The sequence below is a fragment of the Brachyspira pilosicoli genome (genome assembly GCF_008016535.1).
Classification (GTDB): Bacteria; Spirochaetota; Brachyspiria; order Brachyspirales; family Brachyspiraceae; genus Brachyspira; species Brachyspira pilosicoli_A.
On record NZ_SAXY01000072.1, the window covers coordinates 1 to 57,671 of the forward strand.

Sequence of the window (57,671 nt, forward strand, 5' to 3'; positions counted from 1 at the left end):
TATTGTTTAAAATATATAAAAGTGATAAAAAGCATAGTTTCCAAAGAAAGTTTTCTTGGTCTGCCATTATTAAAACCTTTATATACTTTTCTTAATTCTTCTAAAAGAAATAAATATGTTTTTTTAAACCAATCACACTTTGACAATCAATCATTTTTATAAAATCCTTTTTTACGAATATATTAACATAATTCTTACTTCTTTGAAACTATAAATTGATTTGTCAAGTACTTTTGAAACAAGTCTAATGTACTAAAAAGAAATAATCTTTGGAGATATAAAACAAAAAAGAAAAAGAAGCGATATGATAAACGAAAATTTGTCTCTAAAATACAAAAAGAGGGCAAAATAGTTCAAATAGACACTAAATATATCAAATTAGGCAGAAAAACAGTTTATCAATTCACTGCTGTAGATTTAGCTGCTCGTTATAGTTGGAGGCAAATCTATGAGGATAAAACACCTTATAGTGCTTTATCTTTCTTAAAATATGTCTTAAAAACTTCACCTTTTAAGATACAAGCTATACAGACGTACAATGGTATGGAATATACTTATCGCTGTATTAATACTCCTAAAATAAATATTTTTGATGAATACTGCTTAAAAAATAAATTAGAGAGGAGATATATTCCTGTAGCAACACCAAGATATAACGGTGTAGTAGAAAGAGTACACGGTATAGACGAAAGAGAATTTTATTCACGATTAAATAAAAATATCACAGTAGAATTATTGAGAGAAAAATTAAAAGAATATACACATTTTTATAACAATCAAAGATTGATTTCTTCGTTATTGTATATTACAATCAAAGAAAGAATCAAAAATATTATAGCAAGTAAAAGTACAATATCTATGGCTCCATGACACATAAAAAATCAATTATGAAATATTTTACTTAAAAACTCTTTAATTCTTTCATTGTTTTGATTATTGAAGAAGTTTTCAGAATTATCCATAGCAATGATTTTACCACTATCCATAAATGCTATATTTGTAGAAAGCTCTCTTACAAAACTAATCTCGTGGCTTACTATAATCATAGTCATTTTTTCTTTAGCAAGTCCCTTAAGTACAGCTAAAACCTCCCCTATAAGTTCAGGGTCTAATGCAGAAGTAGGCTCATCGCATAAAAGTATCTCAGGCTTCATTGCTAAAGCTCTAGCTATTGCAACACGCTGTTTTTGCCCACCAGAAAGTTCACTTGGATAACTGTCTTTTTTATCTTTAAGACCAACCATATCTAGCAACTTTAATCCCTCTTCTATTGCTTCATCTCTATCTTGCTTCTTTACAATGATTGGTGCTTCTATGATATTCTCTAAAGCAGTCTTGTGGTGAAATAAATTAAAGTGCTGAAATATCATTCCTATCTTTTCTTTTCTCTTGATAAAATCTTCTTTGGATATAGTAATATTATTTGAAAATAAAGGTTCATTATCTATATAAACTTCACCAGAATCAGGTCTATCTATTTGTATAATATTTCTGAGAAGCGAACTCTTTCCAGCACCAGAAGGTCCTATAATAGAAACTATATCCCCTCTATTTACTGTAAAACTTACACCATTAACAGCAGCAGATTCTTTATATTTCTTTTTTAAATCAATAACTTGTAATTGTAAATTAGCTTCTAATGACATACTTCTTCTCCAAATTTCTAAAAATAGCAACTACAATAAATGTAAATACTAAATATATTATTCCTGCTATTACAAAAGGTATAAGCTTAAAATCTCTAGTTAAAATCTGTCTTGCATAAAGCATTAAATCGCCTATTCCAAGAACTATTACTAATGATGTGTCTTTTATTAAGCTAATAGCTTCATTTGAAAGAGGAGGCAATACTTTTCTTATAGCCTGAGGAAGTATAATTCTAGTCATTATTTGTCTATAATTCAAATTAAGTGCATAAGCTGCCTCATACTGACCCTTATCAATACTTTCTATACCAGCTCTAAATATTTCTATAAGATAAGAAGCATAATTAATAATAAAAGTAATAGCAGCAGAAGTAAATGCCGGTAAAGCTATTTTATTGTTAGTGATAAGCGGAATACCATAATAGAAAAATATTAATTGAAGTATTAAAGGAGTTCCCCTAAAAAGCCAAGTATAAACATCAAAAAGATATTTTATAAACTTTGGAGCACTAAATTGCAATGCCGCTAAAACTATAGACAATGGCACAGAAAATAATGCTGTAATTAAATAAAGGCTTATTGTAACATATGTACCTTTTAATAAATAAATTGTTGTAGCTATTATGTATTCCATATCTCAAAACTTTACAAATATATTTATAGTAATACTATTCATAATAGTATAATACCATTCATAAAAATATCAATACATTTATTAAAATACTATTAATAAAAATGTTGTTTTTAAAAAAAATTAATATTTTTTAAATAAAAATTGGCTTATAACAATATACCCCCCCATATAATAAAATTTATAATAGTAATTTTTTGTAATTTTAAATTTAATAGTTTTTATTTTTTTTAAATATATATGTTTTATTATCTAAACAAACAACTTTATTAATAATCTATAATAGAACACTAAATATTTGTAAATATGATAAAAAATTTAATAAATAAAAAATTCTTAATAATATACTCTATACTAATATCATTGATATTTTTATCTTTATGCATATTATATATTCTTTGCAATATAGAAAGAACAGCTTATTTGTCAAGTTTTAAAAAAGTATCTGACAATAATTATAATTGCAAAATAAACTACTACGATAATAAGTTTTTTAAGAATAATAAAATATTTATGGTATATCCATATTTTAATTATGATACAGATCATGTTCTCAATCAAAAAAATCTATCATATAAATTGACATCATATAATAATTTAGACTTTGATGATAAAATAGATATTCAGTATAAATTAAAATTAAAAAAAGAAGTTTTTATATTTTTTATTTTTATAATATTAATATTTCCTATAGTTTATTTATATATAATACCAAACATAATAAACAATTATAAAATATATATACTTCTTTTAATAATACATATACTGCTTTATTTTCTATTAACTAAATTAATTCTTCCGTTATATTCAATGCTAAAATTGCAAACAAATATTTATGATATATTATATTCTTATTTATTTATAATAATATCCTATAATTTATTGTCTTATATACCAAATTGTGTGCATATAAAAAATCACAGGATAATTTTTACAATACTATTTTGTATAATAACGAACTTCTCTTTTTTTGTAATAGAAATTATTGCATTAAGCGTGTTAGATATGGTTGTATTATTTTCTGATATGCCTAATTTATACTCTTCGCTTATAACAGTGCTTACTATACAAATGAAAATTATAACAATAATATCAAGCATAATATATTTCTCTTCTTTGCTAATATTATTATTTTTGTTTATATATAATCTATACAAAATGTTTAAGATGAAAAAATTGAATGCAATAATGATGATGTTATTAATAATATCTATATCATATATTTTATTTTTAAGACCAAACAAAATAGAAATGTGGAGCATAGATTTTTTAAGAAATGCAAATAAAAGAGGAATAATATATACACTCAATTATAGAATAAATTATGATAGAATGAACAACATAAAACCAAATAAAGAATTGGTATTAAACTCCATAAACTTATTAAAAACATATGAAGAAAAAAGAGATTTATCAAATTTATTATTACAAGATAGTGAAAACAAAAGAGATATATTTTTAATATTTTTAGAATCTTTTTATGATTATTCTCATTTTGTAAAGCTATTTAATAAAGACCCATTCCCAAGAGAATATAGAAAGTGGGCAAACAGCTCAAAAAAAATAGCACCAAATGTTAACAACGGTAGTTTTTATGCAAGATTATCAGGACTTACTGCTTCAAGCCCATTATATCCAAAAACTCAATCAGAAAAAATAGATAAAACCTTAATAGGACTTTTAAATGAAAATGGATACTGCACATTAGCATTAGAAGAAGCATTAAACACATACAATCTTAAAACTTTCTACCCATCAATAGGCTTCAGCAATTCAATATTCGGACTAAACATCACAAATATAAACAAATACTTAGAAACTAATATAAATAATTTGAAACAACCACTATTTGTATCTGGCTTTACAATTTTGGGACACACAGATTCACATATAGAAAATGATTTTAATATAGCAGAAAAAAATAAAAAGTTTATGAATTATTTTAACGGTAATGATAGAGTAAATTTATTAGAAACAATAGATAACTCTGTAATGACATCAATAGAGATAATAAAAATTAGAGATACTATACTAAAACATTCGCCAAATGCATTAATAATATTCAAACATGACCATTTATATCCTTATTTAAGGGCAATAGTAGAGCGTTCAACTATAGATGAAAATATAAAGAGAAGTTTTTTAGAAGATAATAGCCCAAGCCCAATTCTTATATGGGACGGCACTAATGGAGCATACAAACCAGCTATAAATCTAATGCCAGAAAATATACCAATGTTTATAGCTATTAATGCAGGAGTTACAAATTATAAAAACTCTGTAATTTCATTGCTTTATAAAGAAGAGATTAATAATAATATAAGCACATATCATAAATATTATAAAGTCACTAACAACTCTATAATATTAGAAAATAATGTTGATGAAAGCTCTGAAATTTTTAAATATGAGAATGCTCAAAAAATATTATCACAGGATATATTTCAAGGCAAAAAGTATTATTATGAATTAATAAGCGATTTAGAAAATAACTAATTAAAACTTTAAATATTTCCAAAGCTCATAGAAATGATTAACAGGTCCATGACCCCTACCAACACTATCAACCTTAGCAGACTCTAAGGCATTAAATAAATAATCCTTAGCTAAAATACAAGATTCTAATGGTGTTTTTCCATGAGCAATATAAGAGCAAATAGCAGCAGATAATGTGCATCCTGTGCCATGAGTATTTTTAGTGTCTATTCTAACAGCATCAAGAAACTCACGCTCTTTAGAGTTTATAAATAAATCTCTTGAAAGCTTTCCGTCTAAATGCCCTCCCTTAAGCATTACATTTTTTGCCCCCATTTTGAGTATATCATTAGCAGCATTAATCATGTCCTCATCTGTAACAATTTTTTTATTAGTGATGTCCTCTGCCTCTGGTATATTCGGAGTAATTACTGTAGAAAGCGGTATAATATATTTTTTTAAGCTCTCAACTGCATCCTCCAAAAGAAGCCTGTCCCCGCTCTTAGCAACCATAACAGGATCAACTATTATAGGTATATTTTTAGCATTATTCTCTAAGAAGTTTGCAACAAGTTTTATTATATCATTATTAAACAGCATTCCTATTTTTATGGCATCTGGAATTATGTCATCAAATATACAATATAGCTGCTCTTCTATAGCCTTAATATCTATCTCATAACAACTTCTCACCCCTTGAGTATTCTGTACAGGCAATGCAGTTAATACACACATTCCATAACAGCCCAAAGCAGAAAACACTTTTAAATCGGCCTGTATGCCAGCTCCTCCTGAACCATCAAAACCGGCTATTGTTAAAGTCTTAATCATAATAAAAAATCCTGACACTTAAGATACTAAATTTTTTTCTATATATTTTTCGTATATAAACTTACAAATTACTTTATGGTCAAAAGAAGATATATTTTCAAATAATCCAATATATTCTTTGCCTACTACTTCTATAATATTTAGAGAAAATGTCATCTTATAAGAACCTATAGACATATAAGTAAGCGGTATATTATATCCCACATTAAGATGAATATTCTCATTTGGTATTAAAAATCTTATTCCCCTCGCAGATATACCTAATATCATAGCACGCACTATCTGTTTACTTTCTTCATGCCTAAAAACTATATCATGATTTACATTGTTAATTATAGTATATTTTATTCTCTTAGGAAGCAAATTAGATTTAGACAATATGCTTGAAAATCTATTAAAAAAATCTTTTTCATTAAATGGTTTAAATAATATTCCAGCTATACCTATTTTAAACATATTAGAAACAAACCCCGGTATAATTTCTGATACATAAATTAAAACTTTAACATTTTTATATATATTATTATCATGCATTTTTTCTAAAATATTATTGACTTCTTCATCATAAGGCGAGGTTTCTATAATGGCAATAGAGAAAGGCATTTTTGAACAAGTTGAAAGTATATGTCTTTTATCTTTTACAGCAACAACATCATAGCCTTGCATAAGCAGTATTGTTGTAATGTTATCTCTTATAATACGATTGGAATCGTAAACTAATACCCTCATAAAGCACCTCCATTTGCCTATATATTAATTATAAGATAGTTAAAATTAAAATCAAGAAAAAAAACTAAATTATGTTATAATTATCAAACAGGTATTTAATGCATAGTTTAATAACTAATAATAAACTAATACTGAATTAAGGGTAACATAATGAAAGAAATAAAAATCACAGATATAGAAAATATAAAAATAGGAAACGCTCAAAATATAGAAGCTGCTACAGGCTGCACTGTAATAATATGCGAACGCGGTGCTAATACTTCTCTTGATGTACGCGGAGGAGGCCCTGCTTCGAGGGAAAGCGAACTTACAAAACCATTTGCAACTACAGAAATTATACATGCTGTACTATTAAGCGGCGGCAGTGCTTTTGGGCTTGATGCTTCGGGAGGAGTTATGAAGTATCTTGAAGAGAGGAATATTGGTTTTGATGTAGGGGTTACTAAAGTGCCTTTGGTTTGCGAGTCTTGTATATTTGATTTACGTATTGGCGATTATAAGGTTCGTCCTGATATAGAAATGGGTTACAATGCTTGTATTGATGCTCAGAATAATAATCCAAAAATGGGAAATTATGGGGCAGGGACTGGGGCATCTGTTGGTAAGATATTGGGTGCTGATTATGCGATGAAATCTGGATTAGGTTTTTATGCTTTAGAAGTTGATGGGGTAAAAGTTGGGGCTGTTGTTTCAGTTAATGCTTTTGGGGATATATTTGATTATGACACAGGAGAAAAATTAGCGGGGCTTTTGAGTGAAAACAAAAAAAAGTTTAGAAGCTCTGAAGAGGAATTAATAAAACTAACAAGAGATAAAGAGATATCATTTACAAGCAATTTGGTAGAAAATACAACAATAGGAACTATTATAACAAATGCTAAGTTTACAAAAACACAAATGGGTAAAATAGCTTCTATGGCTCATAATGGTTTTGCTAGAACCATAAAGCCAGTACACACTACATTAGACGGGGATAGTATTTATGCTATGTCTGTTGGAGATATTAAGGCGAGTATTGATGCGGTTGGAAGTTTGGCTGCTATTGTAATGGGAAGGGCTATTAACAATGCTGTAAAAAATACTTGTGCTGCTTATGGGCTAAAAGCATATAATGATATTTTTTAATTATTTTTATTAAATTAGTATATTAAATTGATATATTTAAATTGATGAAAAAAATATTTATTTTTATATTAATACTTACAACATTAGCTTTCAGTAATAATATAAGCAATAATCAATATAAAAACATAGATGATTATGCAGGAATATATTATGGAACATTGATTGCATATTCTGATGCAGCAGGAGAAGTGCATTTACAAAATTTTAAAATAGAAATTTCAAAATCTGGAAATATTATATCCGTAATACCAACATCATTAATAATAGGAATAGATACAGACACAGATGTAGAAGTAAATAAAAAAAATATTATAAGAAAATCAAGCAGTCAATACAAAATAGTGGATAATATCACAAAATACATTATACCTAATATCTCAACAGTTTCAGCAAAGGGAGATATAATACTTAATTTTTATGATAATGGAAATATTTTAGAAGTAAATGGCAACTGCGAAGGAAGTGTAAGTTTTAATATAGAAGCATTCGATAAAACAATTATAGAGGCTAATAAATCTACAAAAGTAAATATTTACGGAACTTTTAATATCACTGAAAAAGTATATGATTAAATAAAAACTTTTAGCAAACTTAAAGCCCTATAATTTTTAATAAATTAAAAACCTAATTCTTCATTTATAAATAATATATGTATTCTGTTTTTTATATGGCATTTATTTATAATAACAGTATAAGCACATAATCTCTCTTCTATATCGCAATTCTCATTACATATCATATCACCTACACTGCAAGGATTATTTACTTTAAATCTTATAGAGTTTTGTGAAGCAGCAAAATCTTTAGCTCTCTTTAATGCATCTTGCTGAGTGTTGGCAACCTTATTTCTTCCTACAACTAAATAAACTTTTTTTGGTCCGTAAATCATAGCAGAAACCCTATTTCCGCCTCCGTCTATAGCAATAACATCACCATTTTTACTTAAAGCATTAGCAGAACATAAATAAACATCAGCAGTAAATGCCTTAATCTCTGCATCTCTTTTTAATTCTTTGTTGTTTCTGTCTATAAAATTTTTATATCCTTTTAAATCTTCTAATATACCTATCTGATTAACACTAGTGCTTCCGCCGAATGTTATAACATCATCTTTTTTTATTTGACTTAGTAAAAACTTTTTAGACTCTTCTTTGTTTGCAAAACTATCAAAAGCAAAACCTTTTTTATTAAAATTTGTTTTTAATATAGCAGATAAATTATTAAAATACTCTTCTTGAACTGTCATAAAAAAACTCCATAATATAATTTAACATAAATTATACTTAATATAAAAATATTTGTAAATATATATCATTTTTTCTTTTTATATCTGTTTTATATGTTGACTTTTATAATTTTTTATACTATACTCATTATTAGTAATTAATATTAATAAGTAATTTATTGTATTAATATAATTAGGTATTTCAAAGGAGGAAAATATGCCTAGTTTTGCAAACCCGTTTAATGCAAATGTTGAAAGAAAAATTAGTAAAGAAGAATTGATACAGGCTGTGAGATTGGATATAGCTGGCGAATTGGAGGCTATATATTTATATGATGCTCATTGTATGGCTACAGATGACCCTGTTGCTAAGGCAGTTTTAGCTGATATTAGAGATGAAGAGAAAGCCCATGTTGGTGAACTTATGGCTCTTTTAAGACATTTAGACCCTAAAGAGGCTGAACATTTTGCTTCTGGAGAAATGGAAGTAAAAGAGATGATGGAAGAATTGGGAATAAAAGAACCAGATTTATCAGGTCTTACAGTAGGAAGTTTGAAAAAAGAATAATTATTACTATAATAATATAGTATACAATAAAATTTAAAAAAGGAGAATATATGGACTTTTTAGCAAGAGATGGTTCGCCTTTTGACAGCGACTTTTGGAGTAAAATAGATAAAACAGTAATAGAAACTGCAAGCAGAACTTTAATAGGAAGAAGATTTTTAAGTATATATGGACCTTTAGGTTCTGGCAGTATAAGCGTGCAATATGATAGAAATGACAGAGAAGAAGTTTTTCAAGATGGTATAGTGAAAACTTCTGGAAGGCATTCTGTGGAACTTCCGCAATTATATCAAGACTTTACTCTTCTTTGGAGAGATATAGAAAATAATGAAAAAAATAAAATGCCTTTAGATTTATCTGTAACATCATTTGCAGCACAAACTCTTTCAAATAAAGAAGATGAATTAATTTTTTATGGCAATGAGTTTGTCGGAGTTACAGGAATACTGAACACTAAAGGCGTACAAAAACTAAAAATTGGTGATTGGTCTGCTGGTGAAAACCCTTATATTGATATTGTGAAAGCTATTAATATGATTAGAGAAAAAGGAATAGTTGGAAGAATAGTATTAGCTTTGAGTCAGGGATTATTTTTTGACTTACAGAGAATACAGCAAGGCACTGGAATGACTGAAGCTCAAAGAATAACTAATATGATTCATAATTTATTTAATATACCTACAATAAAAGGTAAGAAAGCTGCTATTATATGTGTAGAGCCTCAATATATAGATTTGGCTATTGGTGTTGATATGTCTACTGCTTATTTAGAGCAAAAAGACCTTAATCATACTTTTAGAATTATGGAAACAGTGTTGCCTAGAATTAAAGAACCTGATGCTATTGTTGTGTTAGAATGATACCCCGATAATTTTTAAACGAAAGAAGCAAAAGTAAGTAATATAACTTATTTTTGCTTTTTTGTGTAAATATCAAAATAATAATAATTCAGCTAAAAAATAGTTATTAATAACTATATCATTTTTTAAAAAAAGAAATATATTCTACACTAGAAAAGTATATTTAAATTGGAGCCTACAATGAAAAGAGCGTATATTAAAAACATAGCCTATTATGTACCAGAAAAAATATTAGACAACAAATATTTTGAAAGCATATTAGATACAAATAACGAATGGATAGTAACTCGTACAGGTATAGAAACAAGACGTATGGCAAGGCCAGATGAAACTATTTTTGAAATGGGACTTAATGCTGTTAGAAACTTAGAGAAAAAAGGCGTGGATTTAAAAGATGTTGATGCTATATTAGTTCCTACTGTAACAAAAGACTATATATTTCCATCTATGGCAGGACAATTGCAAAAAACATTAGGACTTAATCATTGTTTTGCTTTAGATTTATCTGCTGCTTGTTCTGGATATATATATGCATTAAACACAGCTGCTTCATTAATAGAAAGCGGACAATGTAAAAATATACTTATAGTTTGTAGTGAAAAACTTACTAAAGATATTAACTGGAAAGATAGAGGAACTGCTATTCTTTTTGGAGATGCTGCTACTGCTTCATTAATAACAACAAGAGAAGACGGAAAAGGAATAATAGGCATGCATATGCAAAGTGAGCCTGATATGAGTATTGTACTTAACGGCGGAAGTGCTTGCCCTATAAAAGCAGACAATGTAGATGCTCCCGAGTATAAAATATATATGGAAGGTTCTGAAACTTTTAAGAGAGCTGTTACTGAGTTTTCTAATAGTATAGATAAAGTTTTAGAATCTACTGGAAAGAAATTAACTGATGTTAAATATTTTGTACCGCATCAGGCTAATTTAAGAATTATGCAGGCTGTTGCTAAAAGAATAGGACTTCCTATGGAAAAGGTAAGTGTGATATTAAATAAATTTGGAAACTCTTCTTCAACAAGTATAGGATTAGCTCTAACTGATGCTTTGGATAACAATAAAATTAATGATGGTGATTTAGTTCTTCTTACAGGATTCGGCGGCGGATTTACTTGGGGGTCTACTTTAATGATTTGGTAATAAGACCTTTTACAAATAATATAAAAAGGATAGCTTAATAAAAGCTGTCCTTTTATTTTCTAATAAAACATTTCATAAAAATATTGATTTCACAAATTTCTTAAATGAACTTTTCCATTTTTATCTATGGTTTTATTTCCTTTTTTGTACATTATAAAAAGATAATTAAAACCTCTTAAATAATAATTATATTCTATAGCAGATAAATGATAATTACCCTTATTTAAACTTTTATTATGCCTCACAACAGAAACTATATCTATAGGCATAAAATATTTACTCATAATCTCAAACAGCTTAAAACCTATAGGCATAAATGGATAATCTTTCTCATAAGAATCTGAAACATATAAAGCCATATACCTATCTTTTTTCATTATTCTAAATATTTCAGATATCACTTTCTCCATAGCATTATAATACTCATCTGTTTTTGCTGTTAATTTACCTATACAATTTTTTTCATTAGAATAATTTATATGCGTGCTATAAGGAGGGTCTATAAATACAAAATCAACTTTTTCATCTTCTATAGGTATCTTTCTAGCATCGGCTCTAAAAATATTTTTTCTTTCTAATGCTTTTGGATTAATGTCATAACCCAAAGCTCTTCTGCCTAATTCTCTTGCCACATCAACAGTTGTACCGCTTCCAGCCATGGGGTCTACTACCAAATCTTTTTCTTTTGTGTATCTATTTAATAAATTCCATATTATATATGAAGGTGTTGCTCCTATATAATGTTTATGTTTTTCTTCCTCACTTTTTAAATATTGCTGGGAAGGATAATCCCAAAGAGTTGTAGTTTGTAATTCTATTTTCTTTTTCATTTTTCTCATTATACACTATAAAACTATATTAACAAGTATAAACTATTGTAAAACATATTTTTATTGACTTTACTATATAAAACAATATTTTTTATCAGGAGATTATATAAAATAAAATTTAGTTGTAGATATGTAATATATAATTTGTAATAATATAAATAAGGGGTAAAATTTAATCATTAAGTTTTATCCCTTATTTCATTTTATTGAATTATATTTAAATCTTCTATTTTCTGATATTACTTTTCTTATAGCATTCATTATTAATCCTGTAATAATACTTATACCAGACAATAATATAAAACCTGTAGCAAGCACTGATGTAGCAATAGATACAAAACCAACTTTTATAAATGATATTATTACAGGAGTACCGTAATAAAAGCCAAATAAAGCAAATATAGCAGCTATTATCCACCAAAATACTATTGGCTTTTCTGTCATAAGAAGATAAATCATAAGGCCTAATATTCTAAAACCATCTCTGAAAGTATTAAGTTTAGAAAAAGAACCTTCTGGTCTGCTTTTATACTCTGCTTCTAACTCTCCTATCTGCAAACGCATCTGCATAGCAAAAATTGTAAGCTCTGCTTCTATTTCAAAACCTCTAGAAGTACAAGGAAAGGTTTTTACAAATTGGCGTGAAAAAACTCTGTATCCGCTTAATATATCATTAACATTATTGCCAAATAAAAATTTAGCAAAACCAGTAAGCATTTTATTACCAAAAGAATGACCTTTTCTATATTTACCAGCTTTACGAACCACTGTAACCATATCCATATCATAATCAATCAAATAATTAACTAATCTTGGAATAGCAGAAGCATCGCATTCATTATCACCATCTATAAGTATATAAATGTCGCTATCAACAATAGAAAAAGCTTGCCTTACTACTTCACCTTTACCTTGATACATAACTTTCTTTACTATAACCCCAGTTTCTTTTGCTATATCATATGAATTATCTGTAGAATTATTATCAAATACGTAAATCTCACATTCAGGTGAATATTTTTTTATATCTTCTATAACTTGTTTTATTGTAATTTCCTCGTTATAACAAGGTATTATAGCTGATATTTTCATTTTTTATTTCCAAATGATTTAATAAATTTCAATTCTGTGAAGAATTTTTTGAATCCACCTATATCATTAATAAATGTAATAAATGATATTAAAGACATTATAGAAATTGGAACTATAATATATATATATCTTAAATTAATTACTGGGCTAAATATTATAACTATTAATGCTGTCATTATAGATGAAATACAAATGGACATACAAAAAATAAAAATATAGTTTTTTATGTAATTTTTATTGATGATAATCAAACATAATAATATAATAAATATTAATAAATCTAAAAATAAAAATATATATAGATTGATATCTATTAAATATTTATAAAAGAATGTAAATAATGTTATATTTAAGTTAGAAATTTTTCTTATATAACTCTGAATTCCTGCTTGATTTAAACGATCAGAATAGAAATTAGAGTATTCATTAAAATTCATTCTAAAATTATTTTTTAAAAGTAATATATGTTTTCCAAAATTAGTTATATGTTTTAACCAACTAATAGGATGTTTAAATATAGCTTTAAAAAATACTTTTTGTACTTCATTTTGGGATATATCGTTAATAAATACTGTTGATACACCACCCCAACCAAAAGCATCAGCATTAATGCTATTTTTTAAATAAAATTCTTTAATATAATCAAAATCTATTCCTTCTCTATACCATTGTTTTGGTATAACATCTTCATCATTTGACAATGCGGCACATGCTGATATTGGTAAATAATATAAATGTTGTGTAAATCCTGAATACAATGAAGAACTTTTTATCCATAAAGTAGGTTGATACTTAAATATTAATACTAATAATATAGCAAATATCAACATCAAATTAAAAAACATCAATATATATGATCTTATGTTAGTAATTTTTTTCTTATTCAAGATGATAAATGTAACTAATATAAATAAAGGATAAACAGTAACTATCATATTATGTCTTGAAATCATAGATAGAATTAATATAAATAATCCAACTATTAATATAATAAAATTATTTTTAATTGGTATTAATAAATAAAATAATATAATTGAGGCTGATAACCAAAAATAATTTACTGCTGTAATATCTTTTATTTGATAGTTATTAGCAAACCATATATTGCCAATGAAAGATATTAATATTAAAAAATAGAAAAATATATTTTTATATTTTAGATATAAGGATATTATGATGATAAATAATCCTAAATACCAACATATTAAATTTATAATGAAAAAATATGAAGGACTATATCCAAATAAATTATATAAAAAAGATAAAGTTACTTGATTAAATACAGGATGTCCATTCCAGTACTTATTATTATATCCAGATATAATTATATCTATATTATCCCAACCTTTAAAATATCCTGGAAAATATATATATAATTGTAATAAAAATATTGACAATATAGAAAAAAATGTAACTAATATGAATAAATAATCTTTCTTATTAAGATTAATTTTGTATTGATATACATTAATATTATTTTCATAAATAAAATAATATTTTGTAAATAAAAGCAAAAAAATGATTAACAAATTGAATATTATAAATTGTGATACTAAATTAGTTTTCATTTTTAGAATATAATTTACATTATCAATCTTTTCAAAATCTATTATTTTAGTAGATATTAAATAGCCAAAAGGACTTCCATCTGAACTCATATATATATTTTCTATAAAAATCATTATCTTCAATAACTTTTTAAGATCAGGATATACGTTGTATATATCACTATGTCTAAAAATTTTATCATAATATTGCATTTTAAATCCATAACTATATTTGGTTATAGATTTATTTGTGTATATATATTCTGTTATAGCTTTATCATCAAGTACATTATCTTTGTAAAAATTATTTTTTATATTTTCTAAATTATTAATTTCTAAAGTTCTATTAATATGTAATTCATCAAATTTAAATTCAGATATATAACCTACTCTTGTTTTTTTCCCTAATAGCGAAAAAACTATTAAAGTTATAATACAAAGTATTAATAATGAAAGATATATTTTTAATAATAAATATTTCTTTTTCATAAATTACTCCCACAGAATATAATAAAGGTTATATTTAGATTTAACAAAATATTTTTTGCAACAAGTATAAATTTGTTTAAGAGAGTAAAACTTGAGATTGTATAGAAATGTTTGTTTGTTTGCATATGTATATCCATTACTTTATAGCATTATACTATAAAAACAACCCTTGTCAATTATAAGATTTATTCTTATTAAGAAAAAATACAAAAGAAAAAATACTAGTCAAAATCTCTGCCGATGGAAAAGATAGCCATACTCCTGTCATATTAAAAACACTTGATAAAATAAATATTGAAGGCATTATGAATACAAAACCTCTTAATATAGATATTATAAATGCGGGCTTGGCTTTATCCTTAGCAGAGAAATATACACAAGTAACAATATTATATCCAACAAATATAAAAGCTGTAAAATATATGCGAAGTCCATTAACAGATATTCTTTGTAATTTTTCAACATTATCTCTATTAAAAATATAAGTTATTTCATTAGCAAATACATATGTAATTATGTAAACTATAACAGAAATGCTAGTTGATAAAATTATGTCATGGAGCCATAGATATTGTACTTTTACTTGCTATAATATTTTTGATTCTTTCTTTGATTGTAATATACAATAACGAAGAAATCAATCTTTGATTGTTATAAAAATGTGTATATTCTTTTAATTTTTCTCTTAATAATTCTACAGTTATATTTTTATTTAATCGTGAATAAAATTCTCTTTCGTCTATACCGTGTACTCTTTCTACTACACCATTGTATCTTGGTGTTGCTATAGGAATATATCTCCTCTCTAATTTATTTTTTAAGCAGTATTCATCAAAAATATTTATTTTAGAGGTATTAATACAGCGATAAGTATATTCTATACCATTGTCTGTTTGAATACAATGTATTCTAAAAGGAAAATAATCTATAAGCCGTTTCATAAAATCAATGGTACTGTATGGACTTTTTTCATCGTATAAATATCTAAAGCTCATTCTAGTAGCTACATCTACAGCAGTAAACTGATAATAACGTATTTCACCAAAAAAAGCATATTTGACATCTATTTGTACATTTTCTCCTGCTTCCTTGATATAAATTGCATGTTTTCCTTTATGCTTCCTCTTAATTTTTTTTCTTTTTGCTCCTATACAAATTATGTTCTTTTAGAACAGTTTCTATTGCTGTTGTTCCTACTTTAATGTCTTCTAACTCTAATTGTTTTTTTATTTTTAATTTACCATAACCGTATAATTTTCTTATCTCAATTATTCTTTTAATAATCTTTTTATCTTTCAATTTATTTTTATTAGTTTTAGGTTTAGTAGATTTAGGGTTTATAATAGAACAAATTTCTAATTGTCTTTTCCAATAGTAATATGTTCTAATACTAATCTTATATTTTAAAGCTAATATTTCTTTATTCTTAACTTTATTAATTTTTATAACTATCTTTTTTCTTTGATTTGAAGTATATTCTTTCATAGGTATTCCTTTTGTTTTATTTTAGTTAATTAAATTATAAGGAATACCTACTTTTTTAAACTAAAAAAACGTGCAATATGTATGGCTCCTAAACAATACCATTTAAGAAAAGTAATTGATTTTTATACCTATTTATAATATAATCATTATGTTTATTCAAAAAGAAATAGATCTTATTTTTTATAATAAAAAATAATCAATAAAAAAAGAGGAATTAATATGCGTTTTAAAAGTGCCTATAATGGAATATTAACAAAAGACGATATCGGCAAAGAAGTAAAACTAGCTGGTTGGGTTTTAAGAAGAAGAGATCATGGCGGAGTAATATTTGTAGATTTGAGAGATAGAACTGGATTTGTACAAATAGTATTTAATCCTGAAATAAGTAAAGAAGCACATAATGACGCTCAGGATTTAAGAAGCGAATATGTTATAAGTATAGAAGGTAAAGTAAGAGCAAGAAGCGAAGATATGATTAACCCTAAAATTCCTACTGGTGAAATTGAAGTTATGGTTGAAAAAATGGATCTTCTTAATACTTCTGAAACACCTCCTTTCTTACTTGAAGATGATATTGATACTGGTGAAGATATAAGATTAAAATACAGATACTTAGATTTAAGAAGACCTACTGTATTCAACAATTTATATAAAAGATTTCAGATAACTAATGCTTTTAGAAAACATTTAGCTGATAATGGTTTTATAGATGTTGAAACTCCTATATTAAACAAAAGCACTCCTGAAGGTGCTAGGGATTTTCTTGTTCCTTCAAGATTAAATGCTGGAGATTTTTATGCATTGCCTCAGTCACCTCAAATATTCAAACAAATACTTATGATTGGCGGTTTTGAGAGATATTATCAAGTTGCTAAATGTTTCCGCGATGAAGATTTAAGAGCAGACAGACAGCCTGAATTTACTCAAGTTGATATTGAAACTTCTTTCCTTAATACTGATGAGTTTTTATCTATTATGGAAAGTGTTACTGCTAATATTGTTAAAGATGTTTATGATATTGATTTGCCTACTCCTTTCCCTAGATTAAATTATTATGATGCTATGGAAATGTATGGAAGCGATAAGCCTGATACTAGATTTGAATTAAAACTTATTAATGTTGAAGATGCTGTTAGAGGCTGTGATTTTGCCGTATTTAAAAATGCTTTAGACAATAAATTTATAATAAGATGTTTGAATGCTAAAGGCGGAGAGAAATTAAGCAGAAAAGATATTGATGACTTTACTAAATATGTTGGTATATTTGGTGCTAAGGGTCTTGCTTGGATGAGAGTTACTGATAAAGGACTTGAGTCTAACATCGTTAAATTCTTCTCTGAGGAAAATCAAAAGAAAATATTAGAAGTTACAAAAGCAGAAAAAGGTGATTTACTCTTCTTTGTTGCTGACACTCCAAAAGTTACATTCGATGCTTTAGGTAATTTAAGATTAAGAGCTGCTGAGAAATTAAACTTAATAGATAAAGATAAATTAAACTTCTTATGGGTAGTAGAGTTTCCATTATTTGAATACGATTACAAAGAAAAGAGAATATCAGCTACTCACCACCCATTCACTGCTCCTGTACCTGAAGATGTTGCTATACTTGAAAGCGAGCCTTTAAAAGTAAGAAGTGATACTTATGACTTAGTATTAAACGGCAACGAAATAGGCGGAGGCGGTCAGCGTATATATGACAGCAAAGTACAAGCTACTATATTCAAACTTTTAGGCATAGATGAAGAGAAAGCTAAAATAAGATTTGGTTTCTTACTTGATGCTTTAAAATATGGTGCTCCTCCTATGTGCGGTATGGCTTTTGGTATAGACAGAGTGATTATGCTGCTTCAAAAACAAGATAGCATAAGAGAAGTTATAGCATTCCCTAAAACTCAGAAGGGACAATGTTTGATGAGCAGCTGTCCTTCTACTGTTGATGCTGAGCAATTAGAAGAGCTTCATTTGAGCATAGAAGAATAATTATAAATAAGTTGTAAATAGAAAGCCTCTTAAAGTTATAAGGGGCTTTTATTTTTTTAACTTTTTTCTAATTCCCCGCCATTTATACTTTTAATTTTATCTGCAATTTATGTTTCCTATTTCTTTATTGTTGTATTAGAATTTATAGTACCCACCCAAGCGGATTTTTAATTTAAAAAGTTCACAACGCACGGTAAGCCAAACAAAAAATATAATCAAATTAAAAATTCAATTCTTGTTATATTAAAAAATTCGCTCACCGTGCGGTAAATAGCTTTTAAATCTAATTAAGATTGGGCGGGCGTGCTTTTATAATTTAAGTTTTAAATATAGATGAAGCTATAATTTTAAATATAATAATAAAGAATAAAGGGCGGGGATTTTAAATAATTTTTTATTTTTCTTTTTAATATTATAACTTAAATGTCATTCTCAAAATCATTAAGAACTTTTTTAAAGTTATCTAAATCTATACTAAAATTAAACTTATCTCTATTTTTAATATTATAAAAATAATGTATATTTTTAGGATTATTTTCTACATATTCATAATATTTCATACCTATTGTATCACATATATTTCTATGACAATCTTCATATCGTACATCTGTTACTATTCCAAGCACAGAAGTCTCTGTAGTACAACATACTATATTAGTTAATCCGCTTCCCAAAACAGATATTATTTTTTTAGCTTTATTAAACAAACAAAATTGTTCCGCTACAGAATAATCTTCAGGATAAATAATATTGTATCCTAAATTAATAAGTATATCAATTAATTCTTTTTCATTAAGTATGTTTCTTGTTTTCACTTTTCTGCGGCTTATGTATATTTTATCATAAAAATTAATAGTACATTTTTGTAATAAATTTTTAGTAAGTTCCAAAAACTTATCACATTCCCATTTTAAAGGCTTTGATGGAAGTATACTAGGAAATGAACTAAAAAATAAATTCTCACATTCTATCTTTTTTTCATCAGGTACGTTTAAAATATTTTTTATTCCAAATATTTCAATACTTTCTCTATAAAATTTAGCTTTACATCCTTGACTTATAATGAAAGTATCTATCCTATCAAATAATCCTGAATCTTGTAACAAAAATAATCTTGCTAATATATCATGAATCCAATGTCCATAATAGTTTTGCCACTGAGATTTTAACACAAAAACATTTCCTTTAATTTTCATTTTTCTTCTAAATTTAAAAAATAAAAATCTTCCTGCTAAAGCACTAAGATGATCAAAAATATGATTCGGCAAACTATCCTTTATAAATTTACCTTCTTTTGTAAATATAAATCCCCAATCAGAATAAACAATTCCATCTTTTATAGAACATATATAATTTATTTTTTCTGATGACTCATATTTTATCGGTATATAGTTTGTATATTCTGTATTTTTAGCTTCAATAGAATTCTGTTGTAAATCTTTATATATTTTTTGAGAAAGTTTATTTCTTATACTAGAATGAAGTAATTTATCAAATATAGGCATATAAAGACTCCAATAATATAATTAGTATAATATACTAAAAATTAAAAATTTTGTCAAAAATTACTTTTATATTTTCTTTTTTTTAATAAAAGATATTGTCAAAATTATAATATTAAAATACATATAAATAAAATTATATATAACAATTTTGTTTATAATAATTGTAATATATTAAACGCACAGTAAGTTAAACAAAAATATAATGAAATTAACAAGTCCACACAAATATTAAAATAAAAAAGTTATTTTGACAAAATTATAAAAATAATATATATTATTGTATAATTCTACAATTAGTAATTTTTCAAAATATAATGTTTATGATTTTTTAAGAGGTTATGCATATGAATATTATTAATTCTATTATAACAAACACAAATAATATTATGTATGGATATTTGCTTTTAGCAGTATTTTTTGTGGTAGCTGTATTTTTTACTATTATATTAAAAGGAATACAAATTTCGCACTCTATACATGCTCTAAAACTTCTATTTTCAAAACATGAAAAAGGCGATGGAGTTTCAGGGTTTGTAAGCTTTTGTATAAGTACTGCTTCAAGAGTAGGTACTGGAAACATTACTGGTGTTATGGGTGCTGTTTCTACGGGCGGACCGGGAGCTTTATTTTGGATGTGGATTATGGCTCTTTTGGGAGGAAGTTTAGCTTTTTCTGAAAGTACACTCGCACAATTATATAAAGAAAAAGATTCTATGGGTAAGTTTATAGGAGGAGCTTCTTTCTATATAAAAAGTAAATTAAAAAAACCTCTGCTTGCAATGCTATTTGCTTTATGTATGATATTTACTTATACTACTTTTAACGGAGTTCAAGCGAATACTATATCAAATGCTTTATCAAAATATAATGTGTCTGTAATAATTACTGCTGTTATTTTAACAATTATTACAGCATTAATATTATTCAGTAAAAAAAGAGACACTATAACACATGCATGCGTATTTATAGTCCCTATTATGGCAATACCTTATATATTAATGGGACTTTTTATATTCTTCACTAATTTACCTTCAGTGCCTTCAGTATTTCAAAATATATTTATACAAGCATTTAAACCTAGTGCAATTTTTGGCGGTGCTATAGGTATTACAATTTCAAACGGATTAAAAAGAGGATTATTCTCAAATGAGGCTGGTATGGGAGGTGCTCCCCATGCTGCTGCTGCTGCTCATACTTCTCACCCTTGTAAACAGGGACTTATACAAATGTTCTCTGTATTTACAGATACTTTATTAATATGTTCTATTTCTGGTTTTATACTTTTATTATCTCCTGAGGCTATGAAAGAAGTTAAAAATATAGAAGGTATTAATTTATTTCAATATGCTATGGAATCACATTTAGGAAGTTTTGGTTCTATATTTATCACTGTATGTATATTGTTTTTCTCATATAGCTCTATACTTGGAAATTTCTTCTATATAAAAACAGGTGCTGCTGCTGTAAAAGATAATTTTGCATCATATATCATAGTAGGACTTATGACTATAGTAATGGTATTTGCTGGTTCATTGGCAGAGTTCAAAACTATTTGGGGAGCAGGCGATATGTTTATGGGGTTTATGGCTTTATTAAACATTATTATAATGATAATACTTAATAAGCCTGTATACTTACTTACAAAACATTATGTATCACAATTAAAAGAGCATAAAGAACCTAAATTCAATAAAAACTCTATTTCAGATTTATCTAACGATGATGCTATTAGTCAGTGGAATGGCAATGAATAATTAAATATTAATGTATGTAAGATAAGGGGTATAACTTTTATCACTTATCTTACATACATCTGAGAGTTTCTGTATTTATAATCATTCATATACTTATAAACCTCTTCTTCTGTTAAAACTTGAGATACATTAAAAATTACATTCTCTATATGCATACCCTCCCTTGAATTATAATTATCATTTAATTGAGCATTGCTTTGAACAGTAATTTTACCAGCATTATTTTTTATAAGCTCAGCACCCATCTCTCCAACTATTGCTGAGCCTCCGTCTGGAATGGTGTAACCTGTAGTACCAAAAGCAAACTTTGGAGGAGTAGGGGGATTAGATTTTACACTGTCTAAAGCATTTGTAGAAGATACTATACCAGAAGCAGCAGAAATAGCAGAAGCAATAGTTGTAGCAGAAACAGCTAACCCAGCAGCAAAACCAACTAATCCGCCTTCAGCAAAAGATGTTGCAACACCTAATGCAGATTTTGCTATTGCAAGCGAAGGTATTAAAACAGCATCGGCAATAGCCTTACTTTTTTCCATCTCTGCTAATTTTACTTCGTTTTCCCATTTTGCATAATCTTTTTTATATTCAGCCTCTGCTAAGTTTCTCTCTAATAATTCTTTTTGAGCATTCTTTTCTTTTTCTAATAATAATAATTTATTTTCTTCTTCTCTTTTTTTTGCTATCTCTTCTTTTTTTATTCTAATAGCCTCAGCACTCATCAAGTCATCATTTTCTATAGCAAGTTCTAATTCCTCATCTAACCTAGCTAAAAAATCATTATAATACTCATCTTCTTTTTCTTTGCTGCTTTCTCTAAGCTCATTTTGATAATTATTAAACTCTTCTAGTTTTTGTTTTGCCTCATTTATAGCACTATCATAGATACTCAAATCATAATCAAAAAACGAAAAGAAACTTGATGATATACTGCTATACAAAGTTGATGTACTTGAAAGTATACTGTTAATATCAGAAGAGAAACTTTTAATATCTATTTTATTTATGCTGTCTTTAATTAAATTAATGGAATCAGCAGCAATATTAGAGCTTTCTTTTAATTCAACACCGATAGCATTATTAATACTGCCTATATAAGCTTGAGTTTTAATAAGCTCTTCATTCATTTCTTTTATATAGTTTAAATTATTATCCATATATGCTCCTTTTTATGTATTAAAAATTTTTTGTATAAAATAATGTATTATAGTTGATAAATTTATGATTTTAGTATAAATAATGCAGCCTTTTTGCTTCTTTGTGGCAACAAAAGAAGTGGGGTCTGGGGCAAAGCCCCAGATATAAAAACAAAAATATAAATTTATTTTTGACAAAATATAGTTGTTTAGGCATATACTTAAACAAATATATTCTGTCAAGCTTTGCATATTATAGAAAAGTTATCAACTTTTTTGTCGCACAAAAAAGTTGCAAAAAACGCGAGTGCTACAACCTTATATTATTACAATATGTATTAAAGATGTTGTAATATATAAAATTTAGGCTAAAAATTCAGTTTTTTTGTTCTTTTATGAAGTCTGCAAAGCGAGCTGCGGGAAAAGGAACAATAAAAAAATTATAAAAAAATTAATTCCCAAAAATAAAATCCATCAAATTATTATTCTCATCTTCTACTTCAATTTTTTCATTATCTTCTGCCTCTTCCATTCCAAAGTTTATCAAGCTTGATAAAGCATCTGGAAAATCTAAATAGCTAAAAACATCTCCTTTAATATTGTTTACAGAATCATCAAAATTAAGCAATTGACGAAGGGCTATGTATCCGCGTCCATTATTAGTTTGAAGCCATTTATCTGTGTCAGAACCATCAGGCACTTCCTGCCAGCCTATAGGGAAATACACCCTCTCATATATCACATAACTTGCATTCACTATTCTCTCTATTTTATTTTTATGGACAAAGAAGGGAGTTACTTCAAAATGTTTTTCAAGCCTTTTTACTAATTCCTTTTGTGCAAAATTACTTTCGCAAAATATTTTTTTAACTTTTCTATTTGATAAAAAATTTATAATGCTTTCATCAGTTGTTGAATTTGAATCATTACGCATAAGTCCGCTGTCTATCAAATAAATATCATTATTAATTTGTGTATATACTATAACAGCAGTAAAACAATTATTCTCCCCAAATGCAGGGTCAACTATTGCTTTATGCTCATAAGAATATATTTTCTCTCTTTCTTTATTTTCATCATAGAACTTTAATTTTGAATATAAAAAAACTTTTCCCTGTTTATTTTTGATTTTGCCGAGCCATATATGTTCATACATTTTCGGCATAAGCTTTAATGTGGATAATCTTGATTTATTTAATATGTCGCTAAAATAATAATTGCCGTCATAGTTAATAAAAGTAATTAATATATTAGCATCTTCATATTCTTTATAATAATACTCTTTGTTTGTTTTATCTCTATAAACTTTATTCTCCAAACTAAATTGACTTACAACCCTATAAATAAAATCAGTTTCAAAACGAGGATTAAATGCAAGCCATATTTCACTTTTATCAGCTCTTATAGAAGGCTCTAATATTTCGTAGCTTCTTTGTGTGAGAGTTTGTGCTTCTTCTATAAAACATATTTTCACATTGTAAATAGATTTAATTTCCTCTATAGAACATTCCCTAATGCCTAAGAATATAAACTTAGAGTTTGTTATTTTATTTATTATCTCATTTCTTTTTACCATAAAAAACTCATTTAGATTAAGTTCTTTTATGATGCTTATAAGAAGAGGGTAGGTTGAATATGAAATAGATTTTTGAATCTCCCTTGCACATAATATCACTCCGTTAATTTCAAAACTTTTAGCTATCAATATTCTTGCAATAGATTCACTTTTTCCGCCTCCGCGTCCGCCGAATGCTATTTTTAATCGTTTTTCTGTGTTAATCCATTTTTCAAAAGGTTTTAAAATGTTTATATCAATATTCATAAATAGTCTCACGAATTTGTAAAAATTATAAATTATTATAAGAAATATTTACCGCACGCACGGTGTGAAGATAAAAATATAAAATAATTATTAATCAAAATTATTTTTTATTTACAGAGTATATTTACCGTGCGTTAATAAAAATATAAATTTCATAATAGTTATGGGGTGGGTAGCTTTTATTTCTAATTTATGTTTTTAAATATAAATAAAATTATTAGTTTTTTAGTTAGCTCATAAAAATTATAGGGCGGGGATGTATAAAGTTATTTATTTAAAATAACAAATAAAAAATAATTTTTTGAAGTATTCAATTTTTTTTAATACTTCAAATGTATTTTTATATAAAATTTATATAATCAGTAAATCAAATTTTATTTTCTTTCGTCCCTTTTAAAACTTATGCTATTTTTTAGCATAGGTTTTTTTATTAATTATTAAACCCTACTCTTATATTAATTCTATTATTATCTTCTTTCTCTTCTATTTTCTGTCTTATATATTCTAACCTTTTCTCTTTACGCTTTTTCAATAATTCAAAAAATACTATTATCGCTCTTTCACTTGGAGGATTGTATTTATAAACTATTTTTTTGGTTTTAGACTCATTACCTTCTTTATCTATTTTTATTTCTTTTATAATATCTTTACTGTAATAACCCAATGACTTTTTTATTAATGCATTTTCTATTTTTATTTTGGCATCAATAAAATATTCATCTCTTGCTTTTCTCATCTTTTTTACTAGAGTTTTTTTATATTTTTTACTTGATTTATTAATATAGGTTTTTAATTTATCATAGCTTATATTTAATTCATTAGCTATTTCTTCAATTGTTGGATTAGTTTTTTTTATAAGATAATATATTTTATCTTCTATTTTTTTAGTATATTTATCCATAGTGTTCCATTTTTTTAAAATTAATATATATTTAAGTGTTAAATATAAGCAATTATAATTAAAAATTTATTTGAAAAAGTGGCTTTTTTGTTATATTTAATAAAAATAAGAAAGGAAAGTAAAATATGAGTAAAAAAATATTAAGTTTAGTTTTATTTTTAATAAGTGCTTTAGCTGTAAGCTGCAGTAATGCAGATAAAACAGGCTCTAACACTTCTAGCACTTCTAACACTTCTAACACTTCTAGCACTTCTAACACTTCTAGCAAAGGTTTAGGATATTATGCTGGTACTTGGTTGCTCACTGCACAACAAATAAATAATGATATAATTCTAATTATATCAAGCGATGGCTCGGCTAGTATTGTAGAAGCAGCTACAGGTCCTGCTGATAAAAGTACAGATGTTACTGATAAAGGAAATGAAACATATGATGTAAAATTTGTAGATCAAGGCCCTAATCCTGGAACATATATATTAACTTTAAAATTTAATGATGATACTAGCGGAACTTTTAGTATCTCTGATGGTCAAGATACTTTTAACGGTACTATTAGAAAACAATAAAATCAATAAATATTTTAAAGGCTTTAAACTTATAGTTCAAAACCTTTAATTATAAAGTAAAAAAGGAGAGTAAAATATGAGTAAAAAAATATTAAGTTTAGTTTTATTTTTAGTGAGTGCTTTAGCTGTAAGCTGCAGTAATGCAGATAAAACAGGAAGCGGTGATAATAATAGCGGAAGCACAACTCCTCAAGGCATAGCAAAATATGAAGGCACTTGGCAGCTCACTGATTTAGTACCAACTACAATTCTAACTATATCAAATAATGGTGCAGTCACTTATAATGGTGAAACAAGTACAAATGTTGCTAATAATAGAAATGAAACATATGAGGTAAAATTTGTAGATAAAGACCACCCTGCTGGTCCTGGAGGAATATTGACATTAACTTTAAAATTTAATGATGATACTAGCGGAACTTTTAGCAATAGTGATGGTTTAAAAAGTACTATTAAAAAACAAAAAAAATAATAAATATTTTAATTAATACAAAAGGCTTTAAACATTTGTTCAAAGCCTTTTTATATAATCTAAACCCCATACACTTTCTATATTTTAATAAATCATTTCTTTACCAAGCTTTTTTTTGTAATTAAATCTACTATATCCGTGTTGCCGTTTTCCATAGCATACATCAAAGCATTTTTTGATAAATTATCAACTATATTTAAATCTGCATTGCCGTCAAGTAAATACTCTACAGAATCATAATCGCCATTCTCGGCAGCAAACATCAAAGCTGTTTTACCGTCATTATCTTTAATATTAACATCGGCATTAGCATTAATTAATGATAATACAATATCTTTCTTACCAGATATACTAGCCCATATTAAAGCAGTTCTTCCGTCAGCCATTCTATAATTAATATCAGCCTTACCTATTAAAAGTGATGATACTATATCATTCAAGCCCAAAGATGAAGCCAAAGCAAGTGTTGTAATATTTCCATAATACCCATAACTAGATACCACATTAGCATCAGCATTTCTCTCAAGAAGCATTTTAGTCACTTCTCCATTACCCTTAGCTATAGCATAAAATAAAGCATTAGCTCCAACATTATTAACTTTATTTATCTCGCTTCCATTATCAAGCAATAATTTAACTATATCATCATGATTATTATAAGCGGCAACCATAAGAGGACTCATGTTATAATTGGCATCATCAGGATTAATATAAAGACCAGACATATTAACATCAGCACCAGCATTAATAATCATTTCTGTTATAGTATAATATCCTTTACCAGCTGCCTGAAGTAAGGCTGTAGTGCCGTTATTAACTTTTATATTTGGATTTGCATTTTTAGCAAGCAAATAAGAAGCTATATCAACATATCCATTTTCTGCCGCATAAGTTAAAGCAGTTTTTCCATGTATACAGCTAGCATTAACATCTATTTTTTGAGATAATAGCAAAACAACTATGTCTTTATATCCTCTAAAAGTAGCTGTTATTAAAGCATTATGTCCCTGCATATCTCCGAAATTTATATAGCTTGAAATAGAACCATCGGATATTAACCTTCTTATTCCATTGATATTGCCTGTACTTGCATAGTCTAATAATTGGTCTAATTTGCCAGTATTAGCATTTTGAGAAAATAAAAAAGATATATTAAAAATAAATATAAAAATCAAACTAAGATAACGCATAATAAATATTCCTCAAATATAGTTTTAGCCTTATTGCAAATTCGGAATTCGTATATATAATATTAAATGATTGGCACAAAAAACTTGATTTAAGTAATAATTTATTTACCGCACGGTAGGCAGATTTTGTTTATAATTTAGGTTATAATTTTAGCTGTTATAATATTTATGGTTTATTCTGCGTGCGGGTAGTAAGATTAAAAACTTAAAGAAAACTTGGGCGGGCGTTAATATTTCTTATCAGACAATCAAAAATATAAAACTAAAAGGTTCATATAAAAGCAATAAATGTATAGGGTGGGGAGTGTAATTAAATTTTTTATTTATTTTTTTATAACTTTATTAATAATTGTTTGATGGATATTCATTTTAGTTTATTTTTACTAATAAATATATTATTTTTTAAACTAAATTTTTAAATCATTAATTGAAAAAAATTATTATTTTATTTATAATTTGTAAAATTACATAAGAAAGGTTGATAAAATGAAAAAATATTTATTGCTTATGTTATTTATAGCTTTATGTTTTATTTCATGCAATAATTCAAAAGATGTAAATAACATAAATAATTCGTCAGATACTGTAACAATTATAGATGCTTTAGGAAGAGAAGTAACTTTAAAAAAAGATATAACAAAAATAATATCAATAGATAGAGGATTTATTCCACAAACTTTAAAAGCATTAGGAAAAGATAATTTATTAGTAGCCACAGGCGGAGTATATCCTCAGTCAGGACCTTATAATACAGAGAGATCCGATAACTTCTATATAGTAACAAATATATTATCAATTCCGAATGTAGGCTGGGCAGGATATGGAAGTTATAATTTTGAAAAAATATTGGAAGTATCTCCTGATGCTATTATAATAGTACCTTATGGTTCTCTATCTGAAAACAGCTACCATCAGGAATTAATTAACAGAATAGAAAACGAATTTAAAATACCTGTAATAATATTGAATGATCATACTATAGCAACTAATTTAAACTCTTATTATGATAATATAAGAATAATATCAAAAGTTGTTAATGCTGAAGATAAATCAGAGGAACTCATAAAAAAACTTCAAGAATATGTCGATTTAGCTAAATCTTTCAAAAAAGATAATGATACAGATAAAATGCTTTTTTTGGGACTTACAGATTCAGAAACAGGTGCAGGATATGTTCATGGAAAAGATTATGGCGGAGCTGCATATACAACATCAATATTAGGAATCAGTAATGCTTATGAAAAATCAGAAATGCCTATTCTTGGTGCAGAAGATATATTAGAGATGAATCCTGATGTTATAGCTATGATAGATTCACCTCAATATTCAAAGGCTATAGAAACATATACAAAAAATCCAGTATTTCAAAATATTAATGCTGTAAAAAATAAAAGAGTATATAGTATGGGACAAGTTTTGTGGTGGTCTGATCCTAAACTATTACTTCCTATACAGCTTCTTTTATTTAGCTATGTATATTATATGCCTGAAAATGTTAATATTAGAGAAATATATGATAATTATATGTCAGATATATTTGGTATAAAAGAAACTGATAAACTTATTGTACTTCATAAATTAGAACCATTTTTTGAACAAATAAAAAATTAAAAATATTATGAAGAATAAATCAATAATAATATTATCATCTATACTTGTAATATTATTTATATTATCTATATTTATAGGTTCATGGGATATTTCACCTATAGAAATTATTGATATATTCTTTAATAAAACTGAGGATATTAATAAAGCAATAGCAATACTCAATGTAAGGCTTCCTAGAGTACTTTTAGCGGTATCAAGCGGAGCCATACTTGGAGTATGCGGAGTGATATGTCAATCATGTTTTCAAAACCCTTTGGTTGATCCTTATTTTTTAGGTATATCATCAGGTTCTGCATTCGGAGCTGCTTTTGCTATAGTGTTCTCATTACCAATATTTTTGACAGCACCATTATTTACTTTTATAGCCGTACTAATACCGATGTTTTTTTCATTTAGAAGTTCATCAGTATTAAAGCTGCTTTTTATGGGGATAGTAATTAATTCAGTATTTTCTTCAGGACTTTCTATATTAAAAGTAGCTGCAGAAATTGGTAAACTTAGAGAAATAACTTTTTGGCTTATGGGAAGTTTAGGTAATACTAATATAAGATATACATTAATACTATTATTTGTATTTATTATAGCATTATTTTTCTTTTTAATGCAGTCTTCTAAAATAGATGCCCTCACATTGGGAGAGCTTCATGCTTATGATAAAGTAAAAGATATTAGAATTTTTAGACTTCAATTACTTTTTGTAGTTTCTATATTAATGTCTATGTCAGTGCTTGCCACAGGAATAATAAGCTGGGTGGGATTAGGAGTGCCTCATCTTTCAAGGATAATATGGAAAACTTCAGCTTCTTCAAAATTGCTTATCAATTCTGCATTTGGCGGTGCAATACTTCTATTATTATGCGATTTAGTTATAAGGTCTATAATAAAAATGCCTCTGTTTGGAGGAAGAATAGTTGGCGAACTTCCTATATCTGTTGCTACTTCATTATTCGGGGCGATATTTTTATTTGTATTTTTATTTAGAAGAAGTAAATATGATTAATAATTTATAAAGAGATTATTATATGATATATTGTAAAGATTTGATTTTAGAATATAAAAATAAAAAAGTTCTGCAATTAGATGAACTTAGCATAAATGAAAATGGAATATATATACTTTTAGGAGCTAATGGAAGCGGAAAAAGTACATTTATAAAATCTCTTATAATGGACAGCAGTGTAAAGAGAAGCGGAATTATAAATATCAATAATAATCCTCTTTCCAAAGAAGTAATATTTAATGATATAGGTTTTATGCCGCAATTTTTAAATGTTAATTTTCCTTTTAGAGCAATTGAAGTAGTTATGATGGGGCATAAAGAATATGGCATATTTTTTGATGAGAAAAAAATAAAAAAAAAGGCTTTGGAAATAATGGAATCTTTGAACATTCTACATTTACAAAATAGAAATGTTGAAAACTTATCTGGAGGAGAAAGAGCTTTGGTATTTTTAGCTAAAACATTATGCAAAAATACAAATATCATTCTTTTAGATGAGCCTGATAGTTCACTAGATTTTCAAAATAAAGTAAAACTTTTTCATTATTTAGAGGATAATAAAAGCAATAAAATTATTATATTATCTTCTCATGATATAGTTTCTATTACAAAAACTGATTATATAATAAAATTTTCAAAATCTTCTAATTATAAACCTATACATAAAAAAGATATTAATAAAAATGAATTAAAAGATATATTTCCCGATGTAAATTATGATGAAATATTAAAAGATATATTTTCTGTAATAAGTTAAACTATAGTAAAAACTATTATTGATAAAACTTAGTATTAATATATTTTTTAGCATAAATAAAAATATAGTAGTTGGGATATATAAATATTTTTAAAACTTTATTTACATTCCCCGCCCTTTAAAATTTTTTGCATCAATTTGCAATTATTATTTCATTTGTTTTTAATGCCAATATTAGTAAAAGCATACCCCCCCCAAGCGTTTATTAGATTAATGAATTTTTATTAACGCACGGTAAATGCATTTTTTATATAGTTTAAATTATTGTTTTTAATAAACATATATTTTAAATTTTACTTACCGTGCGTGATAGTGAATCTAAATATTAATCTAAATCTTCTCCATTGGAAGATATAACCTTCTTATACCAATCAAAAGATTTTTTCTTTATTCTTCTTAAAGTACCCACACCATTATTATCTCTATCTACATATATAAATCCATATCTTTTACGCATTTCTCCTGTACCAGCACTAACTAAATCTATAGGTCCCCAAGTTAAATATCCCATTAAATCAACTCCATCGGCTATAGCCTCTTTCATTTGTATGATATGATCTCTTAAGAAATCTATTCTATAGTCATCATTAATTATATCCCCTTCTTCAACAGTATCAGAAGCACCTAATCCATTTTCAACTATAAATAATGGTTTATGATATCTATCATATAATTGATTCATGGTGTAGCGAAGACCTATAGGGTCTATTTGAAATCCCCATTCAGAAGAACCTATATATGGATTTTTTACACCTCCAAAAAGATTTCCTACAGAAGTTTCAAGACCTTCAGGATTAGCACTTGCACATCTGCTCTTATAATAGCTAAATCCAATAAAATCTACAGTATTTTCTCTTAATATTTTTTTATCTTCCTCCGTGATATTAATATTAATATTATTTTCAATGAAAAATCTTTTTAAATATCCAGGATAATAACCCCAAGATTGTATATCAGAAAATAATAGCATTTCACGGTCATATTTCATAGCAGTCATAACATCTTCTGGTCTGCATGAATATGGATAATAAGCACCTGAAGCTATCATACATCCTATTTTAGAATTAGGTATTATTTCATGACATGCTTTTACTGCTAATGCACTTGCTACAAATTGATAATGTGCTGCCTGATATTCAACTTGCAATTTATTTTCATTCTCCTCTAAAATAATACCTCCCCCTGTAAAAGGAAAATGTATTATAACGTTTATTTCATTAAATGTTATCCAATATTTTACTTTGTTTTTATAACGTTTAAATACTGTTCTTGCATATTTATCAAATAATTCTATTAATTTTCTATTTCTCCAGCCGCCATATTTATTAACTAAGCCCATAGGCATTTCATAGTGCGATAAAGTAACCAATGGTTCTATACCATATTTTAAACATTCATCAAATAAATTATCATAAAATTCTAATCCTTTTTCATTAGGACTCTCATCATCTCCATTAGGAAATATACGAGTCCATGCAATTGAAGTTCTAAAACATTTGAATCCAATTTCGGCAAATAAAGCTATATCTTCTTTATAACGATGATAGAAATCTATTGCATTATGTGTAAGATGCTCGCCATGTTTTATATCATGATATCCGCCTGTAATACCTTTAGGACTATAATCTGCAACTGAAAGCCCTTTGCCATCTTCCATATATGCTCCCTCTAATTGATTCGCTGCAACTGCACCTCCCCATAAAAATCCTTCGGGAATCTTTTTTAAATCTTTTATTGTCATAGTAATACTCCTTATTTTATTAATGTGAAAATAGTATCTTTATTTTCAATATTTTCATTTTCATCATTAACTATTATATCTAAAAATTTATCACTATTTGTGATGATTACATTAACTACTGTTTCGTATCCTTCATTCTTAATACTGTCTTTTTCAAATTCAATAAGAACATCTCCTAATTTTATCTTATCTCCTTCTTTAAAATTAGATTTGAAATATTTTCCATCCAATTTTACAGTATCAACTCCTATATGAATAAGTAATTCTGTGCCATTATTAGACTCTAAGCCTATAGCATGATTTGTAGAAAATAGTGAAGTTATTGTACCATCAAAAGGAGCATATATTTTTCCTATATCAGGTTCTATTGCAACAGTTTTTCCAATTACTTCATTAGAAAAAACTTTATCACTTACTTCTGATAAATTTATTGATTTACCATTTACTGGACTATAAACTACATCCTTTATCACATTATCATTTTCTGTTTCATCATCTTTACTATCTTCTTTTATATCTTCAAATCCTAAATAAAATTGTACCGCAAATGTAATAACAAATGCTATAGCTCCAGAGATTAATACATTTATTACATTATTAGGGTCATCTCCTATAAATAGTCCTATAGTTGCAAGTCCAGCACCGCCGCCGCCATACCTTTTAGTACCTACTATTCCTGCATACAATCCTCCTATAGCACCTCCTATTATTATTGCTATTAAAGGTTTTTTTAATCTCAAATTTACGCTGAATAATGCAGGTTCAGTAATACCTAAAAGAGCTGTAAAACCACTATATATAGCAATTTGTCTTAATTCTTTATTTTTTGTCTTTACAGCAACACACAAAGCAGCTGCACCTTGAGCAATATTTGACGGGAAATTTCCTGGGCCTATAAGAGTTTCATATCCTAATGCTGATAAAGAATTTACATATGCAGGTATTAAACTTAAATGCATTCCTGCCATAACCAAAAACGGCATAAATGCACCTATTATTGTAGGTAAAAGCCATGGAACATTTTCTTCAGCTTTTAATAATATACTAACTAAAATATCTCCCAAAAAACTTCCCAAAGGTCCTAATATACAAAAGGCAATAGGTGACATTACTAATATTATAAATAAAGGTCTAGCAACAAATTTTATTACAGATGGTATAATTTTATCTGCTAGCTTTTCTACATATGATAATACCCATACTATTAAAATTATTGGTATAACAGTAGATGAATATGTAACTATTTTTACTGGAATATTCAAAACAAAAACTTCACTGCCTTGATTTTTTAAAGCAGCAAAATTAGGATGCAATAATATAGCAGCCATTAATATTGCTATATACATATTACAATTAAATTTTTTTGATGCTGAAGCTGCTAAAAATACAGGTAGAAAATAATAAGAAGCATCACCTATGAAATTAAGAAAATAATATAGATTTCCACCTGTATCTATTATTTTAAATAATGATAATAGAGATAGCAACCCTTTTATCATACCTGCTCCTATTATTATAGTAATAATAGGAGAAAAAATACCTATTAAAGTATCTAATATAGTATTTAAAATATTTTTCTTCTCTTGCACGGAAGTATCATTAGAAGATTTGACATTTATGATACCAGTAATATTGCAAATATCAGAATATACCTCTCCAACATGGTTGCCTATTACAACTTGGTATTGACCTCCGCTTTTAGCTATTGTAATAACGCCTTTGACCTTTTTTAAAAACTCATCGTTAGCTATGCTCTCGTTTTTTAATTTAAAACGTAAACGAGTCATGCAATGAAGTAGTTCAGAAATGTTCTCTTTTCCGCCTACTCCTTTAATAATTTCTTTTGCTAATGTTTCATATTTTCCCATCAGCTTGCCTCCAATATAATAAATTTTTATTTATAATAATGAAGGTTTGGCCAACTTAATGTCACCATCCAAAATTAATTTTAAGCTTTTAAAAAAAATATATATATAAACTATTCTTTCCTCCTAACTTTTTCTATATGTATAGTCAAATATAGCTGTTCTTCTTCACTTATAGAATAGCTATAAACTTCATTAATATATTTGAGTATTTTTAAAGTACATTCATAAGAAGATTTATATTTTTCTATAACTGTTAATAATAAATTTTCATCATTATTTTTGTCATTATAAACTGTATCACTAAAGAGTCTTAAAGCAAAAAACTTTAAATGTGTTATAAATCTATAATAATATACAGATTCCTCTTCAAATTGTATATTAAAATGATATTGAACTATTTTTACTATACTGTTTATTAGATTTGTAACTTCTTCTATTTTTTGTATTTTATTGCATTTCTGATTTGATTGAGCATTAACTATATGCAAAGCTATAAAACCTGCCTCATCATCTGAAAGTCTTATATTAAAATCATTCTCTATGATATCTAAAGCTTTTAGACCTATATTGTATTCATCTTTATAGAATTTCTTTATATCCCAAAGCATCATATTTTTTATATTAATACCTTCTTTAGTTCTTACTATTGCCATATATATATGATCTATTAAAGTAATATACAAAAAATCGTTTAAACTTCTTTCTGCTTTAGTTTTAGCATATTCAATAATTTTTTCTGTGGTATTTAAATACTCTGCAGGTATATCTTTTAATAATTGCTGAAGTTTGTTGTTATTATCTAAATTTTCTAACAAAAAAGTTTTATCAATTTTTTCTTCGTCTATAGTATCGCCAATTTTTTTACCAAAGGCTATACCTCTGCCCATAACAATTTTTTCGGTTTTACCGTCTTCAACCACCACCACATTATTATTAAGTATCTTTCCTACTTTCATAATAAATTCTCCTAAAAATAAAAAAACCTACTTATATAAAAACAAAATATATAATTCTTCCGAATTTCATTTTTATATAAATAGGTTTAGCTTGTCTTTAAAAAAGTTTAAGGTAAAAAACAATTACTATCCAATATGATACTATTATGATAAACCATATAACATTAATTGTCAACAGTTTTTTTATATTAACTTATAAAATAAATAAAACTTGGGCGGGCGTTAACATTTCTTTTTAAACAATAAATAAATAAAAAACAAAAATAACAGAATAAAGCAATAAAATATAAAGGGCGGGGAGTGAGAGGAAATTTTTAAATATATAATGTTTAAATTGTACAAAATTTTATAGAGTTTTTACAAAAATAGTGTATTATTAGGTATAGAGTTTTAGGAGTAAATAATGAAAGCTAATGAATCTAATTTGAATAAATTTATTACAATGAGTAATGTGCAGTTTGTTATACCAATTTATCAAAGAAATTATGATTGGACTATAAAAGAATGTAAAGTTCTATTAAATGATATAAAAGAAGCAGGTAAATTAAATAGAGATCATTTTATAGGAAGTATAGTATATGTTAATGATAATAGTACAGTAACAAGTGTACAGGAATTGATAATAATAGATGGACAGCAAAGATTAACTACAATAATATTAATTTATTTAAGAATATATAAATTAGCTGAAAAGTTAAAAGATGATGATTTAAAAAATGAGATATGTGATTTATATTTAGTGAATAAACATGCAAAAGTAGATGATAAAATAAAATTAAAAACAACAGAAAATAATGATAAAGCATTAAAATCTATTTTTTCAAATACTATTTTTAAAGAAAAATCTAATATAATAGATAATTTTAATTTCTTTGAAAAATTTATAGATGAAAATAATTATTTAGATATTTTAAATGGATTAAAAAAATTAATATTTGTTGATATGTCTTTAGACAAAAGATATGATGATCCTCAACGTATATTTGAAAGTTTAAACTCTACTGGTTTAGCATTATCTCAAAGCGATTTAATAAGAAATTATATTTTGATGAAATTAAATTCAAAAGAACAAAAATATATTTATGAAAATTATTGGCAATATATAGAGATAAATGCAAGAGATGAAACTCTTAATAAAAATATGGTATCAGATTTTATTAGAGATTTTATTACAAGTAAATATAGTAAAATCCCAAATAAAAATAGGGTATATGAAGAGTTTAAGTTAAAATACTCCATTGATAATTTAGGCGATATAAAAAAATATTTGGAAGAATTAAAAGAATATTCAATTTATTATAATAAATTAATCAATCCTAAAAATGAAAGAGATAAAGATATATCGTTAAAATTAGACGATATAAAAACATTAGAAGTGAATGTTTCATATCCATTTTTTTTGAAAATTTATAAAGATTATAATGATAAAGTTATAGATAATAAAACTTTTTTAAAAATTATTGATTTAATAGAATCTTTTGTATTTAGAAGATTTATATGCGATGTATTTAGTAATGCTATGAATAAAATATTTATGTCATTATATAGCAAAATAGATAAAAATAATTATTATGATTCATTAGAGGAATATTTATGCAAATTAAAAAATGTTCAGAGATTTCCAGATAATAATGAAGTTATTAATAAATTAAAAGAAAAAGATATATATAATGGTATTAACACAAAAAGAAAATTATACTTATTTAATAAACTAGAAATGGGACTTGGAAAAACGGTTGTTGATTTTTCAAAAACTGATTTTGAAATAGAACATATATTTCCTCAAAATCCTGTAAAAGAATGGAAGGATAATTTAACAGATGAAGAATATAAAACAATGCAAAGTAGACTTCATACAATAGCTAATTTAACAATATCAGCAAACAACAAAGAACTTTCAAATAAAACTTTTTTAGATAAGAAAAATATGAATGTGGATAATAAAGAACAGGGATATAAATACAGTCATCTTTGGCTTAATGAATATTTAAAAACTATAGATGAATGGAATATTAAAAATTTAGAAACACGTTTTGATGAATTAAAAGACAGATTTATTAGAGTATGGATATATCCAGATATAAAAATAGAAAAAAATAATAATATAATTACTGAAGAAGTTAATATATTTGAGGCAGATGACCCTACAGGTAAAAAATTAGACTATATAATATTTAATGGAGAAAAAATAAATATAACTGATGTATCAAAATTATTTAGCTATATATTAAAATATTATTATAATCAAAATACTAATTTATTTTTTACTGAGGAGATGCAAGATTTAATACAGATTACAAAAAATAAAGATGAGCTTAGATCTAAATATTCAATAGATATAGATGATATATATTTTGCAGAAAATAATTACAGCAGTGAAAGAAAATTTTATTTAATTAAATATTTGATAGAAAAATTTGATATGGAAGATGAGCTTTATATTAAGTATAAAGATTAATAATATATTAAGGAGTTTTTTATGTTTCCTTTTAATGGACCTTTCCTTTATAAATGTAATGATTGCGGTAAAACTTTTGATAAGTCTAAAAAAATACCTCTTGGGGCTATAACGATTTTAGGTATGCTTGTTAAACCTAAATGTCCTAAATGCGGAAGCAGAAATACAAAATCAATAGATTATATGATAAGAAAATAAAATTATATTATTTACTTATCTTTTGCTATACCTTGAGCGGTTTTGCATTTATTGTTTTTATATTGATGTATTGGTTTAATTTTAATATAGAATGCATTAGCAAAGTTTTTTTGTTATTAAATACAACTTTTTACAAAAATAAAAACCTTATTTAGAATATAGAATCAAAAAGTCAATATACATGTGTATAGTATAATGTTTATGAGGCAGATATATCGCATATTTTTTAACTAAAAAGTGGGCAATATCTATTACTCCTAAATACAATATTGATTTTTTTGTTTTAAATTCATATTTTTACGTATATTTTTATTGATTTTAGTTAGTTAGTTTACTATACTAATAATATAAACAAATATATAAGAGGTGTTTTTTATGAATGATTTAGAAAAAAAATTAATGGAGTTTTCTGTTAAATTGATAGATGAAAAAAAGGCTAAAATTATAGTGCCAGTAACACCAGAAACAGGATATTGGTTTGGCGGCGGAAATATGGTTGAAGATAAAGAAGGTAATTTATATATTTCTGGAAGATATAGAAACTCTGGAGATTCAAGAACAGGTTTAGATTTAGGAGATAGGGGTGCTGAATTAGCAATATTTAAATCTTCTGATAAAGGTAAAACTTGGACAAAAATAAAAAGCATATTAAAAAAAGAACTTCCTAGGGGTGTTTTATCTATAGAGGGTACTGCTTTGAGGTTTAATAAAGATAATGAAGTTGAGCTTTACATATCTTCTGAGAAATCTGAAAATAATTATCCGCCTCATCTTAAAGAGTATTTAAAACCTGGTACTGGAGTATGGGATATTGATGTAATAGTAGCAGACAAGATAGAGAATTTAAATGCTTCAAATCTAAAAGAGCTTATTAAAGGTGAGGATTCGAGATTTATACATTTAAAAGACCCTTTTGTGTATGATAGTTATAATGGAGAGAAATATTTATTATTCTGCACACACCCATATAACTGGACTAGTTCAAACACAGGATATATGTTAAGAAGGGGTGAAAAACTTAATTTTGAAGCTCCTGTATTTTATTTCTTTGAAAAAGGACATACTTGGGATATTGCTATGACTAGGGGTACTTGTGTAGTAGATATGCCTCAGGTTGGAGTGCTTAAAAACAGAAGAATAAGTTTGTTCTTCTATGACGGAGGGGAATGTGTGAGAAATTTAGATGAACATGAGAGAGCTGTAAAAAGACCTAGAGGTTATTCTTGTGAGGAATTGGGAGGAGTTGCTTATATAGAAAACGGTTCATTTGCACATATTGAAAGAATAAGTAAAGAATTACCATTATTTGTGAGTCCGTATGGAACAGGATGTTCAAGATATGTTGATGTGTTAGTAACAAAAGATGGTATGTATGCTACTTGGCAGCAGTCTCAGGATAATAAATCTCAGCCTTTAGTTATGAATTTTTTAAGCAATGCTGAAATAGAAGAGATATTAAAATAATAAATGGAGTAAAATTATGAAAAAAATATTATTAATATCTGTTTTATTATTTAGTTTTTTAATATCTTGCGGTGGTAAGTCAAATGAGAATGCAAATAAAATAAGAGTAGCATATCATCCAAATGTTGGAGGAGCTTCCGCTATTATTACAGGAATTAAGCAGAATTATTTTAAAGATGAGGGTTTGGATATAGAGTTAGTAAAGTTTACAAGCGGACCTAGTGAAATAGCTGCTATGGTTTCAGGAGACATACAAATAGGATATATAGGTTTTGGGTCTCATACATTAGCCGCTGAGGGAAAAGTTCAGATAATAGCTACTGACGGTATAGCTGTTGTTGAAGGAATAAGAACTTTAAAAACGTCTGGTATAGATACTGTTGAAAAATTAATTGGGAAAACTCTTATCACACAATTAGGTACATCTGGAGAAACTATTATAGATCAGGTTTTAGTTGGTACGGGAGTAAAAAAGTCAGATATAAATATACTCAATGCTGAAGTTTCAAGTGCTGTTGCTTCTTTCTTGGCTAATAAGGTTGATGCTGTATCTGTATGGCCTCCTTATACTGTTGAAATAGATAATAGAATAGGTATAGAAAATTTAAATATTATAAAACCTCAAGATATAGGGGTTGATTCTACTGCAAGCTGGATAGTAACTCCAAGCTATTTAGAAAATAATACTGACACTGTTGTAAAATTTACAAGGGCATTATATAAAGCAATGGATTATAGAAAAGAGCATTTAGATGAAGCTATTACAAATGTAGCTGAACTTGTTGGTTTGGATATAGCTACAGTTTCTCAAGAAAAATACAGTTCTGATTGGATGGATTCTAAAACTATGAAAACAAAAATAGATGACGGAAGCATAAATGATATTTACAAAAAACAAATAGAATATTTTGTTGAGAATAATAGATTAAATTCAGAGCCTGTTGCTGTAGATAAATATGTTAGAGTAGATATTATAAAAAAGGCTTTAGAGCAATAATATTTAAGTTTTTAAGTTTAAGGAAGAAATATGAATAGCAAACCTATGGGTAAAAAGAAGTATATATTTACTATTGCCTCTATAATTATTGCTTTATTAGTATGGCAATTAATATCTTCTTCTGTGGCAGGGGCTGTTATTGCAAGTCCTGCTGATGTATTAAAATCATTTGTAAGAGAGATTAGTAACGGTAAGTTACTTAATCATATAGGTATAAGTTTATTTAGGGTATTATCTGGCTTTGGACTTGCTTTTGTTATATCAATACCTATAGCATTTTTGATGGGTTGGTATCAGCCTGTTCAATTACTTATAGAGCCTGTAATACAATTTGTAAGGAATATACCTGCTTTGGCATATATACCTTTAGTTGTAGTTGCTCAGGGTGTTGGAGAGAGTGCTAAGATTACGGTTATATTTATATCTACTTTTTTGGTAATGATTATAACGGTTTATCAGGGTGTGAGGGAGGTTGATCAAACTTTAATAAAAGCTGCTAGGGTGTTAGGAGCAAAAGATAAAGATATTTTCTTAAAAGTTGTAATACCTGCTTCTGTGCCATATATACTTGTTGGTATGCGTTTAGGATTAGGCGCTTCTCTTACAACATTAATTGCTGCCGAATTAACAGGTTCTAGTTCTGGTTTAGGACAAATGATTCAGGAGGCTAGTCTTTATTTTAGAATGGATATAGTTATGCTTGGTATAATACTTATTGGTATTACAGGTTTAATATTAAATTTTATAGTAGGTTTAATAGAAAACAAGTTAACTGTATGGCAGGAGAAGAAAAAAAGATAATAATTAATAAGGTATATAAAAAAAAGAGATTATAATATGTCAAACAAAGAAGTAAAAGTAAAAATTTCTAATGTAAGCAAAACATATAAAGGTACAACTAAAGATGTTCATGCTTTAGATAATGTTAATTTAGATATATATAAAAATGAGTTTGTATGTGTAATAGGCTCTTCAGGATGCGGTAAAAGTACATTACTTAATATACTTGCAGGGCTTGACACTCCGAATTCCGGCATTATAGAAATAGACGGAAAGCCAATAGAAGGTACAGGGGTTGATAGGGGGGTTGTATTTCAGCAGTATGCATTATTTCCTTGGCTTACTGTTGGAAAGAATGTTGCTTTTGGGTTGGAATTGCAGAAAAAATCAAAGTCTGAAATAAATGATATAGTTGATCATTATCTTAAGGCTGTTGGTTTAATAGATTTTAAAAATGCATATCCGAAAGAGCTTTCAGGAGGTATGAAGCAGCGTGTAGCTATAGCAAGGGCTTATGCTGTTAATCCTAATATTCTTCTTATGGATGAGCCTTTTGGGGCTTTGGATGCTCAAACTAGAGCACAATTACAGACTGAGCTTTTAAATACTTGGGACAATGAGAAGAAAACTTGTTTCTTTATTACGCACGATGTGGATGAAGCAGTATTTTTAGCTCAGAGGGTTGTTATAATGAGTCCGCGTCCCGGAAGAATTAAAAGTATAGTTGAAGTTCCTATTAATTATCCTAGAGTTGCAGAAACTAAATTATCTAAAGAGTTTAATGATATTAAAAATCAATTATGGCAATTAGTATATCAGGAATATTTAGAGGCTAAAAAATAGAGGAGTACCTAAAATGAAAAGAATATTCGAGCTTAATTATACAGATACTTTTAATATGGATACTAACACTCTTATAGAAACAATTAGAAACTCTGAAGGAAGAACTCTTATGGCTGAGTCTTTAATATATAAAAGGCCATTGGTAGAAAGAGTAACCGATCCTGAAATTTTAGCTGCTATGGGAGTAGATTTAATTACGTTAAATATATTTGATTTGCTTAACCCTTTTATATATGATTTAGATGAAGTTCAAGGAGATGAATCTATGCCTTTAGTTGAAAGAACTTTTAAGGGGCAGCTTAAATTATACAAATCTTCAAGAAAGAGAAATGACCATATAGAGAGAATAAAAAAATATACGGGAAGATTTATAGGTATTAATTTAGAGCCTGTAGGAGAAGGGGTTGATTATCCTGAAGGCTTAAAGGCTAGTAAAGATAACTATAAAAGGGCATTAGATTTTGGAATTGATTATATAGTATTAACAGGCAATCCTCATACAAAAGTTTCTATGGATACAATAGCAAGGGCAACTGAAGAATTGTCTTCTATGGCTAAAGGTAGAATGATGATTGTATCAGGTAAAATGCATGGGGCAGGAGCTGGAAATACTGATACACTTAAAACAGTAAAACAAATTGCTGATGCCGGTGCTGATGTAATAATGTTTGGAGCACCCGGAACTTTACCAGGATATGATGTAGAAAAAGTGCATGAGCTTATAGATGAAGCAAAAAGACTTGGAATGCTTACAAAAACAGCTATAGGTACAGCTCAAGAGGGAGCACCTATAGATACAATAAAACAAATAGCTTTAATGTCAAAAATGGCTGGAGCAGATATAATGCATATAGGAGATGCAGGAGTAGGTGGAATATCAAGCCCTATGAATGCTATGGCTATATCATTGGTATTGAGAGGGGAAGTTCACACATATAGAAGAATGGCTTTGAGAAGATAAAAAATTAAGGGGCTGGCCCAGATAACTTAAATTTGTTAAAATTTAAGTATGAAACGTAGTAAATTAAGTAAAGATAAACAATTAAAATTAATAGAGCATTTTTCAGCAGGAACTACAGCAAGGACAGCTTCAGTTTTAGTTAAGGTTAATAAGACTACAGCTTCGTATTATTTTTTAAGATTAAGAGAATTAATATTTGAATATGAAAAAGAAAAAGAAGAAGAAGTTTTTAATGGAGAAATAGAAGCAGATGAGAGTTATTTTGGAGGAAAAAGAAAAGGAAAAAGAGGAAGAGGAGCTTGCATATAAAATACCAGTGTTTGGTTTATTAAAAAGAGGAGGAAAAGTATATATAAAAATAATAAATAATACTAAAATTAATGCCTATTATTAGGCAAAAAGTACAGCCTGATAGTATAGTTTACTCAGATTATTATCATAGTTATGATGTATTAGATGTGTCAGAATTTAAGCACTTTAGAATTAATCATAGTGAAAAGTTTGCTGAAGAAAAGAACCATATTAATGGTATAGAGAATTTTTGGAATCAAGCAAAAAGACATCTTCGTAAATTTAATGGAATACCAAAAGAACATTTTCACTTATTTATTAAAGAATGTCAATTTAGATTTAATAATCCAAAAGTTGACAAACAGTTGGAAATTATATATAATTTAGCAAAAAAGGAGCTTTTTTAGTTATCTAGGACAGCCCCAAAAATTAATATATATAATATTATAGGAGGAGAAACGAATGAAAAAAATTATATGTATATTATCTATGTTTGCAGTTTTAATGTCTTTGATTTTGTCTTGTTCTGGATGTAAAAATAAAGATGTGAATAATAAAGAAACTGCTAAAATAAGAGTTGCTTATTTAGCGGATTTTGCAGGTACTTCGTCTGCTGCTATAGCTCAAGAAAAAGGTTTTTTCAAAGAAGAAAATTTGGATGTTGAATTAGTTAAATTTTTGAATGGTCCTGCTGAAGTTGCTGCTATGCTTTCTGGAGACATACAATTTGCATATATAGGACATGGGGCACATTCATTGGCTATACAGGGTAAGGTTAATATATTATTTCCTAATGGTTTGAGTAAATCTGAGCAAATTATTGTTGGTAAATGGTCTGGAGTTAATGATGTTGCCGGATTAAAAGGTAAAACTGTAGGTACTCAGCTTGGAACTTCTGGCGATATAGTATTAGATATTGCTTTGAGAAAAGTTGGACTTACAAAAAATGATGTTAATGTTGTTAATATGGATGTTAGCGGTATAGTATCTGCTATGGTTGGTAAAAAAGTTGATGCTGTTTCTGTATGGGCGCCTTATACTTTTGAAATATCTAAACAGCTTGGAGATGAGGTTGTTGTAGTAACTTCTATTACTAATTATTTAGATGAAGCTGTATTTCCAAGCAGTTGGATAGTAACTCCTGATTATCAAAATAAAAATCAAGATATAGTTAATAGATTTTCAAGGGCTATATTAAAAGCTATGGATTATAGAACAGATAATATAGATGAAGCAGTTGAAATAGTATCTAAATTAAATGGTACTCCTACTGATTCTGTTGCTTTAGAAAAAGAAACTGCTATATGGTTTAATTCAAATGATGTAAAAGATGCTTATAATAATGGTGATGTTGCTAAATGGTATGAGGCTCAACAGAAAATATTTATAAATTCTAAGGTTGTAGATAAAGCTGTAGATGTTAATAATTATGTACAAATTAAATATATGAAAGATAATGTATTGAAATAATTTATTTTATTTGATAAAATATGTTTTCATTAGCGATGCATTATATATTATGTGCATCGCTTTTTTAATAAAAAATAAAGTATAAAGATAGAAATGTGTGAAAAGATTAAAGGCTACAAATTTAAAAGAGCAAAATTATATTGATATAGTTAAATTATTAAAAATAGGCAATTATTCTAGGGCAGATATAGCATATAATTTAGAATTAAGTAAAGCTAGCATATCTGTATTAGTTGATGATTTAATTAATATGGGTATTATATATGAAAAATGTGACGGAGAGTCTTCCTCTGTCGGAGGTAAAAAACCAATACTTCTTGATATTAATAAAAATCTTGGATATTTTATAGCGGTGCATTTTAGAAGAGAGATTTGTAACATAGCTGTTGTTAATCTTGAAAATGAGATTTTAGAAGAATGTGAGTCAGAGGTTAAAATATTCGATGATTTTAGATTAACTTTTAATCCTATAATAGATAAAATAAAAGAATTTATAGTTAAGTATAAAAAAATATTTTCTGTAGGTGTATCAGTACCCGGAAAAATAGGAAAGAAAAACAATTTGCTTATAGATTGTATGGGTATAAAAGAATGGAGTAATATACCGTTAAAAGAATATATTGAAGAAAATATTAGTATAGAAGTAATTATAGATAGATATGCTTGTGCTATGCTTACATATAATATGCTTGAGGAGATGAAAAAATCTATGCCTATACAAAATTCATCTGTATATATTTATTTGAGCAATTGGATAGGTGTATCTGTTTCTCATAATGGCAGAATTTTATATGGTACGCATGACACTGCTGCCAATTATTCTCATACTATAGTAACAGATTCTGATTATATATGTAATTGCGGTAAAAAAGGCTGTTGGGAGTCTGTGGCAAGCATAAGAGCTTTTATGAATGAGCTAAAAAAGAGAGATAGTAAATATAGTAATTTAAGTTTTGATGATATTGTAGAAGAACATATAAATGATGATATTGTAGTTGATACTTATAAAAACTTTTTAGCTCATTGGGTTTCTATAGGTATATATAATATTATTAACACTTTTGACCCTGAAATTATATTTATTGGCGGAGAGATGCTGTATTTAAGAGATAGCTTTATAGAAGAGATAAAATATAATATAAAAAATAAATTTAATTCTTATAATTTTGTAACAGATATACAAATAGTTGATAATTTTAAAGATATTGAGATAAATGCAGCAGCTTCTGTAGCTATTTACGATTTTTATAATAATAGTTTATATAGAAAGCTTAGAGGTAAATACATATAGGTTGTATATACTTATAAATATTATTAATATTAATATTATAATAAATATTTTATCAAAGGAACTTGAGTTTAATTTTTTGCTAATTTTTCTTCCGATAATTCCTCCTCCTATTCCTCCTATAATCATTACTATTAATATGTATATGTTGATATTTTGTATTTCATTTTTTATAAGGGTTGTAAGTACGCTAGATATTTGAGAAAATAATATAATATATAATGAGTTTTCTGCGGCTGTTTTATTATCCATAGCAAAAAATATATATAGGAAGGCTATATTAAAGGGGCCGCCTCCTATACCCAAATATGAGGATAGAAGCCCCAAAATCATACCAATTATAGCAGATAAAAATATATTATTAATATGCATTGGTTTTATTTTATTTTTTGACATATTTTTTATTGTAAATATTACAGTAAAGATTAAAAGTATTATTAATATAGAAGATTGTATAATACCAGCAATATTTTGATTATTAAAGAAGTGTATAGTATAAGAAAATAGTATTTTTCCTATTAGTCCGCCCAATACGGCACCTAATGCAAATGGAGTAGCTATTTTTGTATCGACTAAACTTTTTTTTGATAATTTAGAGTTTATAAATGTATATAGGCTCATAGACAGTACAGTGCATGATGAAAGAAAACTTATTTTTGTAACTTCCATTATATTAAGGGAATCTAATATTGGTTTTATTATAACCCCGCCGCCTATACCAAATACAGCTCCTATAGAAGAAGCAAATAAACTTACTACAAAAAATATTAATACGAGCATAATATTAATATAATATATATGTTTTGTATATTTTTCAATATTCAATTATAATATAGTTGTATTATTTTATATGAATTAGTTTATATTGTATTTTAATATCAGCAAATTAATTAGTTTTATGAAAAAAATATAAATTTATTTAAAAAAGCTATTGATTTTTTTATTTTGTTGGTTTATAATTTTCTAACTTTCAGATAAGCGATTAAAGCGTTTAGTATTAGTTTTCTTTACAATTATGTAGATAAATACTATAAAAGCTCGGCTGTTATAAGCTGTTTCGTTTGAAGATTTAATTTTAATATATATAAATCCTTTTTAATAAAAGGTAAAAATAAAAAAATAAAGATTAGAGGTTTTGTATTGTATGCCTACAATTAATCAATTAGTAAGAAAAGGTCGTAAACGTATAGTAAATAAGACAAAATCACCTGCGTTAATGAAATGTCCGCAAAGAGAAGGTGTTTGTACTCGTGTAACAACAACTACACCAAAAAAACCTAACTCAGCTATGCGTAAAATAGCTCGTGTAAGAATAACAAACGGTATGGAAGTAACAGCATATATACCTGGTATAGACCATACTTTACAAGAACACAACCGTGTACTTATAAGAGGCGGAAGGGTTAAAGACTTACCTGGTTGTCGTTATCACATAGTTCGCGGAAGCCGTGAAGCTACAGGTGTAGAGAAGAGAATGAAAGCTAGAAGTAAGTATGGTACTAAAAAACCTAAGGCTTAATGGAGTGAATTAATATGGCAAGAAGAAGAAGAGCACAAACAAGAAAAATAAATGCTGATCCAATTTACGGCAGTGTTGTTATAAGTAAATTTATAAACAAATTAATGTATGACGGCAAAAAAAGTAAAGCTGAAAACATTTTTTATAAAGCTATGGATTTGGTAAAAGAGAAAACAGGAAAAGATGGTTTAGAGGCTTTTAATGAAGCTATTAATAATATAAAACCGCAAGTAGAAGTAAAATCAAGAAGAGTTGGAGGTTCTACTTATCAGGTACCTGTTGAAGTTAGACAAGACAGACAAAACTCATTAGCATTCACATGGCTTATAGATGCTTCAAGAAAAAGAGGCGGAAGAAGCATGATAGAGCGTTTATCGAATGAAATAGCTGATGCGATAGAGGGTAAAGGTCAGGCAGTTGCTAAGAGAGATACAGTACATAGAATGGCTGAAGGTAATAAAGCATTTGCACACTTTAGGTGGTAAGGTTTAAGGAGATAGAATAAGTGGCACGTCAAATTTCGTTAGAAAATACACGTAATATTGGTATTATGGCTCACATCGATGCTGGTAAAACTACTTTAAGTGAGCGTATATTATTCTTTACAGGTAAAACACATAGATTAGGTGAGGTTCATGAAGGTGCAGCTGAAATGGACTGGATGGAGCAGGAGAGAGAAAGAGGTATTACAATTACTTCTGCTGCAACTACTTGTTTTTGGAATGGTCATAGAATTAACTTAATAGATACTCCGGGGCACGTTGACTTTACTGCTGAGGTAGAAAGATCTTTAAGGGTATTAGATAGTGCTGTAGGAGTTTTCTGTTCTGTAGGCGGTGTTCAGCCTCAAAGTGAAACAGTATGGAGACAAGCAAGTAATTATAAAATCCCAAGAGCTATTTTTGTTAATAAAATGGACAGGATTGGTGCTAACTTCTACGCTGTTTTAGATCAAACAAGAGATAGATTAAAAGCAAACAGTCACCCAGTAGTTATACCTATAGGTGCAGAAAGCAATTTTGAGGGTGTTGTTGACTTAGTAAAAATGAAAGAGATAGTTTGGGTATCTGAAGACGGCATGAAGATGGAAGAGAGAGAAATTAGACCTGAACTAAAAGAACAAGCAGAAAAATATAGAAATGAATTATTAGAAGCAATTGTTGAATATGATGATGATGCTATGAATAAGTTTTTTGAAGGTGAGGAAATAGATATTCCTACTATAAAAAGACTTATAAGAACAGCTACATTAACAGCAGACTTCTTCCCAATGTTCTGCGGTACAGCTTTCAAAAACAAAGGTATTCAGGTATTAATAGATGCTGTAGTTGATTATTTACCATCTCCATTAGATAAGCCTGAAATAGAAGGTACAGATTTAGATGGTAATGTTATAAAAAGAAAAGTAGCAGATGATGAAAAATTCAGTGCATTAGCATTCAAAATAATGACAGACCCGCATGTTGGAAAAATAGCATTCTTAAGAGTTTATTCAGGAATACTAGAAGCTGGTTCTTATGTATATAATGCTACAAAAGGTAAAAGAGAGCGTATCGGAAGAATACTTCAGATGCATGCTAACAAAAGAGAAGAGATTGAACAAGTATATTGCGGTGATATAGCAGCAGCAGTAGGACTTAAAGAAACTACAACAGGTGATACATTATGTCCAGAAAATGCTCCTATCATCTTAGAATCAATCAACTTCCCAGAGCCAGTAATTAATGTTGCTATAGAGCCAAAAACTAAAGGCGATAGAGATAAAATGTCTATAGCTTTATCAAGACTTGCTGAAGAAGATCCAACATTTAGAGTTAGTTTTGATGAAGAAACAGGACAAACAATTATCGCAGGTATGGGTGAGCTTCACTTAGAGATTATCTGTGATAGAATGAAAAGAGAATACAAAGTTGAGGCAAATGTAGGCCGTCCTCAAGTATCTTACAGAGAAGGTATTAAGAAGACAGTTGAAGTTGAAGGTAAATTTGTACGTCAGTCAGGCGGTAAAGGTCAGTACGGTGATGTATGGTTGAGAATAGGACCTAATGAGTCTAATGCAGGATTTAAATTTAATAACGAAATCGTTGGCGGTGTTGTTCCAAAAGAATATATACCAGCTGTAGAGAAAGGTTGTGTTGAGGCTATGAATACAGGTGTTCTTGCTAACTATCCTATGCTAGACGTTATAGTATCAGCATTTGATGGTTCATTCCACCCAGTAGACTCATCAGAAATGGCATTCAAAATTGCTGCTTCAATGGGTTTCAAAGACGGATGTAAAAAAGCAGACCCTTATTTGTTAGAGCCTATGATGAGCGTAGAAGTTGTAACACCAGAAGATTATATGGGTGATATTATCGGTGACTTAGCTTCAAGAAGAGGACAGGTTCACGGATTTACTGATAAGTCTGGTTACAAATCTATTAATGCTACAGTACCTCTTGCAGAGATGTTTGGTTATACAACAAGTATAAGAAACGTATCACAAGGTAGAGCAAGCTACACAATGCAATTCTCACACTACGAGGAAGTACCTAAGAATGTAGCAGAAGAGATAATAGGTGCTAGAATGGGTAACGCTAAATAACAAAAAATAAAAATAAATAAAAAAAAATTTCCTAGAGAATAGGGATAAATAATTGGAGGATAAAAATGGCTAAAGGAACTTATGAAGGTACAAAAACACACGTAAACGTTGGTACTATCGGTCACGTTGACCACGGTAAAACAACATTAACATCAGCAATCACAGCAGTATCATCTGCAATGTTTCCAGCAACAGTACAGAAAGTTGCATACGATTCAGTAGCAAAAGCTTCTGAGAGTCAAGGTAGAAGAGACCCTACAAAAATTTTGACAATCGCTACTTCACACGTAGAATATGAATCTGATAACAGACACTATGCTCACGTAGACTGTCCAGGCCACGCTGACTATATTAAAAACATGATAACAGGTGCTGCTCAGATGGACGGTGCTATCTTAGTAGTATCAGCAGAAGACGGTGTAATGCCGCAAACAAAAGAACACGTACTTCTTTCAAGACAAGTAGGTGTAAATTACATCGTAGTATTCTTAAACAAATGTGATAAATTAGATGACCCAGAAATGGCAGAAATAGTAGAGGCAGAAGTAGTAGACGTATTAGACCACTATGGTTTCGATGGCTCTAAAACTCCTATTATTAGAGGTTCTGCAATCAAAGCTATTCAAGCAATTGAAGCAGGTAAAGACCCTAGAACAGATGCAGATTGTAAATGTATAGTAGACTTATTAAACGCACTTGATACTTATATTCCAGATCCAGTTCGTGAAACAGATAAAGACTTCTTAATGTCAATCGAAGACGTATACTCAATTCCTGGAAGAGGTACAGTTGTTACAGGTAGAATAGAAAGAGGACAAATTAAAAAAGGTGATGAAGTAGAAATCGTTGGTATAAGACCTACTAAGAAAACTACTTGTACTGGTGTAGAAATGTTCAAGAAAGAAGTTGTAGGTATAGCTGGTTATAACGTTGGATGTCTTTTAAGAGGTATTGAACGTAAAGAAGTAGAAAGAGGACAGGTATTAGCTAAACCAGGTACAATCACACCTCATAAAAAATTCGAAGCAGAAGTATATATCTTGAAAAAAGAAGAAGGCGGAAGACATAGCGGTTTCGTAAGCGGTTACAGACCACAAATGTACTTCAGAACAACAGACGTAACAGGTGTTATTAACTTACCAGAAGGCTCTCCAATGATAATGCCAGGTGATAACGCTAACTTAACAATCGAGCTTATCACTCCAATAGCTATGGAAGAGAAACAAAGATTCGCTATACGTGAAGGCGGTAAGACAGTAGGTAACGGTGTTGTAACAAAAATATTAGAATAATTAAGGAAAGAAGAAAATAAAGGGATATGTTTTAATAAAATGTATCCCTTAATAAAAGAATAAAAGCGAGTAATTCAAACTATGAAAGAACAGAAAATAAGAGTTAAATTAAAAGCCTTTGATATAGAATTAATTGATCAATCAGCTCAGTCAATAGTTGCTAGTGTAAAGAAGACAGGTGCAAGAGTATCAGGACCTATACCGCTACCAACAAGCATAAGAAAGGTAACAGTAATAAGAAGTCCGCATGTAAACATTAAGTCAAGAGAACAGTTCGAGATGAGAGTTTACAAGAGATTAATAGATATCTTTGATGTAACACCTCAAACAACTGAGTCTTTGAAGAAGTTGGCGCTTCCAGCTGGTGTAGATGTACAGTTGAAATAAGAAAGGTTTTTTAAACCGTGTGAATAAAACTTTACTACGTTTTATTTATATGGTTATAATTTTAATAGTTTGACTTAAAAGATTGGTAAAAAAGAAGTAGTAAAATCATTATAGAGGATTAGCCGATGGTAGGAATAATTGGCAGAAAATTGGGTATGACAACAGTTTTCGATGAAACTGGAAATGCTATAGCAGTAACAGTTGTAGAGGCTGGGCCATGCACAGTTATGCAGGTTAGAGATAATGAGAAAGATGGCTATAATGCTATTCAATTAGGTTATGGTGCTGTAAAAGAAAAGCATTTAAAAAAGCCACAAATAGGGCAATTTAAAAAAGCAAATTTAGAGCCTAAGAAATATTTAAAAGAATTTAGGTTAGATGATTCAAGTGCTTATACAGTTGGTCAGGAACTTAAAGTAGATATATTTCAAGCGGGCGATTTTATAGATGTTAGTTCTTTGAGCAAAGGTAGAGGATTTGCCGGCGTAATGAAAAGACATAATTATGATGGCGGTCCTATGAGTCATGGTTCTAATTTCAGAAGAAGAGCAGGTTCTATAGGTTGTAACAGTTACCCTGCAAGAGTATGGAAAGGCAAAGGTATGCCTGGTCATATGGGTAATACTTTAACTACTATACAAAACTTAAAAGTAGTTGAAATAAGACCAGAAGATAACTTGATTATGATTAAAGGTTCTATACCTGGAGCTATAAACGGTATAGTAAAAATCACTCAAGCAGCTAAGAAGAAAAATAAGAAGAAGAACTCAATGACTAAATAATAAAAGCAGGATGATAAAATGGAAGTAGTAATACTAAATGAAAATGGAGATAGCGTAGGTAATTTAGAGGTAGTTGACGAGATATTCAAATCAGAAGTTAACAACAATCTACTTTACGAAGCAATCAAAAATGAGTTGGCGAACAGACGTCAAGGAACTCACTCTACTAAAACAAGAGCAGAAGTTTCAGGAGGCGGTAAGAAGCCTTGGAGACAAAAAGGTACAGGCAGAGCAAGAGCAGGTTCTACACGTTCACCAATTTGGGTAGGCGGCGGTAAAACACATACTCCTAAGCCTAGAGATTATAGTTATAGATTGCCTAAAAAGATGAAACGTAAGGCTCTATTGTCTGTTTTATCTTTGAAATATGGTAACAATGTTCTTAAAGTTTTTGAGGATTTCACTTTTGATGCTCCAAAGACAAAAAGAATGGCAAGTTTTATAAGTAAGGTTAAAGAGCCAAATAGCAGAAAGGTAGCATTTGTAGTAGGTAAAGATGAATCATTAGGTGATAATTACAATAAGTTATTATTATCTTTAAGAAACATCAAAGATTTAAAGCTTGTAAATGCAGACAGTATGTCTATACATCCTTTATATTATGCTGATGAAGTATATTTCACTAAAACAGCTTTATCTAAATTAAATGCTAGAATTAAGGGATAATAAATATGAGCATGTATTCACTTTTAATAGAGCCTATACTTACAGAAAAGAGTAATATCCTTAGAACTGAGCCTAAAGGAACAGAGAAGCGTTATTATGTATTTAGAGTAAGACAGGATGCTAATAAGCAAGAGTTGAAGAAAGCGGTTGAAAAAATATTTAATGTACATCCGCTAGATTGTAAGATAATAAATGTAAAGCCTAAGAAGAAAAATCGCAGAATGAGCAGACGCGGTTATACACGCAGTTATAAAAAAGCGATAATAGTTCTCGATGGCAAAGAATCAATAGATATAGTAAAATAAGTTGAGGGATACCGATGGCTATTAAGAAATTTAAACCGACAACACCAAGTTTACGTTATCGTACAGTAGTTGATTTTTCGGATATAACAACAAATGAGCCTTGTAAATCATTAGTATGCGGTAAAAAACGCATAAGTGGAAGAGGTTCAAACGGTCGTATCACTATGCGTCGTCGCGGTGGTGGACACAAGAAATTATTTAGATTAGTAGATTTTAGAAGAGATAAGCATGATATAGAAGCTAAAGTAGTTTCTATAGAGTATGATCCTAACAGAACAGCTCGTATAGCTCTTTTACATTATACAGATGGTGAAAAAAGATATATAATATTGCCATTGGGACTTAATGTAGGCGACAGAGTTGTTAGCGGAGAAAATGCTAAAGTAAAAGTAGGTTGCACTTTACCTTTAAGAAAGATACCTTTAGGTACTATAATACATAATATAGAAATAACACCAGGAAAAGGTGGTCAGCTTGTTAGAGCAGCAGGCGGTGGTGCTCAGATAACAGCAAAATCTGGCGGTTATTGTGTAATAAGACTTCGCTCTGGTGAAGAGAGAAGAATATTAGAAGATTGTTATGCTACTATAGGACAAATAGGTAACTTAGACCATTTCAACACTACAGACGGTAAAGCTGGTACTACTAGACATAAAGGTAGAAGACCAAAAGTAAGAGGTGTTGTAATGAACCCAGTAGATCACCCACACGGCGGTGGTGAAGGTAAGAGTGGACAGGGTAACCCGCATCCAGTATCTCCTACAGGTGTACCTACTAAGGGATATAAAACTAGAAAGAAAAACAAATATTCTGACAGATTAATAATTAAGAGAAGAGGGGGTAAGAAGTAATGTCTCGCTCTATTAAGAAAGGACCTTTTGTAGATAAAAATCTTTTCAAGAAGATACAAGCTGGAGATAACAAGCACCAAATAAAAACTTATAGCCGTGCTTCAACAATTATTCCAGAGATGATAGGTTTTACAATCAATGTTCATAATGGCAAAACATTTGTAGCAGTTTATGTACAAGAGAATATGATAGGTCATAAATTAGGTGAATTTGCTCCTACTAGAACTTTTCGTTCACATGCAGGTGCAGCTAAGGTAGCTAAGAAATAAGGAATTGGACTATGGAATATAAGGTAAAGGTACGTTATTTACGTATAGGTCGCAGGAAAGTAGCAAGATTACTTCCTTTTGTTAAAGGTGAGTATGTTAACCATGCAATCGCTAATCTTACAGCTATGCCACAAATGTCATCAGTTGTACTTAGAAAGGCTATAAAAAGCGGTATAGCAAATGCTATTTCTCAGACTAGAACTATTAACCCAGACACATTATGGGTTAAGACAGCTTTTGTTGATAAAGCACCATCATTGAAACGCATAAGAGCAGCAAGTCGTGGTAGTGCTGATCCTATATTAAAAAGAAATTCACATATTACTATAGTATTAAGTGATGAAAAAAAACCTGAGAAGAAAAAAATTAAGAGAGTTGCAAAAAAAGAAGAAGCAGCTAAAGTAGCGGAGGTATAAACTATGGGTCAAAAGGTTAGTCCAATAGGTTTAAGACTCGGAGTTAATAAAACTTGGTCTAGTAAATGGTTCGAAGATGGCAGAACTTATGCAGATAGTTTGCATGAAGATTTATCTATAAGACGCTATATAATGAACTATTATTATAAGACATTAAAAGAAGAACAGAAAAAAATTGGCGGAAAGAAAGAGTCTTTTGATCCTGCTATATCTGACATACAAATAGTACGTTTCCCAGATAGAATCAATGTATTTATATCTACAGCTAGAGCTGGTGTTGTTATAGGACCAAAAGGTCAGAGAGCTGAAGTAGTAAAGACAGCTGTACAAAAGTTAGTAAAAAAGCCTATTAATGTTTCTATATCAGAAATCAAAGAGGCTGAATTAGATGCTACATTGGCAGCACAAAGCGTAGCTCGTCAATTAGAAATGCGTGTTGCTTTCAGAAGAGCTATGAAGAATGTTATTACTCAAGCTATGAAGAAAGGTGCTAAAGGTATAAAAGTTATGTGTTCTGGCCGTTTAGCAGGGGCAGATATCGCTAGAACAGAACAATACAAAAATGGTTCAGTACCTCTTCATACAATAAGAGCAAATATAGATTATGGTACTGCTGAAGCTTCTACTACATTTGGTATCATCGGGGTAAAAGTGTGGATATATAAAGGCGAGATTCTTGATAAGAAAGAAAGCAAACAAGATGATGCGGGTAAAGTTATCAGTGCTAAAGGAGATAGATAATGTTACAACCATCAAGAACTAAGTATCGTAAACAGCATAGAGGCAGAATGAAAGGTAAGTCCAAAAGAGGAAGTAACTTAACTTTTGGAGATTATGGTTTAATGGCATTAGAGCCTGTATGGCTTACAGATAGACAAATTGAAGCTGCACGTATTGCTATATCAAGACATGTTAAACGTGTAGGTAAAATGTGGATAAAAGTATTTCCAGACAAACCTTATACTAAAAAGCCAGCAGAAACAAGAATGGGTAAAGGTAAAGGTAACGTTGAATATTGGGTAGCAGTTGTAAAGCCAGGTAAAGTTATATTTGAAATAGCAGGTGTACCAGAAGAATTAGCACAGTCTGCTTTCAGATTAGCTGGTTTCAAGCTTCCTATTAAAACTAAGTTCATTAAGAGGGAGGCTATATAATGGCTAAAGATAAAAAAGATTATAAGTCATTAGGTTTAGAAGAGCTTAAGGGTGAACTTCTAAAATTAGAAAAAGAATATCAAGAGCATAGATTTGAAAAAGTAGTTGGTGATGCAAGACAGACTCATCAATTAAAGAAAGCTCGCAAAGATATAGCTAGAGTTAAGACATTTATACGTCAGCATGAACTTGGCATAAAAAAATAGTGTGAGGTATTACTGTGGAAAACAAAGCAAAAAAATATAAAAGAGTACTTGAAGGAATTGTAGTTTCTGATAAAATGGATAAAACTATAGTTGTAAAAGTAGAGAGTAAACAGAAACACCCCCTTTATGGTAAGACTATAAGTAAGAATAAACGCTATAAAGCTCATGATGAAAAAAATGAATGTTTTGAAGGCGATTTAGTAAGAATAATAGAGTGCAGACCTATTAGTAAAGATAAAAAATTCAGATTAGTAAAAATCGTTAAGAAGTCTGATCGTGTAGAGAAAGATTCTATGGATAGCGATGTAGAAAACGTATTAAAACGTGAGAAGCATGCTCCAGAAGCAGCAGTTTCTTCACAGGTTGAAGGAGAGTAAGAATTATGATACAAGTACCAACTACTCTTAATGTAGCCGACAACACAGGCGTAAAGAAGTTGAAATGTATTAAGGTATTAGGAGGAAGTAGACGCAGATATGCTACTTTAGGAGATGTTATAGTTTGTTCTGTAACTGATATAATCCCTACTTGCTCTATAGAAAAAGGTAA

The 57,671-nt window shown here is 28.2% G+C and carries 56 protein-coding genes and 3 pseudogenes (1 of these 59 running past the window's edge); 40 read left to right on the forward strand and 19 right to left on the reverse strand.

Going from position 1 to position 57,671, the window contains the following annotated elements; translation table 11 throughout:
- Window positions 1-543: 543 nt before the first annotated feature.
- Window positions 544-870: an integrase core domain-containing protein gene (locus EPJ72_RS13535; RefSeq protein ID WP_147732294.1), complete on the forward strand. Its 327-nt coding sequence runs from the start codon at window positions 544-546 to the stop codon at window positions 868-870.
- 11 nt (window positions 871-881) lie between these two features.
- Here EPJ72_RS13535 and EPJ72_RS11590 read toward each other — a convergent pair whose 3' ends face one another.
- Window positions 882-1,646 (reverse strand): amino acid ABC transporter ATP-binding protein, encoded by a 765-nt coding sequence (locus EPJ72_RS11590; protein ID WP_147732295.1) that lies wholly within the window; start codon window positions 1,644-1,646, stop codon window positions 882-884.
- Entirely contained in the window at window positions 1,630-2,280 is a 651-nt protein-coding gene (locus EPJ72_RS11595) for an amino acid ABC transporter permease (protein WP_147732296.1), read from the reverse strand. The genes EPJ72_RS11590 and EPJ72_RS11595 overlap by 17 nt, the downstream gene beginning before the upstream one ends.
- A 303-nt stretch (window positions 2,281-2,583) precedes the next feature.
- Here EPJ72_RS11595 and EPJ72_RS11600 point away from each other — a divergent pair, with 303 nt between their 5' ends.
- Window positions 2,584-4,773, forward strand: coding sequence for a hypothetical protein (locus EPJ72_RS11600; RefSeq protein ID WP_199749292.1), 2,190 nt, complete (start codon window positions 2,584-2,586; stop codon window positions 4,771-4,773).
- On the opposite strand, the gene thiD is transcribed toward EPJ72_RS11600, so the two are convergent.
- On the reverse strand, window positions 4,774-5,583 hold the full coding sequence (thiD, locus tag EPJ72_RS11605; protein WP_147732297.1) for a bifunctional hydroxymethylpyrimidine kinase/phosphomethylpyrimidine kinase: 810 nt from the start codon (window positions 5,581-5,583) through the stop codon (window positions 4,774-4,776).
- 18 nt (window positions 5,584-5,601) lie between these two features.
- Window positions 5,602-6,312, reverse strand: a complete 711-nt coding sequence (locus tag EPJ72_RS11610) for a response regulator (protein ID WP_147732298.1) — start codon at window positions 6,310-6,312, stop codon at window positions 5,602-5,604.
- 150 nt (window positions 6,313-6,462) lie between these two features.
- Here EPJ72_RS11610 and EPJ72_RS11615 point away from each other — a divergent pair, with 150 nt between their 5' ends.
- Together EPJ72_RS11615 and EPJ72_RS11620 are read left to right on the forward strand one after the other, a co-directional pair.
- A complete protein-coding gene (locus tag EPJ72_RS11615) occupies window positions 6,463-7,437 on the forward strand; it encodes a P1 family peptidase (RefSeq protein WP_147732299.1) in 975 nt (324 codons plus the stop codon).
- Window positions 7,438-7,481: 44 nt separating this feature from the next.
- Window positions 7,482-8,009 (forward strand): hypothetical protein, encoded by a 528-nt coding sequence (locus EPJ72_RS11620; RefSeq protein WP_147732300.1) that lies wholly within the window; start codon window positions 7,482-7,484, stop codon window positions 8,007-8,009.
- 44 nt (window positions 8,010-8,053) lie between these two features.
- On the opposite strand, the gene EPJ72_RS11625 is transcribed toward EPJ72_RS11620, so the two are convergent.
- The gene (locus EPJ72_RS11625) at window positions 8,054-8,683 is read right to left on the reverse strand and encodes a lactate utilization protein (protein WP_147732301.1); all 630 of its coding nucleotides are present in this window, start codon (window positions 8,681-8,683) and stop codon (window positions 8,054-8,056) included.
- Between the two features lie 196 nt (window positions 8,684-8,879).
- On the opposite strand from EPJ72_RS11625, the gene EPJ72_RS11630 reads away from it, so the two are divergent.
- The 3 genes from EPJ72_RS11630 to EPJ72_RS11640 all read left to right on the forward strand — a co-directional run bounded on the left by EPJ72_RS11630 (window position 8,880) and on the right by EPJ72_RS11640 (window position 11,239).
- On the forward strand, window positions 8,880-9,230 hold the full coding sequence (locus tag EPJ72_RS11630) for a demethoxyubiquinone hydroxylase family protein (protein WP_013244481.1): 351 nt from the start codon (window positions 8,880-8,882) through the stop codon (window positions 9,228-9,230).
- 50 nt (window positions 9,231-9,280) lie between these two features.
- Entirely contained in the window at window positions 9,281-10,090 is an 810-nt protein-coding gene (locus tag EPJ72_RS11635) for a family 1 encapsulin nanocompartment shell protein (protein ID WP_147732302.1), read from the forward strand.
- Window positions 10,091-10,270: 180 nt separating this feature from the next.
- Window positions 10,271-11,239, forward strand: coding sequence for a 3-oxoacyl-ACP synthase III family protein (locus EPJ72_RS11640; protein ID WP_147732303.1), 969 nt, complete (start codon window positions 10,271-10,273; stop codon window positions 11,237-11,239).
- An 89-nt stretch (window positions 11,240-11,328) separates the two neighbouring features.
- Here EPJ72_RS11640 and EPJ72_RS11645 read toward each other — a convergent pair whose 3' ends face one another.
- The 5 genes and pseudogenes from EPJ72_RS11645 to EPJ72_RS13815 all read right to left on the reverse strand — a co-directional run bounded on the left by EPJ72_RS11645 (window position 11,329) and on the right by EPJ72_RS13815 (window position 16,682).
- Window positions 11,329-12,069, reverse strand: a complete 741-nt coding sequence (locus EPJ72_RS11645; protein ID WP_147732304.1) for a TRM11 family SAM-dependent methyltransferase — start codon at window positions 12,067-12,069, stop codon at window positions 11,329-11,331.
- Between the two features lie 198 nt (window positions 12,070-12,267).
- Entirely contained in the window at window positions 12,268-13,161 is an 894-nt protein-coding gene (locus tag EPJ72_RS11650) for a glycosyltransferase family 2 protein (protein WP_147732305.1), read from the reverse strand.
- Window positions 13,158-15,197 (reverse strand): hypothetical protein, encoded by a 2,040-nt coding sequence (locus EPJ72_RS11655; protein ID WP_147732306.1) that lies wholly within the window; start codon window positions 15,195-15,197, stop codon window positions 13,158-13,160. The genes EPJ72_RS11650 and EPJ72_RS11655 overlap by 4 nt, the downstream gene beginning before the upstream one ends.
- A 172-nt stretch (window positions 15,198-15,369) precedes the next feature.
- A pseudogene (locus EPJ72_RS13810) lies at window positions 15,370-15,750 on the reverse strand (MATE family efflux transporter); the annotation flags it as partial.
- A 1-nt stretch (window position 15,751) separates the two neighbouring features.
- A pseudogene (locus EPJ72_RS13815) lies at window positions 15,752-16,682 on the reverse strand (transposase).
- Window positions 16,683-16,901: 219 nt separating this feature from the next.
- On the opposite strand from EPJ72_RS13815, the gene aspS reads away from it, so the two are divergent.
- Entirely contained in the window at window positions 16,902-18,662 is a 1,761-nt protein-coding gene (gene aspS / locus EPJ72_RS11670; RefSeq protein ID WP_147732307.1) for an aspartate--tRNA ligase, read from the forward strand.
- 419 nt (window positions 18,663-19,081) lie between these two features.
- On the opposite strand, the gene EPJ72_RS11675 is transcribed toward aspS, so the two are convergent.
- Window positions 19,082-20,167, reverse strand: coding sequence for a glycosyltransferase family 61 protein (locus EPJ72_RS11675; protein ID WP_147732308.1), 1,086 nt, complete (start codon window positions 20,165-20,167; stop codon window positions 19,082-19,084).
- Window positions 20,168-20,511: 344 nt separating this feature from the next.
- Between EPJ72_RS11675 and EPJ72_RS11680 the strand changes: the two genes are divergently transcribed.
- The gene (locus EPJ72_RS11680) at window positions 20,512-21,921 is read left to right on the forward strand and encodes an alanine/glycine:cation symporter family protein (RefSeq protein ID WP_147732309.1); all 1,410 of its coding nucleotides are present in this window, start codon (window positions 20,512-20,514) and stop codon (window positions 21,919-21,921) included.
- A gap of 44 nt (window positions 21,922-21,965) precedes the next feature.
- Here the strand turns inward: EPJ72_RS11680 and EPJ72_RS11685 are convergent, their stop codons facing one another.
- The 3 genes from EPJ72_RS11685 to EPJ72_RS11700 form a co-directional block, all read right to left on the reverse strand.
- Complete coding sequence (locus EPJ72_RS11685) at window positions 21,966-23,075, reverse strand: hypothetical protein (RefSeq protein WP_147732310.1); 1,110 nt, start codon at window positions 23,073-23,075, stop codon at window positions 21,966-21,968.
- Window positions 23,076-23,505: 430 nt separating this feature from the next.
- Window positions 23,506-24,876 (reverse strand): phage terminase large subunit, encoded by a 1,371-nt coding sequence (locus EPJ72_RS11695; protein WP_147732312.1) that lies wholly within the window; start codon window positions 24,874-24,876, stop codon window positions 23,506-23,508.
- 430 nt (window positions 24,877-25,306) lie between these two features.
- Entirely contained in the window at window positions 25,307-25,777 is a 471-nt protein-coding gene (locus EPJ72_RS11700) for a hypothetical protein (RefSeq protein WP_147732313.1), read from the reverse strand.
- A 125-nt stretch (window positions 25,778-25,902) separates the two neighbouring features.
- Here EPJ72_RS11700 and EPJ72_RS13110 point away from each other — a divergent pair, with 125 nt between their 5' ends.
- Window positions 25,903-26,343: a hypothetical protein gene (locus EPJ72_RS13110; protein WP_158636901.1), complete on the forward strand. Its 441-nt coding sequence runs from the start codon at window positions 25,903-25,905 to the stop codon at window positions 26,341-26,343.
- A 76-nt stretch (window positions 26,344-26,419) separates the two neighbouring features.
- Window positions 26,420-26,815, forward strand: a complete 396-nt coding sequence (locus tag EPJ72_RS11715) for a hypothetical protein (RefSeq protein WP_147732316.1) — start codon at window positions 26,420-26,422, stop codon at window positions 26,813-26,815.
- A 92-nt stretch (window positions 26,816-26,907) separates the two neighbouring features.
- On the opposite strand, the gene EPJ72_RS11720 is transcribed toward EPJ72_RS11715, so the two are convergent.
- Complete coding sequence (locus EPJ72_RS11720) at window positions 26,908-28,005, reverse strand: ankyrin repeat domain-containing protein (protein WP_147732317.1); 1,098 nt, start codon at window positions 28,003-28,005, stop codon at window positions 26,908-26,910.
- 486 nt (window positions 28,006-28,491) lie between these two features.
- On the opposite strand from EPJ72_RS11720, the gene EPJ72_RS11725 reads away from it, so the two are divergent.
- The 3 genes from EPJ72_RS11725 to EPJ72_RS11735 are packed head-to-tail and all read left to right on the forward strand — an operon-like array spanning window position 28,492 to window position 31,373.
- Window positions 28,492-29,616 (forward strand): ABC transporter substrate-binding protein, encoded by a 1,125-nt coding sequence (locus EPJ72_RS11725; protein ID WP_147732318.1) that lies wholly within the window; start codon window positions 28,492-28,494, stop codon window positions 29,614-29,616.
- 7 nt (window positions 29,617-29,623) lie between these two features.
- Window positions 29,624-30,616, forward strand: coding sequence for a FecCD family ABC transporter permease (locus EPJ72_RS11730; RefSeq protein WP_147732319.1), 993 nt, complete (start codon window positions 29,624-29,626; stop codon window positions 30,614-30,616).
- 22 nt (window positions 30,617-30,638) lie between these two features.
- Entirely contained in the window at window positions 30,639-31,373 is a 735-nt protein-coding gene (locus EPJ72_RS11735; protein WP_147732320.1) for an ATP-binding cassette domain-containing protein, read from the forward strand.
- A gap of 325 nt (window positions 31,374-31,698) precedes the next feature.
- Here the strand turns inward: EPJ72_RS11735 and ascB are convergent, their stop codons facing one another.
- From ascB to licT, 3 genes are all read right to left on the reverse strand, one after another.
- Window positions 31,699-33,114 carry a 6-phospho-beta-glucosidase gene (gene ascB, locus EPJ72_RS11740; protein WP_147732321.1) on the reverse strand — a complete coding sequence of 472 codons (1,416 nt, stop codon included), beginning with the start codon at window positions 33,112-33,114 and terminating at the stop codon, window positions 31,699-31,701.
- Between the two features lie 11 nt (window positions 33,115-33,125).
- Window positions 33,126-34,982 (reverse strand): beta-glucoside-specific PTS transporter subunit IIABC, encoded by a 1,857-nt coding sequence (locus tag EPJ72_RS11745; protein ID WP_147732322.1) that lies wholly within the window; start codon window positions 34,980-34,982, stop codon window positions 33,126-33,128.
- A 110-nt stretch (window positions 34,983-35,092) separates the two neighbouring features.
- Window positions 35,093-35,938, reverse strand: coding sequence for a BglG family transcription antiterminator LicT (gene licT / locus EPJ72_RS11750; protein ID WP_147732323.1), 846 nt, complete (start codon window positions 35,936-35,938; stop codon window positions 35,093-35,095).
- A gap of 403 nt (window positions 35,939-36,341) precedes the next feature.
- Between licT and EPJ72_RS11755 the strand changes: the two genes are divergently transcribed.
- The 10 genes and pseudogenes from EPJ72_RS11755 to EPJ72_RS11800 all read left to right on the forward strand — a co-directional run bounded on the left by EPJ72_RS11755 (window position 36,342) and on the right by EPJ72_RS11800 (window position 46,691).
- On the forward strand, window positions 36,342-38,396 hold the full coding sequence (locus EPJ72_RS11755) for a DUF262 domain-containing protein (protein ID WP_147732324.1): 2,055 nt from the start codon (window positions 36,342-36,344) through the stop codon (window positions 38,394-38,396).
- Between the two features lie 21 nt (window positions 38,397-38,417).
- On the forward strand, window positions 38,418-38,594 hold the full coding sequence (locus tag EPJ72_RS11760; RefSeq protein WP_147732325.1) for a zinc ribbon domain-containing protein: 177 nt from the start codon (window positions 38,418-38,420) through the stop codon (window positions 38,592-38,594).
- 375 nt (window positions 38,595-38,969) lie between these two features.
- Window positions 38,970-40,058 (forward strand): sialidase family protein, encoded by a 1,089-nt coding sequence (locus EPJ72_RS11765; protein ID WP_147732326.1) that lies wholly within the window; start codon window positions 38,970-38,972, stop codon window positions 40,056-40,058.
- Window positions 40,059-40,074: 16 nt separating this feature from the next.
- Complete coding sequence (locus EPJ72_RS11770; protein ID WP_147732327.1) at window positions 40,075-41,055, forward strand: ABC transporter substrate-binding protein; 981 nt, start codon at window positions 40,075-40,077, stop codon at window positions 41,053-41,055.
- A gap of 30 nt (window positions 41,056-41,085) precedes the next feature.
- Window positions 41,086-41,856, forward strand: a complete 771-nt coding sequence (locus EPJ72_RS11775) for an ABC transporter permease (protein WP_147732328.1) — start codon at window positions 41,086-41,088, stop codon at window positions 41,854-41,856.
- A 36-nt stretch (window positions 41,857-41,892) separates the two neighbouring features.
- Window positions 41,893-42,678 carry an ABC transporter ATP-binding protein gene (locus EPJ72_RS11780; RefSeq protein WP_147732329.1) on the forward strand — a complete coding sequence of 262 codons (786 nt, stop codon included), beginning with the start codon at window positions 41,893-41,895 and terminating at the stop codon, window positions 42,676-42,678.
- A gap of 13 nt (window positions 42,679-42,691) precedes the next feature.
- Entirely contained in the window at window positions 42,692-43,639 is a 948-nt protein-coding gene (locus EPJ72_RS11785; RefSeq protein WP_147732330.1) for a DUF7916 family protein, read from the forward strand.
- Window positions 43,640-43,687: 48 nt separating this feature from the next.
- Window positions 43,688-44,337 (forward strand): annotated as a pseudogene (locus EPJ72_RS11790) (IS1595 family transposase).
- Between the two features lie 55 nt (window positions 44,338-44,392).
- Window positions 44,393-45,400, forward strand: coding sequence for an ABC transporter substrate-binding protein (locus EPJ72_RS11795; RefSeq protein ID WP_147732331.1), 1,008 nt, complete (start codon window positions 44,393-44,395; stop codon window positions 45,398-45,400).
- A 97-nt stretch (window positions 45,401-45,497) separates the two neighbouring features.
- Window positions 45,498-46,691, forward strand: a complete 1,194-nt coding sequence (locus EPJ72_RS11800) for an ROK family transcriptional regulator (protein ID WP_147732332.1) — start codon at window positions 45,498-45,500, stop codon at window positions 46,689-46,691.
- Here EPJ72_RS11800 and EPJ72_RS11805 read toward each other — a convergent pair.
- Window positions 46,659-47,468 carry a sulfite exporter TauE/SafE family protein gene (locus tag EPJ72_RS11805; protein ID WP_147732333.1) on the reverse strand — a complete coding sequence of 270 codons (810 nt, stop codon included), beginning with the start codon at window positions 47,466-47,468 and terminating at the stop codon, window positions 46,659-46,661. The two genes, EPJ72_RS11800 and EPJ72_RS11805, sit on opposite strands and share 33 nt — an antisense overlap.
- A 364-nt stretch (window positions 47,469-47,832) precedes the next feature.
- Between EPJ72_RS11805 and rpsL the strand changes: the two genes are divergently transcribed.
- The 16 genes from rpsL to rplN all read left to right on the forward strand — a co-directional run.
- A complete protein-coding gene (rpsL, locus tag EPJ72_RS11810) occupies window positions 47,833-48,207 on the forward strand; it encodes a 30S ribosomal protein S12 (protein WP_014935282.1) in 375 nt (124 codons plus the stop codon).
- A gap of 14 nt (window positions 48,208-48,221) precedes the next feature.
- The gene (gene rpsG, locus EPJ72_RS11815) at window positions 48,222-48,692 is read left to right on the forward strand and encodes a 30S ribosomal protein S7 (RefSeq protein ID WP_147732334.1); all 471 of its coding nucleotides are present in this window, start codon (window positions 48,222-48,224) and stop codon (window positions 48,690-48,692) included.
- Between the two features lie 20 nt (window positions 48,693-48,712).
- On the forward strand, window positions 48,713-50,794 hold the full coding sequence (fusA, locus tag EPJ72_RS11820; RefSeq protein WP_147732335.1) for an elongation factor G: 2,082 nt from the start codon (window positions 48,713-48,715) through the stop codon (window positions 50,792-50,794).
- 65 nt (window positions 50,795-50,859) lie between these two features.
- The gene (tuf, locus tag EPJ72_RS11825; protein ID WP_147732336.1) at window positions 50,860-52,086 is read left to right on the forward strand and encodes an elongation factor Tu; all 1,227 of its coding nucleotides are present in this window, start codon (window positions 50,860-50,862) and stop codon (window positions 52,084-52,086) included.
- 81 nt (window positions 52,087-52,167) lie between these two features.
- The gene (rpsJ, locus tag EPJ72_RS11830) at window positions 52,168-52,473 is read left to right on the forward strand and encodes a 30S ribosomal protein S10 (protein WP_013243971.1); all 306 of its coding nucleotides are present in this window, start codon (window positions 52,168-52,170) and stop codon (window positions 52,471-52,473) included.
- 125 nt (window positions 52,474-52,598) lie between these two features.
- Entirely contained in the window at window positions 52,599-53,255 is a 657-nt protein-coding gene (gene rplC, locus EPJ72_RS11835; RefSeq protein WP_013243970.1) for a 50S ribosomal protein L3, read from the forward strand.
- An 18-nt stretch (window positions 53,256-53,273) separates the two neighbouring features.
- Window positions 53,274-53,921 carry a 50S ribosomal protein L4 gene (gene rplD, locus EPJ72_RS11840; RefSeq protein ID WP_013243969.1) on the forward strand — a complete coding sequence of 216 codons (648 nt, stop codon included), beginning with the start codon at window positions 53,274-53,276 and terminating at the stop codon, window positions 53,919-53,921.
- 11 nt (window positions 53,922-53,932) lie between these two features.
- Window positions 53,933-54,226: a 50S ribosomal protein L23 gene (gene rplW / locus EPJ72_RS11845; protein WP_173385055.1), complete on the forward strand. Its 294-nt coding sequence runs from the start codon at window positions 53,933-53,935 to the stop codon at window positions 54,224-54,226.
- A 14-nt stretch (window positions 54,227-54,240) separates the two neighbouring features.
- Entirely contained in the window at window positions 54,241-55,077 is an 837-nt protein-coding gene (gene rplB, locus EPJ72_RS11850) for a 50S ribosomal protein L2 (protein WP_147732337.1), read from the forward strand.
- A complete protein-coding gene (gene rpsS / locus EPJ72_RS11855) occupies window positions 55,077-55,346 on the forward strand; it encodes a 30S ribosomal protein S19 (RefSeq protein ID WP_013243966.1) in 270 nt (89 codons plus the stop codon). Before rplB ends, rpsS begins: the two co-directional genes overlap by 1 nt.
- 11 nt (window positions 55,347-55,357) lie before the next feature.
- Complete coding sequence (rplV, locus tag EPJ72_RS11860) at window positions 55,358-55,762, forward strand: 50S ribosomal protein L22 (RefSeq protein WP_147732338.1); 405 nt, start codon at window positions 55,358-55,360, stop codon at window positions 55,760-55,762.
- A 3-nt stretch (window positions 55,763-55,765) separates the two neighbouring features.
- A complete protein-coding gene (gene rpsC, locus EPJ72_RS11865) occupies window positions 55,766-56,503 on the forward strand; it encodes a 30S ribosomal protein S3 (RefSeq protein WP_147732339.1) in 738 nt (245 codons plus the stop codon).
- Window positions 56,503-56,916, forward strand: a complete 414-nt coding sequence (gene rplP / locus EPJ72_RS11870; protein ID WP_014933897.1) for a 50S ribosomal protein L16 — start codon at window positions 56,503-56,505, stop codon at window positions 56,914-56,916. The genes rpsC and rplP overlap by 1 nt, the downstream gene beginning before the upstream one ends.
- Window positions 56,916-57,122, forward strand: a complete 207-nt coding sequence (gene rpmC / locus EPJ72_RS11875; RefSeq protein ID WP_008723386.1) for a 50S ribosomal protein L29 — start codon at window positions 56,916-56,918, stop codon at window positions 57,120-57,122. Before rplP ends, rpmC begins: the two co-directional genes overlap by 1 nt.
- 14 nt (window positions 57,123-57,136) lie before the next feature.
- Window positions 57,137-57,499 (forward strand): 30S ribosomal protein S17, encoded by a 363-nt coding sequence (gene rpsQ, locus EPJ72_RS13550; protein WP_147732340.1) that lies wholly within the window; start codon window positions 57,137-57,139, stop codon window positions 57,497-57,499.
- 5 nt (window positions 57,500-57,504) lie between these two features.
- Window positions 57,505-57,671 carry the 5' end (the start) of a 50S ribosomal protein L14 gene (gene rplN, locus EPJ72_RS11885; RefSeq protein ID WP_014933895.1) on the forward strand. Its footprint extends 202 nt past the window's final position, so the window shows 167 of its 369 coding nt (coding positions 1-167); it begins with the start codon at window positions 57,505-57,507; its stop codon lies off the right edge, out of view.

Excerpts from the sequence above, each read along its gene's own strand:
- EPJ72_RS11630 (WP_013244481.1), top strand. The coding sequence starts at position 8,880 with ATGCCTAGTTTTGCAAACCCGTTTAATGCAAATGTTGAAAGAAAAATT.
- EPJ72_RS11625 (WP_147732301.1), bottom strand. The coding sequence starts at position 8,683 with ATGACAGTTCAAGAAGAGTATTTTAATAATTTATCTGCTATATTAAAA.
- EPJ72_RS11685 (WP_147732310.1), bottom strand. The coding sequence starts at position 23,075 with ATGGATAATAATTTAAACTATATAAAAGAAATGAATGAAGAGCTTATT.
- EPJ72_RS11805 (WP_147732333.1), bottom strand. The coding sequence starts at position 47,468 with ATGCTCGTATTAATATTTTTTGTAGTAAGTTTATTTGCTTCTTCTATA.
- EPJ72_RS11610 (WP_147732298.1), bottom strand. The coding sequence starts at position 6,312 with ATGAGGGTATTAGTTTACGATTCCAATCGTATTATAAGAGATAACATT.
- EPJ72_RS11760 (WP_147732325.1), top strand. The coding sequence starts at position 38,418 with ATGTTTCCTTTTAATGGACCTTTCCTTTATAAATGTAATGATTGCGGT.
- EPJ72_RS11650 (WP_147732305.1), bottom strand. The coding sequence starts at position 13,161 with ATGAAAATATCAGCTATAATACCTTGTTATAACGAGGAAATTACAATA.
- rpmC (WP_008723386.1), top strand. The coding sequence starts at position 56,916 with ATGGCTAAAGATAAAAAAGATTATAAGTCATTAGGTTTAGAAGAGCTT.
- thiD (WP_147732297.1), bottom strand. The coding sequence starts at position 5,583 with ATGATTAAGACTTTAACAATAGCCGGTTTTGATGGTTCAGGAGGAGCT.
- rplW (WP_173385055.1), top strand. The coding sequence starts at position 53,933 with ATGTATTCACTTTTAATAGAGCCTATACTTACAGAAAAGAGTAATATC.
- rplC (WP_013243970.1), top strand. The coding sequence starts at position 52,599 with ATGGTAGGAATAATTGGCAGAAAATTGGGTATGACAACAGTTTTCGAT.
- EPJ72_RS11785 (WP_147732330.1), top strand. The coding sequence starts at position 42,692 with ATGAAAAGAATATTCGAGCTTAATTATACAGATACTTTTAATATGGAT.
- rpsJ (WP_013243971.1), top strand. The coding sequence starts at position 52,168 with ATGAAAGAACAGAAAATAAGAGTTAAATTAAAAGCCTTTGATATAGAA.
- EPJ72_RS11715 (WP_147732316.1), top strand. The coding sequence starts at position 26,420 with ATGAGTAAAAAAATATTAAGTTTAGTTTTATTTTTAGTGAGTGCTTTA.
- EPJ72_RS11755 (WP_147732324.1), top strand. The coding sequence starts at position 36,342 with ATGAAAGCTAATGAATCTAATTTGAATAAATTTATTACAATGAGTAAT.
- EPJ72_RS11600 (WP_199749292.1), top strand. The coding sequence starts at position 2,584 with ATGATAAAAAATTTAATAAATAAAAAATTCTTAATAATATACTCTATA.
- EPJ72_RS13535 (WP_147732294.1), top strand. The coding sequence starts at position 544 with ATGGAATATACTTATCGCTGTATTAATACTCCTAAAATAAATATTTTT.
- rpsS (WP_013243966.1), top strand. The coding sequence starts at position 55,077 with ATGTCTCGCTCTATTAAGAAAGGACCTTTTGTAGATAAAAATCTTTTC.
- aspS (WP_147732307.1), top strand. The coding sequence starts at position 16,902 with ATGCGTTTTAAAAGTGCCTATAATGGAATATTAACAAAAGACGATATC.
- EPJ72_RS11775 (WP_147732328.1), top strand. The coding sequence starts at position 41,086 with ATGAATAGCAAACCTATGGGTAAAAAGAAGTATATATTTACTATTGCC.
- EPJ72_RS11770 (WP_147732327.1), top strand. The coding sequence starts at position 40,075 with ATGAAAAAAATATTATTAATATCTGTTTTATTATTTAGTTTTTTAATA.
- EPJ72_RS11795 (WP_147732331.1), top strand. The coding sequence starts at position 44,393 with ATGAAAAAAATTATATGTATATTATCTATGTTTGCAGTTTTAATGTCT.
- tuf (WP_147732336.1), top strand. The coding sequence starts at position 50,860 with ATGGCTAAAGGAACTTATGAAGGTACAAAAACACACGTAAACGTTGGT.
- EPJ72_RS11695 (WP_147732312.1), bottom strand. The coding sequence starts at position 24,876 with ATGAATATTGATATAAACATTTTAAAACCTTTTGAAAAATGGATTAAC.
- EPJ72_RS11645 (WP_147732304.1), bottom strand. The coding sequence starts at position 12,069 with ATGAAAAAGAAAATAGAATTACAAACTACAACTCTTTGGGATTATCCT.
- licT (WP_147732323.1), bottom strand. The coding sequence starts at position 35,938 with ATGAAAGTAGGAAAGATACTTAATAATAATGTGGTGGTGGTTGAAGAC.
- EPJ72_RS11680 (WP_147732309.1), top strand. The coding sequence starts at position 20,512 with ATGAATATTATTAATTCTATTATAACAAACACAAATAATATTATGTAT.
- ascB (WP_147732321.1), bottom strand. The coding sequence starts at position 33,114 with ATGACAATAAAAGATTTAAAAAAGATTCCCGAAGGATTTTTATGGGGA.
- EPJ72_RS11780 (WP_147732329.1), top strand. The coding sequence starts at position 41,893 with ATGTCAAACAAAGAAGTAAAAGTAAAAATTTCTAATGTAAGCAAAACA.
- EPJ72_RS11730 (WP_147732319.1), top strand. The coding sequence starts at position 29,624 with ATGAAGAATAAATCAATAATAATATTATCATCTATACTTGTAATATTA.
- EPJ72_RS11700 (WP_147732313.1), bottom strand. The coding sequence starts at position 25,777 with ATGGATAAATATACTAAAAAAATAGAAGATAAAATATATTATCTTATA.
- rpsG (WP_147732334.1), top strand. The coding sequence starts at position 48,222 with ATGGCAAGAAGAAGAAGAGCACAAACAAGAAAAATAAATGCTGATCCA.
- EPJ72_RS11595 (WP_147732296.1), bottom strand. The coding sequence starts at position 2,280 with ATGGAATACATAATAGCTACAACAATTTATTTATTAAAAGGTACATAT.
- EPJ72_RS11735 (WP_147732320.1), top strand. The coding sequence starts at position 30,639 with ATGATATATTGTAAAGATTTGATTTTAGAATATAAAAATAAAAAAGTT.
- rplD (WP_013243969.1), top strand. The coding sequence starts at position 53,274 with ATGGAAGTAGTAATACTAAATGAAAATGGAGATAGCGTAGGTAATTTA.
- rpsC (WP_147732339.1), top strand. The coding sequence starts at position 55,766 with ATGGGTCAAAAGGTTAGTCCAATAGGTTTAAGACTCGGAGTTAATAAA.
- EPJ72_RS11725 (WP_147732318.1), top strand. The coding sequence starts at position 28,492 with ATGAAAAAATATTTATTGCTTATGTTATTTATAGCTTTATGTTTTATT.
- EPJ72_RS11655 (WP_147732306.1), bottom strand. The coding sequence starts at position 15,197 with ATGAAAAAGAAATATTTATTATTAAAAATATATCTTTCATTATTAATA.
- rplP (WP_014933897.1), top strand. The coding sequence starts at position 56,503 with ATGTTACAACCATCAAGAACTAAGTATCGTAAACAGCATAGAGGCAGA.
- EPJ72_RS11640 (WP_147732303.1), top strand. The coding sequence starts at position 10,271 with ATGAAAAGAGCGTATATTAAAAACATAGCCTATTATGTACCAGAAAAA.
- rpsL (WP_014935282.1), top strand. The coding sequence starts at position 47,833 with ATGCCTACAATTAATCAATTAGTAAGAAAAGGTCGTAAACGTATAGTA.
- rplB (WP_147732337.1), top strand. The coding sequence starts at position 54,241 with ATGGCTATTAAGAAATTTAAACCGACAACACCAAGTTTACGTTATCGT.
- EPJ72_RS11765 (WP_147732326.1), top strand. The coding sequence starts at position 38,970 with ATGAATGATTTAGAAAAAAAATTAATGGAGTTTTCTGTTAAATTGATA.
- EPJ72_RS13110 (WP_158636901.1), top strand. The coding sequence starts at position 25,903 with ATGAGTAAAAAAATATTAAGTTTAGTTTTATTTTTAATAAGTGCTTTA.
- EPJ72_RS11720 (WP_147732317.1), bottom strand. The coding sequence starts at position 28,005 with ATGCGTTATCTTAGTTTGATTTTTATATTTATTTTTAATATATCTTTT.
- EPJ72_RS11590 (WP_147732295.1), bottom strand. The coding sequence starts at position 1,646 with ATGTCATTAGAAGCTAATTTACAATTACAAGTTATTGATTTAAAAAAG.
- EPJ72_RS11615 (WP_147732299.1), top strand. The coding sequence starts at position 6,463 with ATGAAAGAAATAAAAATCACAGATATAGAAAATATAAAAATAGGAAAC.
- rplV (WP_147732338.1), top strand. The coding sequence starts at position 55,358 with ATGGAATATAAGGTAAAGGTACGTTATTTACGTATAGGTCGCAGGAAA.
- EPJ72_RS11745 (WP_147732322.1), bottom strand. The coding sequence starts at position 34,982 with ATGGGAAAATATGAAACATTAGCAAAAGAAATTATTAAAGGAGTAGGC.
- EPJ72_RS11675 (WP_147732308.1), bottom strand. The coding sequence starts at position 20,167 with ATGCCTATATTTGATAAATTACTTCATTCTAGTATAAGAAATAAACTT.
- EPJ72_RS11620 (WP_147732300.1), top strand. The coding sequence starts at position 7,482 with ATGAAAAAAATATTTATTTTTATATTAATACTTACAACATTAGCTTTC.
- EPJ72_RS11635 (WP_147732302.1), top strand. The coding sequence starts at position 9,281 with ATGGACTTTTTAGCAAGAGATGGTTCGCCTTTTGACAGCGACTTTTGG.